Genomic DNA, 57671 nt, shown 5'->3' on the forward strand with positions numbered 1-57671 from the left:
CTTTCACCAGCAATACTAAATGCTTGACAGGGGAATCCTCCAATTAAAACATCTATTGGCTCTTTTAATATTGCTTCTCGTAAATCTGTATAGTAATTAATATCATTACTACTTTCTGGATGTAGTATTTGTTTTATATCACCTTCCAATAATTCATGATTGAAATTTTGTCTATATGTTTCACAGGCATATTCATCAATTTCATTTGCCCATAACATCTTAAATCTATTGTTTTTATACTCAGATTTTTGAAGACCTAAGCAAATTCCTCCAACCCCTGCAAATAAACTACCGACAGTAAAATATTTGTTTTTTTCTTTATTATTTTTCACTGTTTTTCTCCTTATTAGTATGATTAAATAATTCACTAACAGTACAATTAAATAAATCACATAATTTTTCTATTGTTTCAAAATCTATTCTTGTTGCTCTATTGTTATATAAGTTTGATATCGTTCTTCTAGTCTAGCCCTGTTTTACTATGAACATCCTGAATAGAATATCTTTTATCTCCCATTAATAATGATAATTTACATTCCAATTTCACATCTTCCCCTTTTGAATATTGATTTATCTCATTGTAAACAATATGGTGTCTATCATCAAGTGGTATGATGGTATTTTGACACCCCTAGCGATTTTTAACACCTCTAAAAATAAAAAATCCCCAAACCTTAAAAAGTTAGAGTTAAATTTGACGTATTTTAATTGTAATTAGGGGCTGTTATTACATAAATACCCTATTATAAGGGGCTTTCAGGGTCTGTGTTAAAGAATTTATTTGTATTATACTAGGTGTTATTCTTTCAATATAAATCATCTTAACCCGCCCGTAATAATGCTTTTGGAGTACCTTTAAGTACATTGTTGACGTCCATCATTGGTTACTCCGTAAGCCAAAAATTGGATACCGTTTTTACGTGTGACAAAGGCTGCGCCCGATTGAATTACCCCGCTCTGCCTCGGGCGCAACCTTCGGTGCAGGCTTAGACGTTAAACCTGAACTCGACAACATCGCCGTCGTGCATCACGTATTCTTTGCCTTCCATGCGTACTTGCCCACGAGATTTGGCTTCTTGCATTGAGCCGGCTGCATCGAGGTCAGCAAAAGATACAACTTCAGCTTTGATGAATCCGCGTTCAAAGTCAGTGTGGATGACACCGGCAGCCTGTGGTGCAGTGTCGCCTTGGTTGATAGTCCACGCGCGGGCTTCTTTCGGGCCAGCAGTGAGGTATGTTTGTAACCCAAGGGTGGAGAAACCTACACGAGCGAGTTTGTCGAGACCAGATTCGTCTTGTCCGCTCATCTCGAGCATTTCGCGGGCTTCTTCTTCGTCAAGCTCTACCATGTCGGCTTCAAGTTTTGCGTCCAAGAATACTGCTTCAGCTGGTGCAACAAGGTCACGCAATTCTTGCTGTTTCTCAGCTGATTGCAAGATACCATCATCAGAGTTGAAGACGTAGATGAAGGGTTTAGTGGTCAGAAGGTTGAGTTCTTTGAGGTAGGACAATTCAATACCTGCGGTTTTCGCTTGAGAGATGACGGTCTCCCCCGCTTCAAGAACTTTTTGAGCTTTACGGTATTCTTCGAGCTGGGCGGGGTCGCCTTTTTTAATTTTGACGGCTTTTTCCAGACGTGGAATAGCGTTTTCGAGGGTCTGCAAATCAGCAAGAATCAGCTCAGTGTTAATCGTTTCCATATCGGAGGCTGGGTCAACTTTGCCGTCTACGTGAATGACGTCGGGGTCGTCGAAGGCACGCACAACTTGTGCAATAGCCTGTGCGTCACGAATATTGGCAAGGAACTGGTTACCGAGGCCTTCGCCTTCAGATGCACCACGCACAATACCGGCAATGTCCACAAAGGATACAGTTGCGGGCAGGATACGTTCTGAACCAAAAATTTCAGCTAGACGGTTCAGGCGGGGGTCGGGAAGGTTAACAACACCGATATTTGGTTCGATGGTTGCAAAGGGGTAGTTCGCTGCAAGAACAGTGTTCTTGGTGAGCGCGTTGAAAAGGGTTGATTTGCCGACGTTGGGCAAACCTACGATGCCAATAGTTAAAGCCACACTAATACCTTTATCTTGTAAAAATTGTTGGAGTCTTGCTCATAAGTCTACTCGCTCTTTAGCGTTCCTTGTTAGTGGCTGGCAGCACCTGAGAGGTTAAGAATCAGTACACCAGCAATAATGAGCCCAACACCAATAACTTTGATGACGCTCAGAGGCTCACCGAGGAACACTGCACCAATACCAACGATGGCAGCTGTGCCTAGCCCGCTCCACATTGCGTAGGCAACACCTACAGGGATATCTTTGACCGCGTGTGATAGCCCAAAGAATGATAGTCCGTATAAGCTCAAGCACCCTAATGTGGGCAGTAGGCGAGTAAATCCTTCGGTAGTTTTGAGCAGTGAAGTTGCGATGAGTTCGGCGCCAATGGCAAGAAAGAGAAAGAGGTAGGGCATGGAGTTGTCCTTCAATAAGGGTTATGAGTAAGACGATGAGCGTAAAATCTTTTCCAGTCTAACAATAGCCTGCCATGAGAGCCGAAAGTTCGGGGTAGGGTCTCTCACCCTGACATTTGTCATGGAATACTTCGGTGGTATGACACTGGTTGAGCGCCGCCCTAAAACGAGATGATAATTGCATGAAAACACAAAAAATTACTCAAAAAATTTTAGCTCCTCTTCCTAGCCTCATTTTTCTAGGTTTTCCGATAGCCGTCCTTTTTCATGTAGCATCCACTCCTTTTGAACATATTATTGGGTGGGGTTTGCTCCTGATTTTTGCCGGAATCTATCTTGGCAATTTTGTGGTTATCGGTAAACATCCAAAGCGTTCATCAGCCACCATCGTTCCCCTCATCTATGGTTCGCTTTTACTTTTTCTGCCTATTAGCGCCTTGGCGTGGATATTTGGTGTTGAGATGTTCACGACCTTCCCTTATTTCGTTGCATTGTGGATGTTTTTGGCCCCGTTAACGGTTGCCATGGGCGTTTCCTTAGTCCTTAGCGTATTTTTTGTTGGACTCATCATCATGATTTCCCCTGATTCTTGGCCTGTAGCAATTAGCCCGATGATTGGTGTTTTTGCTATCTATTGTGCTGGGATTGCCAATGTCGTAGGAACAAAGCATCAAGAACGAAAAACTCAACTGACCGTTGAGAAAGAGCAATCTCGTATTGCCCGAGACTTACACGATTCGTTAGGCCAGACTCTCACCACTATTAATCTCAAAACACAACTCGTATCAGCCTTCCTCGATAGCGACGCCCAAAAGGCCCGTGAAGAACTCGAGAATATTAAAGAGCTCACCAGCACCGCTCTAGCACAATTACGGTCAACGGTCACGCGTCTTAAAACCCCTGGGCTATCTGGAGAGTTAGAAGATCTCAAAGTGCTGTTCTCTCACTGTGATATTCAACTTCAGCTACCGGAAAGATCTACGGCAGACCAGCGTTATGACATACTCTTCGGGTGGGTGCTCAGAGAAGCCTCAACCAACATTTTGCGTCATGCTAAGGCTTCTACAGTGACAGTTCGTGTCACGGAAAAGACCCTAGAAATTATTGATGACGGAGTCGGTATTGCGAAGGCTACCGATGGTCATGGAATACTGGGTATCAAAGAGCGTGTAGCAGAATCCGGTGGCGTAGTATCTATCACCAATGCCACCGATCGTCCGCGGCGCCCTGGTACACGTGTATTTGTTGATATGTCTGGTGCATCAAACTAGATGCACCTCCCAGTATCTGTTCTAAGGAGAGTGTGATGATACGAATTGTTATTGCTGACGATCAACAGCTCATCCGTGAAGCGCTGCGCACACTTCTAGAATTACATGATGATTTGACGGTCGTCGGGTTAGCATCTGATGGTTTTGAAGCGCTGACTCTAGTAGAAGAGGAGCAACCTGATGTTCTTCTACTTGACCTTGAGATGCCTCGTAGTAGCGGGTTTGATGTCCTCGAAAAACTTGCGCAGGGCCATAGTTCTACAAAATCCCTCATCATTACGACGTTCTCTCGCCCCGGATATTTGCAAAGGGCGTTAGAGAATGATGCGCGCGGGTTCATCGTCAAAGACACTCCAGCTGAAAAATTGGCACAGCACATTCGTGCCGTGCACGCTGGAGAAAAGGTTATCGACCCTCATCTTGCCGCGCAGTCTTGTATCGTCGGCAATAACCCGTTGACATCACGCGAACAAGAGGTGCTCAGCGTCGCTCATCGCGGTGATTCGATTCAGGCTATTGCCACAATAGTTCACCTCAGCGAAGGTACCACCCGCAATCATCTGTCTTCTGCTATTGCAAAACTTGGGGCAGCTAACCGGCACCAAGCCTCGCAGATGGCACAAGAACGCGGGTGGATTACCACACACTACACATAAACACAGAGCACGGGAACGTCCATCACCAATAGCTAACGTCGGTAGAAAAACACTAGACTAGTAGTTATGACTGATGCGACGTTCCCTCTTGCTCTTACCCTTGTTTTTATCCTTGGACTTTTCTTAGGCTGGTATCTTGGATACCTCAAATCAGGGTCTATCTCATCGTTGCGAGAGCATAATGCCCGTCTTAACGCCCAGCTCACCGCCTCAGAAAAAACGCAACAATACCTCACTCAACAAATTCAGGCGCTACAAGAACGTTCACGAGAAGACGCTGATGTCCTCCAAGCTCTAGCACCGGTCAAAGTGCAACTTGCCACGATGGAACGTTCTGTTCGAGCGATGGAGTCACAACGTTCAGAACAATACGGTGCAGTGTCTGAAGCGCTCAAAGCCTCAGCCCAAGTACAAGAGAATCTACGCACCGTCACACAGGGGCTATCTAGTGCGTTACGTTCATCTAGCGCACGCGGCGTTTGGGGTGAGACGCAGCTCCGTCGAGTTGTTGAAGCCGCTGGTATGACTAGACATGTTTCTTTTCAAGAGCAAGTGAGCGCAACGATTACACCTTCTCATGAACGAGAACGCATCATCCGACCTGATATGTTGATCCATCTGCCCGGGGAAAAGATCATTATCTTAGATGCGAAGACCCCGCTTAATGCTTATCTTAAAGCTCAAGAAGCCGGTGACGATGAGAACCTTGCACAGCAGGCTCTTGCTCAACACGTCAAAGAAGTTCGTGCCCATATCGACACTCTTGCTCGTAAAAAGTATTGGACAGGTTTTTCGTCTTCTCCTGAGCTTGTGCTCTGTTTCATCCCGTTAGAGTCTGCACTATCTGCCGCGTTACAAGCAGATAGTTCACTATTAGATGACGCTTACGCAAAAAACATTGCTCTGGTCTCCCCCGTATCGTTGTTATCTTGTCTAAAAGCTATTTCTTTCTCGTGGCGTCAAGAAACTCTGACCGACAATGCCAAAGAACTTCTATCGCTCTCTCAAGAACTTTATGAACGTCTTGGCACCGCGAGCGCACATCTACAGGGTATGGGCAGGTCGTTGAATAAGGCTGTTGAATCGTATAATTCTTTGGTTGGTTCTTTAGAGACCCGCGTGTTTGTGACAGCACGTAAAATTGCTGATTTAGATTCGTCGTCTATTTCATCTTCTCTGCGCAGTGACCCTTTAGATTCTTTTGCCAAGCCTCTTGGCGCACCAGAATTTGTAGGGCATGACTCCTCGTGGGAAGCTTCTTCTGCTGAGGATGAGGATGATTCGCCGGCTGTGATGATTGAACGCCCTACCCCACGCAATATGACGCCGAATACTTCTTCTCGTGTTTTCCCGCAACGCACAAACCCCTCAGATGAGCCTTTTGACTATGATTCGTGGAATAGCTAAAAGCGTCTGAGGGGTTTGAAAATCCCACCAATGGGGTTGGTAGGTTTTAACGGGTAGGTTTAGCTCCACGTCCGCCAAGTTGTCGCCCAGCATTCTCGTCATTTTTTAGTGCGGCACGAAGTTCTTTGGGCAAGGAGAAAAGAATGTCTTCTTTAGCTGTCTCGACTTCTTCGACTTTGTGATAACCATAGTCTTGTAAGAGGGCGAGGACTTCTCGCACGAGGACTTCTGGGACGGATGCGCCGGAAGTTAGTCCAACGGTTGCCACACCTTCAAACCAGCTTTCGTCTACTTGATGCGCGAAATCAACGCGTTCAGCTTTTTTTGCACCGTATTCTAGTGCTACTTCTTTGAGCCGAACGGAGTTTGACGAGTTTGCACTACCAACCACAATAACGAGGTCGGCTTGGGGTGCAATTTCTTTAATGGCGCCTTGACGGTTTGAGGTTGCGTAGCAAATGTCGTCGGATGGTGGGTCTTGTAAGGAGGGGAAGCGCTCACGTAAACGTGCTACGGTCTCTAACGTTTCGTCAACCGATAGTGTTGTTTGTGATAGCCACACAACTTTATTGGGGTCTCGGACAGTTACTTTATCGACTTCGTCGGGTGAGTTCACAATCTGGATGTGTTCAGGTGCTTCACCGGCGGTGCCTTCGACTTCTTCGTGTCCGGTATGTCCGATGAGCAGAATATCGTAGTCTTGTTTTGCAAAGCGTATTGCTTCACGGTGTACTTTGTTGACGAGGGGGCAGGTGGCGTCGATGGTGTTCAACTCACGGTCTGCGGCAGCGTTAACCACTGCTGGTGATACACCGTGGGCAGAGAATACGGTAACGGCACCTTCGGGTACTTCGTCCACGTCGTCTACGAAGATTGCGCCTTGTTCTTCGAGTGTTTCCACTACGTGACGGTTATGTACGATTTGTTTACGAACATAGACGGGGGCACCGTAATGGTCGAGAGCTTTTTCGACCGCGATGACGGCGCGATCGACGCCTGCGCAATACCCGCGGGGTGCAGCAAGAAGAACTTTCTTCTCCCCTTTGATAGGTGCTGCAGCCTCTATCTCTTCACGAGTTCGGCGGGTACGGGGCATTTGAGGCAACCCGAGAGAAACTGTTGAATCAACCTGTGTTGTGGACATAGATACTATGTTACGTGTTTCCGCTATATTCTGACACCTGCTGTGCGCTCTCTCGCACCTAGCGAAACTATGGAAAATGCCACACCCAGCAAAATTAGTACTATTCCGATAACCATCAGAGGAATAGTTAACGAGTTCACATAGTTCGTAGCAGAGTCAGTTATGATGCTGCTGAACCTTTGCACAAAAATTTTACCTACTTCGGAAGAAACTGCTTCATCTGCCTGCGCTAAAGGTTTTGTGCCTAAAAATATGCTTGAGCACCAAGATATTGCGCTCAGTGTTAAAAAGATGCACCCCGCGTAGATGCTTCGGTTCCTACCCCAGAGGATAACTCCTACAAGCAACGACAAGGCGCTAAGCCCGCAATATAGTTTCCATTGCTGGGCAAAGTGTTTTATCTGGTGGAGGTATTCTGCGGTTCGTGAGTGGGAGCTATCAAGAACAATCAGATGCTCGCCGGGGTGAAAAATACTGAGTTTATCGCCTAAGAATTGGACTAGTTGGCTGTTGACCTGCTCATAGACGGGGTCAATATCAAGAGCAATATTCTGATGTTCTTCCCCCACGTTATAACGGTGGGTACGAGTGACAATATCGTTCCAAATATGTTGGTAGGATTCTTGCGAAGTCACCGACTGAGCAGCCTTTTGGATATTCTCTTTGACGCGTTCACGCAACCAATTTTTGATAGACCCAAAAAAACCTTCTTCTTGACCTTCTCCAAGATAATTTTTAACGGTCTGATCTTTCATAATGTCCGCAACAACAGCGTCAGATAGCGCTTTTTGAAAGGACGAGTCTTGCCCTAATGGGCTCGCTAAAGAACTAAACCCTTGCTCTGAAATGATGTTTTGTTCTGCCCAATATCCAACACCGCCAGCAGCACCTAGCACGATAGAACATAGTGCACAAAGTACTGCGATAGTACGACGAACCATCAACCACCAGCTGTAGCTATTATCCTCAAGGTAAGGTATCTGATGATCAGCAGATGCAGACGGTGAACCCGAAATATGCCAATTACCGTCGACAGGTTTTCCGTAGTCTTGGGCTGTCTCATCCAACACAAGTTTTTGCGTCGGAGCGTCATCTCCTAGGAGTTGTATAGTAGGGCCGTCTTCACCGTTAGATGTGTGCTGGTATTGATGATTTCTCATAGATGCCCCTTCTGTGTTCTTTCTCATCACTATACTGCGGTGCCGTTGAGCAAGAAAATATTTGGTGGAGTAGAAGAAGGCTCTCAACTCGTGGGAGACTACCTATATGGATATTTCTTTAACTCCGCAGCTGATTCCGGCTGCTGAGGAACGTACGAAGAACCGCCCACTTCCAGAATATGGCGCTCAAACTGATGAGTATAACCCTTGGCCGGTACATCATTATTCCCAAAAACTTGCCGGCTATATTCATCGGTGCCCTGCAACCTGGGTTGAAGGGCAAATCATCGAATTGAACCCCCGCGGTCGAGTCACCTATTTGACGTTACGCGATGTGGAACAGGAAAAATCTATTCCAGTATTGTTGTATTCTTCAGTACTTACAGGGTTATCTTCACCGCTCAAGCACGGACAGCGAGTAGTCGTTCGTTTAGAGCCTAGCTTCTGGGAGAAGACAGGGCGCCTGTCCATGCGCGCTAGTGATATTCGCACAGTGGGCAGAGGAACACTTCTTGAGCAGTTAGAAAATCTGCGAAAGTCATTAGCGGAAGAAGGTCTTTTCGACCCTGCACATAAAAAGCCACTACCTTTTCTGCCTCAACGTGTTGGTCTCATTACGGGACGAGACTCTGACGCTTGCAAAGACGTGATACGTAATGCTCGTTTGCGGTGGCCGGCAGTACAATTCGAGATACGAGAAGTCGCGGTACAAGGGGCTCAAGCGCTACGCCAAGTCACACAAGCGCTTGAAGAACTTGACGCTTTAGAAGAGGTGGATGTGATCGTCATTGCTCGTGGTGGTGGCGCGATGGAAGACCTCTTACCGTTTTCTGAAGAGGCTCTGATGCGAGCCGTCTATCGGGCACAAACACCAGTTGTCTCCGCTATCGGGCATGAAGCAGATAACCCTATTCTTGATGAAGTCGCTGACCTTCGTGCATCTACACCGACGGATGCCGCAAAACGTATTGTTCCTGATATGGCTCAAGAACGTCTCTATATCACGCAGCTTCAAGCGTCGTTAATGCGGATGGCGTACCAAAAGATTGAGACAGAAAAATATCATCTGGCGCAGGTGCGTTCACGCCCCGTTTTAGTATCTCCTCAAACAACTCTTCTACGTTATGAGGAGGAACTACAGCACCTACGTAATCGGAGTTTTACAACAGCTCATTCGCTGTTATTACGTTCACGTGAGGTTCTTTCACAATTGCGTTCACGTGTTCACGCGTTATCTCCACAGCAGACGCTTGAACGTGGATACGCTTTGGTTCAAGACTCTTCGGGGAAACTTGTAACCAGTGCACAAGAGCTACACGAGGCGGATATCGTCACCCTTCGCTTTGCACAAGGTTCTGTCCAGTCACGTATTCTCAGTGACGCTAACTCAAAAAATAATTAGCCGATAAAACTCCCATATTTTGACTCTCTCGAAGGAGAACATCATGACCTCTAAGTCTTCAGAAAATATTACATTTACATCATCTATTTCCAACGTCCCGGTAGAAGACCTTTCGTATGAGCAGGCTCGTTCAGAGTTAATGAACGTCGTGACGGCAATGGAATCTGGAACTTCTAGCCTTGAAGAAATTATTGCGCTATGGGAGCGAGGAGAAGAGCTTGCAAACCGTTGTGAAGCATGGTTAGACGGAGCACATCAACGCCTTAACGCTGCACGACAAGAACGCTTAGAACAGAATTCTTCCGAATCATAAATCAGCGCACTTTGGGACATAAAAATCAGGTGGTGGGGTACAGAGCCTAACGTTCTGCACCCCACCACCTGATAGTTCTCTTACCTAGTATTTTCTACTGTCGGTAATCTGCTAAGAAGTTTCCGAGTTTCTCCAACGCTGTTGCTAGTGTTTGCGTATCAGGTAAGAACACTAAACGGAAATGATCTGGTTTAGACCAGTTAAAAGCTGTTCCCTGACTAATAAGAATCTTTGACTCTTTAAGCAGGTCAAGAGCAAATTTTTCGTCATTAGAAATATTGAATTTCTCGATATCTAGTTTGGGGAATAGATAGAGAGCGCCTTGAGCAGGTTGACAGCTCACCCCATCTATATCGTTGAGCAGACGGTATGAGAGGTCACGTTGTTCTTTGAGTCTGCCACCTGGAAGTATCAAATCATTAATAGATTGGTAGCCACCTAATGCTGTTTGCACAGCATGCTGTGCAGGAACATTAGCGCATAGACGCATTGAAGCCAAAAGTTTAATACCTTCAAGATAGCTTTCAGCCGCCCATTTAGGTCCGGTAATCGCAACCCACCCAGAACGATACCCTGCCACGCGATAGGCTTTTGATAAGCCGGAGAACGTCAAACAAAGGACATCGTCTTTAGTCAATGATGCAAGGTGTACCATGCGTGCGTCATCGTAGATAATTTTTTCGTAGATTTCATCAGCAAATATGACCAGTCCGTGTTCTCTGGCAAGACCAACAATTTGAGATAAAACATTTTCGGAGTAGACCGCGCCGGTAGGGTTATTCGGGTTAATAATGACGATACCGCGAGTTTTCTCAGTAATTTTTGAGCGGATATCTTCAATATCTGGTTCCCACCCGTTGTTTTCATCGCAGAGGTAATGTCGAGGAACTCCCCCCGCTAACGCAGTTGACGCTGTCCAAAGTGGGTAGTCCGGTGAAGGAATAAGAATTTCGTCTCCATCGTTACAAAGTGCTTGTAACGTCATCGGAATGAGTTCTGAGACCCCATTGCCGAGGTAGACATCGTCAGGGTCTAGGTTGAGGATTCCTTCATTCTGGTAGTACTGTACGATAGCGGTTCGTGCTGAGTAGAGACCTCGTGAGTCAGAGTATCCTTGGGTAACTGGTAAGTGCTGGATGATATCGCGCATAATAGCGTCAGGCGCTTCGAATCCGAACGGTGCGGGGTTGCCGATGTTGAGTTTGAGGATTCGATGCCCTTCAGCTTCCATCGCCGTTGCTTCTTCGAGGAGGGGGCCTCGAATGTCGTATAGAACGTTATTGAGTTTTTGAGATTGCTGATAAGTTTTCATGTTGCTTAGATTACTCTCTTGATGTTTTTAACCAGAATTTTGCAACATCTTCGTTGCTGATTGCGCCTTGACCAGAGGTGAGCCGGTTGAATTCTGTGAGATCTGTGGAGCTAAGTCGAGATGACACTGAATCAATTGCTTCTCGTGCGCTTTGAGGTAGTTCTTCTGCTCTAACAATAGGAACTATCTGTTGTGAGATAAAGATACCAGCAGGATCTTCTAAAATCGTGTAGGCGTTATCTTCAATCGTTGCTGAGGCGGAGAAGATGTCTGCAATCTGTATATGATCTGCAGCGAGTTCTTCTGAAAGTTTTGCTTGGCTGTTAACGGGTTGGAAGTTTTTAGGAACGCAGTGGTAGTAGCGTTCTAGCGCTTGAAGACCATAGGAGCGATGTTTAAAGCTTTCTGGCGCCCCAAGGGTGAGGTCTTTACAGTATTGACCAATATCCGAGAGGGAGCTGAGCTGGTATTTTGCGGCGGTTGCTTTGGTAACCGCTAAGGTGTCTCGGTTCTGAGCTGAGGCAGGTTTGAGGGTGCTCAGCCCATCTGGTAGAACTTGTTTGATAGCGTTGATAATTTCGTTATCGCTTAGCCCTTGAACGTTGAAACCAGTAGGGGTTGATGTTGGAGTGGGCGTTTTTTGAGCAGAGGCCTCGTTGTTATGTGGTGTGAGCTGGTCGAGGTTCGGGTCGTATCCTTGTGTTGTAGGGACAGATTCTTCGCCGGCTGCTTGATCATTTTCGCCCCACCCGTAGGTGTACATTGCGTTAGGATTTTCTTCCGCTATTTTTCGGCGTTCTTGCTGGATATATGCGGGGCTAAACTTTCCATCGTTCGTGAGGTAGAGCAACAAGTTTCCTGAGTAGTCAGGCGTGATGTCTACGGTGGTAGGGTCGTTATAGGGGCTGTCTTCGTTGGCTGGTTGTGACGGGCTTGGGGCCTGCGCCGCTTCCATCGCTTTGAGGTATCCGGCTCTATCTTTTCCGGTGTCGACGAGTTCGGTCGTGTACCCAGCTTCTTGTAACGCCTGAGAATATATGGTGGCGATGAGCGCAGTTTCTTCTGAGATTCCAGTCGAAATACGAATTGTTCCGTAGGTCGGCGCCGAGGGGTCTACGGTAATTGTTGTCGAAGGCGAACAGCCGCTGAGCGCAATAGCGCAGGTGGCGAGCATTCCTAGCCACGGGGCTTTAGCTTTCATGTGCGGTGTTCCTTTCATCCGTTAGTTGGTTGCTGAGCTGTTGCTGTACCCAATCAGTGATGTTACGGTATCCCATCATACGAGCGACGTCTTCGAGGAGGGAGAGCTTGGGAATATTTTCTAGTTCTTCGATGGGTATCCAGCGAGCTTGGTCACTACTTCCGTCGGTTTCGTGAGTGAGTTTCCCCGCGATAATATGCGCACGATAGACCATTCTTAGCGCACAAAAAGGCATTTTTTGATGTTTTTCTAGGGGAAGGTGTAAAGCATGTAAGCCTAGTAGCCCGTCAGTTTTAATAAGATACCCGGTTTCTTCAAAGACTTCTCGTTTTACGGTGTGCTCAGGTTGTTCGGGTGGTTCCATTCCCCCGCCGGGAAGTGTCCAAGCGGCACGTTCAGGTGCATGCGTGGGAAGGAATCTGGTCAGCAGAATTTTTCCTTGTTCAATGATGACAGCGTACGCTGCAGGTCGGGTTTCCATGACGATAGGCATAGTTTCTATCCTATCTGGTTCGTTGTGTGACAAGACATTTTTTCGTCGTTTCTTCCTCCGTTAGGGTAGAGAAGAGACGATTGACGTTCCTAAATCATGAGAGAAGTGATGTGATGATGTTTAGTACACGGTTATTTTCTTTAGGGTGGTGGGATTCCATACGCTCTGTAGACTTTTGGCTTGGGCATCCTTTACGAATTTTGTTCATTATTATTTTTGCTATTGTCCTTCGTAGCATTGTTGAACTGTTAATTCGTCAGCTGACGCAGTCTCTTGCTCGAGGCACTCGCATGAGGGTAATACGTACGGAGCAGGATAAGAATATGAAGGTTTCTCTTCCAACGTTACGGTGGGAGGAAGACGATTCTATTGTTCGTTCTCGTCAGCGTCAGCGCGCCCAAACAGTTGGTTCGGTATTACGTTCGGTCTCTTCTATCGTGATATCTGCTGTTGCATTAGTGATGATTATTGCTGAGTTAGGTTTTAATATTGCGCCAGTCATTGCTTCTGCCGGTGTGGTCGGTGTGGCTTTATCTTTTGGCGCGCAGTCTTTAGTCAAGGATTATTTATCCGGTATTTTTATAGTTGCTGAAGACCAGCTCGGAATTGGTGATTGGGTTGATTTAGGCGAAGCCTCTGGCACCGTAGAATCGGTGGGTTTACGTGTCACCTCTGTCCGTGATACTAGCGGTGTGCTGTGGCATGTTCGCAATGGCGAGATTCTTCGGGTTGGCAATTCCTCTCAGGGATGGGCTCAAACAAATATTGATATTCCAGTTCCGTATGCCGCCGATGTTGAGAGGTTAAGTACTTTCCTCCTTTCTCAGGTGCACACTGCCTTATCTTCATCTGATGTTGCTGAAAGTATTCTTGGCGATCTTCAATTTTTGGGTGTGGAGTCTCTCAGCGGTGAGGCTTTGACTTTACGTTTTTCCATGAAAACAGCACCTGGTGAACAATGGCGGGTGGGGCGTCTTTTGCGTCTTGAGTTGAAGAAGGCTCTTGATGAGTATGGTGCGCAAATTCCTCTACCTCAGCATTCGATAGTCCATAGTGGTTCCTCCTCGGTACAGGTTCCGCCTGTTGTTGAGAATTCCGCGCAGAAGTAGCGTGACTCTTATTTTTAGATTGTTCTAAAATGCTGGTGGGGTTGGACAGATCATCGTTTCTGCTCAACCCCACCATTTTATGGTATCCACACGGTACGGAGCCTTATACGCTCATATCCGCAGGTTTGCTGTTATCGGCGTCGTTGGCGTCGTTTTTTACGGTCTTGTTGTTCTCGTTTAGCGTTTGCTACACGTTTTTTATGTTTTTCTCGTGCTTTTTCACGTCGTTTTTGTTCTGCTTGAGCGGCTACGCTTTGGCTACTGCGAGCAGAGTTTTCTTTTCGTCCACGAGTGATTCCCACAAAGTCTTGGATAATTTGTTCGATGTGTTCTTCACGGTGGTAACGTTTCCAGATGAGTTGTACGGGTACTTCTTTGATGTCCGGAATCACACGGTATGTGAGGTCTTTACGATGATGCAGACGCGCAATACTCATGGGGACGATGAGAAGTCCAAGGCCTGCTGCGACGAGCTCAATCGCGTCTGCGGTGTTTCTCATCAATGGTAGTTTTTGTTCTGTTTGCTGACGATAAGGGGCAGAGATTTTTTCCCATTCAGGGACAGTATGTGCCGGTTGGAGAAGGCTTTCTTCCGCAAGTTCTGCAATCGGTATTTCTTCAAGCAGGGTCAGAATATGATCGGTAGGAAGAACTACCACGTTCTTTTCATGGTAGAGAGTGATGGCATGGAATTGGTCTTTTTCAAAGGATTCTTGGTGAGCCGCTAAGCGTGTCAACACCATATGAGCCAATGGAGTCTCACCTTCTAGGCTTGCCCGTGTAGCGTCTTCCTTCAACGCAAGTTCTTTGAGAGGACAGAGTTTTCCGTATCGTTCTTGCCATCGAGAGAACCACTTGCCAGGCATAATTCCTGGTACGTACCCGATACGAAGTTCTTGTCCTTCGTCTTTAAGTTCTAGAGGGTGTTCTTGGTCTTTGAAGTGAGCGAGCAGTTCGAGCTGCTGTTCATGAGCGTATGAACCAGTTTCTGTGTGGTTCTCGCTAGTGTGGGCTGTCATAGCTTACAAATTAGCATGTCTTGAGCGGTTATGAAGAGTACGTTTACCAAGATAAATGAACAGTGAGAGAGCTATCAAAAGAATGATTGCTGTTATGAGAACAGTTGGTTGTTGAATCCAAGCCCAGATAACAGCCATCCCAACGGTGGAATAGATACAAGCCCACATTAAAGTTCCTATGAGCATGGCGGGGATCCAGCGTTTCAAATGCATGCGGGTAAAGCCCGTGGTGAGAATGACGGCAGTTTGAAAGCCAAGGGTTAAGAAGCATAAGGGAACGGCAAGTACTCCCCAACGGTTGATGAAGTACTGAGCACGGAGGTACATCGGGGTTTGCATCAGGTACCGGATACGTGCCAATTTAGCGCTGCCGGCAGAGGCAATCCAGCCGAGCATAAAGACTAGGCTCGTTCGAATAATCCCCACGATCCAGAAGAAGAGCAGAGCCCAGTGCCATTGTAGGCTTTGTATCCATTCAACCACGGCTATAGTTTATCCGGTTTTGAGGGTACCGCGTTCGAACATCATGTGACTATGAGGATTTTCTCAGTAGCTCACTAGTTTGGTGTTCGGAGAGAGCTTTTTACCCGTAAAACTTAGGGTATCCTTTGTTCTTTTTTAGGTAATATAAATTTTTTCTTCAAAAGACTAGCCAAAGACTGTTCAATTAGGTTATATTTTTATTACCAAATAGTTGAGAGCTTGTGGGAAGCAATCAACAATATGGTTTCGAAGACTTTTCTTCCTGTGTGTGATGCAAGTGCCTAGTCAAGTAGAAATACTTGACTAGGCACTTCTTTTTAACTGTCTTAACATGCAAAAAATGAGCCGTTGAAAACAACACCAGAAAATATACACATCAGGTAGTTTTTCAACGGCTCACAGGGTGAAGAACCTCCCCCCCCCTCCGATAGGAGGAAGAAAAATCAGGACTTTTTCTTAAACTTCAGTTTCTTCAGCTCCAACATCAACTCGGGAATACGAGAAATTTCCTTTGCACGAAGCTGAACAATACGAGCATCACAGCTACCTAACAAATACCCGATAGCAAGACGATCATTCTGACGACGAGTAGCACGACGCAACGTAGCCTCTAACCACGTTGCAATCACTTTTTCATCAGAAAGAATCGACAAAGAATCATAGAAGCCATCACAAATACGCCATAATTTTTGCTCAGAAGTATTGAGTGGCATCCCAGCAGATTCAAAAGCGTCCAAACAATATTTTGCTCCTTGACCTGCACGCCGAATCTTGAACAATAAAGTATCACGCTGCTCATCAGAAGCTACATCCTCAGCTGAAGGCTTCCATACATGACGGTATTCTTGACCAACATATGTACGGAGTACTTTACGCAAGTGCTGAGAAACTTTACGAGTATATTCGTCAGAATCTTCAGGAAGCTGTACCAGTTGTTTGAGGTTATTCATCAAGTACACTAAATCTTTTCTTAGCTGTAGATACTCTGGCGAATCAAGAACACGAATCAATACCTTTGACGCAACCTCGCTATCGGAACTAAGGTACTCATCAAGTTCACGGCGAGCTGTTTCCGTAATAAGCCCTGGGCGAGTATCGACAGACCACATGAAGGTCGTCAGAATCTCGATATCTCGCGCAGAGGCAAGACCTCCCATCAGATGCTTCAGATAACGAATATCGTCTTGAACTTTTTGGCAAGACGTATCATCACTGATATAGGGCAATACTGCATAGCGCAAAATCGCTTCAACTTGACGAGCACTCTTACGCATACCGTGCACCGCGTCAGGGGCGTCAGAACGAAGCTTCATTTCCCAAATCATCAAGTCTGAGGTTAAAGAGTGAAGAATCTGACGCAAAAATTTCTGAGAGCTCTTCGGCCGTGATGTTTTTTTCTTAGATTTCTTTTTAGATGAGCGAGACGGCGTTGAGCTCTTCTCAGAGGTACAGCCTTCTAGTCCTTGGCGTCGTGCTTCAAAACATTCATCTTTACCCAGTGCACGAGCAATCTTTGCAGTAGATTGAGAAAGAGCAATACCAAGATTGGTGAAAATTACTTCACAGGCGGTAAAAATATCTGCGGGGCTTACTAGTCCCGCATCTAATAGTTCAACTTCCCATTCTGTCCAAGAACGCTCAATGTTCGTCGAAAAATCTAGTGCGCGGACTTTGTCTTTGCAGATTTCAGCAACTTTAGTTCCTTCAGCATCGACCAGTACAGTACGTTCACGTTCTGTCAGCAAAGAGACTGTTTCATAGAGTTCGTCGCCTAAAGTCACAGCACGAACAAACTTATGAACGGCAGCAGGCATCCGTTGGCGGTCTGCCAATAGAGGAAACCCAATTTCATGGCGAGCTCCGGCGCGGTCATCAAATTTGATATGCCAGCCTTGATCGTATCCGCCAAGACGTCGACGTAAAGCTACCATATTACGGCCCAAGTCAGCGTCTTGAGTGTCAAAATAGGTTGCTTCTAGATGCTCGGTGATATTTTCAGAGACCTCAAGATTTTCAAGAACGTTCCAGTCGATAGGTGCAATATCTGCTTGGGGATCAGTCAGCTCATATTTACGTTCTACTTCTAGATGATGAGTTGCCATCGGATTTTGTGCTCCTGGGTCAGGGGGTAATAAGGAGGAATAGCACCGTTATTTTCTTAGAGATAACGGACAACACCCACTATCAAAATGATAGCGGGTGTTGTCTCAAAATATTAGGCTCTACGTCGTTTAAGAATCTCGTCTAAAGTCTCTGTGGCGCCTCGTAGTCGTTGAGCTTGTATCAAAGTTTGAGTTTGGCTCCTAGGATACGAAGGTTTCTTGAGCGGTTCAGGTTGTTGTCGTTCAACAACTGGAACTTTCAGATACGTAGGAATAGGTGTTGGTGTTGGTTCCCACGAAGAAACTGCCGATTCGAAAGGTGGGTCGAGTTTCTCTTTATCAGTAAAAGCCCCGCGTGCAGTCCCCTCTAGCTGAGGGCGTTTCGAGGTGTCGTGAGTACGTAGGTAACGTAAAGATTTTGCGGCATATACGCTGGGTTTCTGATTTTGACGAGGTACAGGCTTTGTTCTTCGCGATGATGGTGAGGAAGTTGCTCCTTCTGATGTAGCAGAACGACGTTCTACAGGAGAAGAAACAGGAGGATTTTTCTTCTTCAAAATGATTGAAGAGGCATTCATGGAAGAAGATGAGAGCTGCTGTTTTCTGCGTTTTTTAGCATCTCGTAGCGCCAAGAATCTCAACGTTGAGATACAGCTGAAGGCTCCAAGGAATGATATTCCTGCAATAGGCCATGTTTTTGCTCCCATGAGAGCGAAAATCGCTTCCCCTACTGAGAAAAGGAAAAAAGCTAAAGCCATCATGAAAATGATGATACGCCCATAGCGCAGAGTATACGTTGGTGTGTAAGGCGATGAATGTCGCGGTGTAGGAGCTGCAGTTTTAGAGGATTCTGGTAGTTGTTCTTCAAGACATACATCGTGCGCATAACGTTCTGCAGAGATTATCGTTGTCAGAGCTTTTCTGTTTAGCATACGAGGCACCGCAAAAATAAGCAGTACTGCAAGAATGACTAAGGCGCTGGTTGCGCCTAAACCACTAAGCTCCATTACTTCACCTCAACAGGCCAGTTATCGTGTGTTTTGCACACTAGATGACGGCTCTAAAACTTTTACATGTAGATACTAAGGATACGTCATATAGCTGTTGGGGGACGTGTATTACACGTCCCCCAACAGCACTAAAATGTATTTTTATTGATTTTTAACGAACTCTTTCAGCCATTCAAGAAGATCTGCTCCGAGATCTTCACGTTCAGAGGCAAGAATAACATTCGCTTTAAGGTAGCTAAGCTTATCGCCAGTATCGAAACGACGGCCTTTGAAAACGACACCATACACGCCCTCAGACTCATCTGCAGCAAGAGTTTGCAGAGCATCAGTAAGCTGAATTTCGTTGCCACGGCCGGGAGCAGTGTTCTCAAGAACTTCAAAGACCTTAGGGCTTAGAACATACCGACCAATGACAGCATAGTTTGAGGGTGCATCTTCGGCGGAAGGTTTCTCAACAAGCTCAGAAACTTTGAAGAAATCTTCACCTTCTACGTGCTCAATAGCAGCAGCACCATAAGCAGAAATCTGTTCGCGTGGAACCTCCATCAGCGCAACAACAGATCCCCCAGTCTTCTGTTGCACTCGAACCATTTCAGAAAGCAAGTCTTCTTTTTCGTCGATGAGGTCATCACCAAGGAGTACCGCAAACGGTTCATCTCCCACATGGACTTTAGCACGCAACACTGCGTGGCCTAGACCTTTCGGATCTCCTTGGCGAACATAATGTAGCTCACCGAGATCATTAGAATCAAGAACAGTTTTTAGCAAGCTGTCTTTACCTTGTTCAGCGAGCTGAGCTTCAAGAGTAGGAACACGATCAAAATGGTCTTCTAAAGCTCGTTTGTTACGTCCTGTAATCATCAAAACATCGTTGAGTCCAGCTTTAACAGCTTCTTCAACAACATATTGAATTGCAGGACGGTCTACTACAGGAAGCATCTCCTTAGGAGTTGCTTTAGTTGCGGGAAGGAAGCGAGTGCCTAGACCGGCTGCAGGTATTACTGCCTTTGTGATAGTTTTTTTCGGGTCAGTCATAAATACAACAATACTCTAAGACCTTCCCCTCTTGCAGAAAATGACGAGAGAAAAAATGGCGACAAAACATATAAAACTATTTCATCACATGCACCTAACAAGGAGGACAAGAATATCTTGAATCATGAGATGATATGTTCTGTCACTTGTTCTTTTTACAACATCGATATGTCTTTTCAACACCAGCACTTAACTGCGTATAAAGCAGCACTCCGGTCAAATATCAGAGAGCAACGTCGTATTTTTTCCTCACGAAAAGACGCGCAAAACGCATTAGATATCCAGCTCAATAAACTCGTAGAGAGTTTGGCCTTACCACAAAAATCAATCATTGCAGCTTTTTTACCTTTACCTACAGAACCACCTATACTTCAAGGTTTAAAAACCCTAAATAACCGCGGGTACACTATTATTGTCCCGATAACAACACCGCAGAAAGCTCTCCTATGGGCGCCGTGGACAACCCAAAGCACCCTACACACTAATTCTTTGGGCATCTCAGAGCCAGCAGCCCCCTACCAAACATCACAGGCTTTCTACAATGCACAGCTACGACTCATCCCTGCACTAGCTATAGGGGCAGATGGGCGTCGTCTCGGTCAAGGCGGAGGATACTATGACAGGCTTCTAGCAGACGACCCAGCCCCTGATAAGAACTATGGAATTACTTATTCCTGGGAGTTACTCCCCTCCGTCCCCGCAGAGCCATGGGATGCGAAGCTTCTTCACGTACTTACCGAAAATGGTGTCCGCGAATTATCCGTACAGTAGAATATTCCACGACACATAGACTCATCGGAGGAGAATTACATGCCGGTTTATCAATACCAGTGCAAAAACTGCGAGTATCTTTTTGAAGAACACCAGTCGTTCACAGACAAACCGCTCACGACCTGCCCTCAATGCAATGCTGACCAGCTACGCAAAAAATATGGAACAGTCGGAGTTGTCTTCAAAGGTTCAGGCTTCTACAGCAACGATAAAAGCAGCTCCTAAAATAAGATGTGAGGAGGGACAACATTAACATCGTGTTGTCCCTCCCCACATCTTAGATAGACGACCTAAAATCGTGGTGAGGAGGACGTTGCTCTTTCAGCCACTGAGCTCGAGAATCTTCTTCAGAAGAGATTTTTCGAGCTTCCTCGTCCGAGCTAAGAACACCTATAATTTTGGGTTCTTTACCCCAAGAAGAATCACCAGAGACTACGCGGCGATGTCCTCTCCGCTTTTTAGGAGTAGAAGAATACTGCTCTGACATGAAACTTATTCGCTTTCCACACCAAGATACCGGAACATTCGTTCCGCAACCGCATAGGGCTTTGAAAAGACTTCAATAGTCCATAACGTCATATAGTTCCAGCCAGTACGAGCTAAACGGCCTGGCAAAAGACGCGTTCTTTCGCGAACACTCATGCGAGCGAACTCTTCAGAGCCATCAGAACAAGCAGCAAGAGGGAAGTTTAAAGCAACAGGATCTTGAGAATTTCCACTCTTACGACGACGAGGGCTAGGCGTAGAACCTGCCATCAACGACTCATGCTCAGAATACGCTACCAAAGAGATTCCCTGCGTTCCGTGCTCGCGTAGATGCACACCACTGTTTCCTAAACGGCGCACCATATCGTTCAATAGCCAGTCCCCCATATCAATCGCCTCAATATCGGCATTGCGGAGAAACTCATTCTGAGGGATTCTATCGGTAATCGTCGCAGTCTGCTCTTCATGACGAATCTTCTGCCAGTTTTCGTGCTCTTTGAGCATCTTGTAAAGGTCTAATGCTCCGTATTCAAGTAATGAAGGGTCGAGATCTTCGATAGATACACACGACATTAAGCGTGTCAAGTGGCGTGCACGGGTCATCCCCAGCACGAAATATTCACGTCCATGAGTTTCAGAGAGTTGGCCAAGTTTATGGTTCACAACTCCGTTATGACCTTTACCTGTACCGAGAGAGAAAATGACAACGTCGCGTTCAAGCCCTGAGGCTCTTGATAAATCTACGACACGGAAAGGTTCCCCATGTTGGGCGTTATTGAAGAAAGGTAGCATCTGAGGATACTGCGCTAACAAAGAGCGTACCGCTTCTGCAATACGACGCGCATGACGAGTGCTGGCTGTTACTACAGCCAAGGACTGGTTAGGGTTTTTATACGCGTGTTCAAGAACCCGTTTAGCGACGCTATCAACCTCAATGGCAGGCGAATCAAGGTTGGAATTGTCACTAATTTTTCCGGTAGCGTCAATATACTCGGCGATAAAAGCAGGAATATCCTCGGATATTTCTTCACCCCAAGGGTAGAAGTTCAGTACACCAGAATAAAAATTCTCGTTCAGATATCTAAATACTGCAGGGTCTACAGTACGTTCAGAAAGAAGCGCTAACGTTCGTGCCGGAAGAATCTTTGAAAGCGCGCTATAGGTGCTCTCAATTTTAGGGTTTTTCTCTAAGGGAGCGTTTTTTGCCACGGCGGACACCATGAACGGTGCTGGGAAACCACTATGGGGATCTCCAATAGCAATAACCTGTTCTGTTCGAATGATTGCAGGAAGGTTTGCTGCTAACGGAGTAGATTCCGCGTCAAGAAGAATCACCGCATCAAAACGCACCGTATTAGCTAATCTACGAGTTAGCGCAAATGGGCTCGAGGTCCATAATGGGTACAGAGCATGTACCAGCGCACCAGAATGTTTAAGAACTGCGTCAAAGTCGAAGTGATGTCCTCGAAGCTGACTCTTCAAATAGGCAGCAGCCTCAGCATCTGCAGCAATACGGTTATTCCAAGTGTCTCGGATAGAAGCACCTAATCGTGCTGGAGTTGCTGCGATATGAGCTTGGTCAGCGGCACGAAATTCTTGTTCAAGAGCTCTTAAGCTATCACCATCAAGGATTTCAATCTCGTCACTGGCTAGCATCTTTTCAAGGGCACTTTGCCACCATGCAAGCTCAAGTTCAGCGCTGACATGTTCTGCAGAAACTTGACGTTTGAGAAGGTCCGCCAAAAATTCTTCTAGGCCGAGTTCGTAAAGTTCACGACGAATTTCTTCTCGCTCAGGCAGGGTGTACAGTAGCTCTTCATCCGCGTTGAGCAGGTTAAGCCGTTCTAAGAGAACACTATATGGGGTGTTCAAAAAGTCATTTCCGTCAGGGTGATCTTCTAGAACAATCGCAAGACCTGAAAATTCATGAGCGAGATCGGCGAGTTGTTCTTGTAAACGGGTCAGGTTTGCAGGAATTTGTGGCTCGCGTGGAGAAGCGGCGCGTGCAATCCATTCTTCTCTTTCCTGCTGAACAATGAGAAGGTTCTCATGTAGGTCATTGATGTGAACACCCGGAAGAATATATTCTTTCGCTGCTTTACGAAGCCGAGAGCGCTGAATACTGCTCATTTCTATACCGTGTTCACGACGCCACGCGCTACTTGCGGTGGCAGCAATAAGATCAGTTACGGGTCGGTCGTAAACGTCTACACGGAATTTTGTGAGAGTCTGTCGAATACGTTCAAGGAGCTGAAGTTGTGCTTCCCATTCGTAGTAGCTTTGGCCCATGCGGAGACCAGTTTGCTCACTGAGCTGGCTCATCTTTGCGTGCATTGATTGCAAGGAAGTTATCAAAGATTGTACGAGGCGGTGTACCGCTTTACATTCTTCTTGGTCGTAAAGTTTCGCCCGATGCCATGAAGACAGCAATGTAGAAGGACGGAATGCACGTAACTGGGCAAAACGTTCTATTTTCTCAGTGATTTTAGCGCGGTGTGAAAGCGCGTCCATGACGTGACGGTTAAAACGAACTGTCGTCGTAGGGGCGGGGTCTTGAGCCGTTAAAGCAGCAAGAGTCTGTAAAGCATCATATACTGAACATCCCCAACGCGATTCCGTAAATTTGAGAGAGTTTGTATGAGAGATAAGCTGATCTCGAGATGAAACTAACCGCTCATACACGTCGCTCATGTTTGGGCAGGCTGCATTTTCATTACGAATAATGGCTTGCACTAGAAGTTCTCTCAACTCTTCTGAGGAATGTTCCTTCAAAAGGTCAAAAGTGAATTGGTCAAGGCCAATATTTTTCAGAAGTGAGGCAAAATTTTCAACGGTTGAGCTACGCTCCCCTACCACTAATACAGATTTTCCATCGTGAATGAGGGTCGTAGCGATATTAGTTGCCATTTGTAGCGGCTCGGTACCAGATGGTGCTGTTACGACCAAAGAGTGCCCAGAACGTGCTAGGTCAATGATTTCTTGAGCTGAAGCATCAGCGTCAAAGGCCAACATTTCGCTATGAGGGGCTCTTTGATCGACAGGGGCTGCCGCGTTATTAACAAAAACTTCTGGGTGAGTAGTGTCTTCAGGTTCTAATGCAAGTTTTGCAAGTTTGCGGACGAGAGGAGTAAAGGAATTTTCTGGAAGTTCAGCCGCATTTTCTTTAATATCAGCAAACGTAGAAATCAGGTATTTTGACTCAATTAACATTCCTGGTACGTGACCGGTGCTTGTACGCATCCGGTCAATCACAGGTTCTGGGTCAAGTTTTGACATAGAGTTTGCTAATTGCGCAACATCCATAGAGCCAAGATCAATGCTGTACTCTTTATAAATTTGACGCACCATAGCAGGGTTCAATTTTGCAGTTCCCGATAAACGAATTTCAAAGTCTTCGCTTGTTGGATGAGGAGTGATAACAATGGGTGTCAAAAGAACCGGTGCAATAAAACGTTTTTCAGGGGCCCCTTGCCCATGGTGAACATCTCGGGAAAGCCATGAAGCAGTACCTGCAGCAAAATACCCTGCAGAAAGACCATGCTGGTTTTCTAATTCAAAGATTTTACTGCGTAGAGCTTGAGCTGCACGCATAGCCGATTCACGTTTACTTTTATCGCGAATAATAGTAGAAAGCCGTGTTTTACGTCCCATCATCAGCTGAGCCAGCCCTGAAGGGTTTGCGTCAGTGATATCAATATGGACATAATCAATCTGGTTAAAGTCAAGGAGTGCATCTGGACCGGTGTAAAGGTCCATTTGGCGGTTCCACGTTTCTAACCCTTTTTCATAGTCGAGAATCTCTACGACGTTCTCAAGTTGTTCACTCACTGAGGGTGCAGAGGTTCCTACGGCGCTACTACCGGCAGATTCCCAAGATTGAGCCGGCTGAGGGGTAGCTGATTGTTCGTTCACGAATGAAAGCTCTTTCGATACTGTTTAGGGTGCGGTTTTACTCTAGTTATCCATCATACGGGTCAAGGCCCTCAGGAGTTAAGCCATCGACAAGTTCCAATAAGAAATCATCACCAAAACTGTCAAAACAGAAATCAATGCCATGCCTGCCCAAAGAATCCATCGTTGAGGTGTAGAACATGCTGCAGGAAGAGCACCCCAACGAGAGCGGGTAAAGAAAAAGGCGAGGAGAACGCCTAAGAGGTTTCCCACAAGAAGTTGCTGAACCATAGCGAAAATCCCAAAATTACGTTCAACGTAGTCGCCCTCATCTTTGATGAGGTTTAACATTCCCGCTAAAAGAATGGTCATACAAGCAATGAGAAAAGTTAGTGCAATTAGAGGTGCGTTAAGGACTTCTTCAAGAGGTAGCTGCGTTTGGGAGCTAAGTAAAAAGGTGTATAGAAAATAGCACAGTGGAGAAATAATCCAATACCAAAATAGGTATTTTTTGGTGGAGTCTGGGTCGTTAAGCCGGTACAGAATACTATTCACTATTGGTCCTCGGTGTCTAAGAAATTCATGTATTGCCGAACGATATAGTCTAGTAGAACGCTCAACGCAACAAAAGAATGATAGGGGTGTTTGCTATGGTCACCAACATGAGTGGGAGTTGCTTCATAACGTAAAGAATAGGTTGCATGAGATGAAATGTAGTTCAGACTTTGAGCTGTAATTGCAAGCATTGGAATCTTGCGTGAGGAAAGAGCCTTGATTGTTTCTTGTACAGATTCCGTATTACCAGAGAGCGATACCACGATGACGAGGTCGTCGGTGGTCATACTCGAAATACTTCCAGCAAATTCATTTTTAGCAGGAATAACATGCGCAAATTTTCCGCATACTAATAAAGATTTAGAAAACTCTTGAATAGCGTTTCGTTGAGCGTATCCGGTACCAAAACAATACACGGTACGGGCACGATGAATATGGTTCAAGATCTCTTCTAAATCAGTGTTTTGAAGTGTTTCAAGAGTCTTCATGATGTCTTCAACGCCGGAGCTCACAAAGTCTACGGGACGTTCAGAGGCCGTATTCAGCGAGTTTTTGATGAAATACTTTAGCTCTGTAAAACCTGAGAAGTTCAGCTTTTTAGTCAGCCGAATAATACTCGAAGTAGACGTATACGTACGATGCGCTAAAGAGTTAATAGTCGACTCTGCAACAAATTCTTCATGCGTTAACATGAAGGCAAGAATTTCACGTTCAGTATTGCTGAGGTGATGCTGATGCGCGTTAACTATTGTCTGAAGATCCACGAAGGCTCCTGAGCCGAAAGATGATGTACCTATCTCTAGATAATACATGCGTATTCGGTTCAGGAGCCTTCCTCATCTCAAGAGAATGTCATATGACGTGTTCTCTTTATGATGGTTCGTTCACCATGGTCTCGAAACGGTCTCGAACCTGTGGGACATCCATTCCAACAATAACCTGTAAGGCTTTACCCTTATTGACAAGGCCAAGGGCACCAGCAGATTTGAAATCTGCTTCAGAACCTACAAGTTCTGGATTCTCTACCGAAACGCGCAGACGCGTAGCACAGTTGTTGACGGAAGTGATGTTTGAAGCCCCGCCTAAGAGTGCTAAGAAGTCTGTTGCACGCTGAGTATAAGAATCAGTAGTAACAGCTACCGTTGATTCTTCAGCAGAAGCTTTAAGAGTTCCTTCTTTCTTCGCTTGGCGGTACTCAGCTTTAGAGTACAACTTAGCTTCTTTTCCGTCTTCTTCACGGCCAGGAGTCTTGAAATTGAATTTGATAATCAAGAAACGGAAGATGAAGAAGTACAACGCAGTGAAGCACAGACCAATCACGATTTGAGCAACATAGGTTGGCCAGTGATTTGCCCACAAGGGAACCCAGTTTTGGAAGACGAAGTCGATTAAGCCGCCGCCCATGTTGCCGGATAGTCCGAAGAAGTACATGGTTGCAGACATGGTCGCCGCAAGAATTGCGTGTACCAAGAACAGAGGAGGAGCAAGGAACAAGAAGGTAAATTCTAGAGGCTCTGTAATGCCGATCAGCATCGCGGTGAGGCAGACAGGAACCAATAGCGTCATGAGTTCTTTTCTCTTCTCTTTACGTGCTGTGACGTAGAATGCGGCAGCAATACCGATAGGAGCAAAGACTTTCGAGTTACCGTGAAGTGCAAATCCGCCACCGGGGAAAAGTTCATTCAACGGTGCAGAAGACTGGGAGTACTCGTTAAGGTGTGCTACCCAGTGCTTGATAATTCCGTCAGGAACCACTGCTGGGCCAAAAATAAAGGGGGTATAAATGAAATGGTGCAAGCCCGTAGGAATCAAAATACGCTCAAGGAAGGTGTACAGCCAAACACCAAAGACGCCGGTGCTCAGGAAGAACCCTTGCATAGAACCAATTGCATGCTGAACGGAAGGCCAGACAAGGCAGAACACTAAGGCTACCGGCATCATCAAGAAGAAGCCAAGAGCATATACCCATTGTGTTCCTTGGAAAATACCGAGGAAGTCGGGGAGCTTAGTGTCGAAATAACGGTTGTGAAGCCACACGACAATAGCAGAAATGATAATAGCGCCGAAGATACCAGTATCGAGAGTCTTAATACCGGCAATCATCTTCAAGCCAGTGCCAGCTGCACCTTGGGAAAGATCAACATCATAATCAACGTTGAAGGCAGGGCCCCAAATAGAAAGAATTGTTGCGATGAAGTAATTGAAGGTCAGGTATACCATCGCAGCTTCAAGTACTGCACGAGCATTAGCGGTCTTTGCTAATGCGATGGGCAGACCCAAGACGAAGAGTAGTTCCATCTGGTTGAAGACAGTCCATGCGCCAGACTCCCATACAGACCAGAAGTTGTACCAGCCAGTGCCTTCAGCAGCGATTGAGCCAAGAAGTTGCTCGTTCTTGCAGATAATTGCGATGCCAACGACAAGACCAGCAAAAGCAAAGAGGAGGACGGGGGCAAGCATTGCCGAGCCGAACCTCTGGATTTTCTCCATCATTAGAGAATCCCTTTCACCGTAATTGAATGTATATGTAATGGATGTGTTTGTTTTACACCACACTATATGTGTATTAGTACGCTAAAAACATACTTCTTTGAGAGAAGAAGCACTTCTGGTACGTTTTTCAGAAACTGGAAAGAAATTCCATGAGATGGAAAAAGTTCCTCTCGCTGAGTTATAAAAACTATCGCTTTTCGTCAAAAGTACTTTTAGGATTTTTCATAAGACCGTACCCAAACACACCAAAGGTTTTAGCTCTTGAAGATTTTGACGCTTAATACACATAGCTGGCTAGAGCTTCATCAACTCCACAAGATACGAGTCCTCGCAGACTTCATCTTGGCAGAAGATATCGACGTTATCGCATTACAAGAGGTCAACCAGCTCATCAAAGCACCTTTTGTTGAGACAGACCATTTATATCGCCCACTCACAGAACGCCCTATCACCTTTGATAACTTTGCGCTCTTACTGTCACAATTCCTCCAAGAAGACGGAAGAACCTATTACTGGAGCTGGGCAGAGTCCCACGAAGGATGGGGAATCTACGACGAAGGTGTAGCGCTCTTGAGCAAGCATCCTTTCATCGAATTACACACCATACACATGAGCGACCCCCAATACGACTATAAAAATGTGTACCGTCGTTGCGCGCTAACAGCACGTATCCACGTTAAAAACCAAGACCTCTGGGTATCAAGTGCACATATGAATTGGTGGGAGCGAGATGGCCAACAACTATTCCAGCATGATTTTTCGTCACTGAATCATCAGCTTCATATCTTCGCTCAGAATACACCTATCATTCTTGCTGGAGATTTTAATAATGATGCGAATGTTCAGGCAGAAGGATACGCTCAAATACTTCAAGCCGGTTGGCACGACACCTATTCCCAAACCGCTCATGTCGACGGAAAATACACCGTTCATAAAAATATTGCAGGATGGGAAAACTCGACGGAGGCTAAACGTATTGATTTCATCCTGACCAAGGGATTGAACGCTCCAGTACTACGCCACCGAGTAGTCTTTGCCGATAACACTCCAGAAGCTATCTCTGATCATTCTGGAGTTCTCGTAGAGATAGCTCTCTAACATTCAACCTGTTCCACAGTCCCCCAACCATCACCCACTTATCCTTAAGGAGTTCTCCATGAGTTCAGCAGCACGTACTTGGTGGAAAGAAGCTGTCGTATACCAGATTTGGCCACGTTCTTTCCAAGACTCTAATCATGACGGTATCGGCGATCTTCCCGGTATTACACAACGTCTTCCATACCTTGCACAACTAGGAATTAACGTCATCTGGCTTTGCCCGATGTTTTCTTCCCCCAACGACGACATGGGGTATGACATCTCCGATTATCAGGGCATTATGGATGAATTTGGCACCATGGAAGATTTTGATACTCTCGTTGAGACCGCCCATAGCCTCGGTATTAAGATTCTCTTAGATATTGTCGTCAACCACACATCAGATGAACACGAGTGGTTTAAGCAATCTCGCTCTAGCCGAGAGAACCCCTACCGTGATTACTACTATTGGCGTGACTCTTCAGGTATTGACGAAGACGGCAACCCACTACCTCCAAACAACTGGGGCTCAGAATTTGGGGGGCGCGCTTGGGAATACGATGAACACACCGATCAATGGTATCTACACATCTTCTCCAAGAAACAGCCCGACTTGAACTGGGAGAATGAAAAGGTTCGTGAAGAAATCTACACCATGATTAACTGGTGGCTCGATAAAGGGCTCGACGGTTTCCGCCTCGACGCTATCAACATCATCTCTAAACCAGAGGGGCTACCAGATGACCCCAATATTGACTTCGATAAGCATGGTTCATCTATCCCGTTCGTGGTCAAAAACGGTACCAAAGTGCATCAGTGGATGCACGAACTTAATCTCAAAACCGCAGCGAATTATGATGTAATGACCGTCGGAGAGATGTCCCAAACCTCAGCAGAAGACGCTGTACAATTCGCTGGTTTTGATACTGAAGAGCTCAACATGATTTTCCATTTTGAGCATATGGGTGTAGATACAGACCCCACCACCGGTATGGGTAAATGGTCTATCAAACCCTACGACCTCGTTGACCTTAAAGAAGTTCTTAATACGTGGCAGACCACATTACAAGGACGAGCTTGGGGATCACTGTACTGGAATAACCATGACCAGCCTCGACTGATTTCTCGCTTCGGTGATGATTCACCACAATGGCGTGTGCTCTCAGGCAAAATGTTAGCGACAACTCTTCACGGTATGCAGGGCACCCCCTATATCTACCAGGGGGAAGAGTTCGGTATGACAAACGTCCAATTTGAAGAGATTAACGACTATCGAGATCTCGATTCGTTGAATCTCTACGAAGATATGGTCGTAGAACGTGGCAACCTTAGCCACGACGAGTGTATGGAACTCATCTACGCTAAAGGACGAGATAACGCGAGAACCCCCGTGCAATGGGATGCAAGCGATAACGCAGGCTTTAGCGCCGTAGAACCATGGATTAAACTTAACCCTAATTACCGCGAGATTAACGCTGCTAGCGCGCTCGAAGATCAGCACTCTTTGTTCTACCATTATCAAAAGCTCATTCAGTTGCGCCGCGGTGAGCTCAAAGACCTTCTTGTGTATGCAGATTTTGTTCCTCTTGATGTTGAGGACGCTCAGGTTTATGCCTATGAGCGTCATGCACAAGATGGTTCTAAGCTGCTTGTTATCTCGAATTTTACCGATCAACAGCTCACTCGTGAATATGGGCTACTAGATCAAGGCGAATTAGTACTTTCAAACTATGAGGACGATATGCGTCAAACATTACGTCCTTATGAGTCGAAGATGTATCGCGTGAATGCCTTATAGCGGAAAATTTTAAAACGAATATTTGGGTTATATTAACGCACTCACTATGGAACGCATTTTTATATTCCTGTAGTGCAATACTAAACCCGTTAAAAATATCGTGGTGTGAAGAATTTTCTTCACACCACGATATTTTATGAAGCAGTGGTTATCTTTCTCTGAGGTCAAAGAAGCTGTTAATAGTGATGTCTTGGGCGAAGAAAGTCTCTAGTGAAAACGTGTAATTTCTTCTGCTTTTAGTCTCATACTTGGATGAGCCTCATATGCGGCTTTTCCGATTGCTACGATGAGTACGGGAACGTACTGTTCTTTATCCATACCTAAGGCTTCTGCAATTAAGTCATCTTCAAAACCACCGATAGGGTTTGTATCGTAGCCGTGAGCTCGCGCCACAAGCATCAGTTGCATTGCCGCCAAGCTAGAGTCTATTTTGACGATATCATTCATGACCTGTTGTGGTGCATTTTCGTATCTGGGCATAAACAATTCCATCAGCTGATTTTTCACTGACTCAGGCATAAGTTGTTGTTCTACGGCGCGAGAATAAATGTCTTCAGCTTTTTCATAGCATTTCATATCACCGAAAATGACGATCATCGCTGAGGATGTATCGTTTTGTCGGGTGTTAAATCTTATTAGTGGACGTAAAAGGTCTTTACCTTCTTGGCTTTCGACAACAACGAATCGCCAAGGTTGAAGGTTAACTGAGGATGGAGCTTTTACTGCTTCATCGATCATTTCGAGCATTTCTTCACGAGGTATTTTCACGTTTTCGTCAAATACTTTAATAGATTTTCTATTAAAAATAATGTCTTTAAAGTCGTTGTTCTTCATCTGTTTTTTCTCTTCTTGAGCCCGTCGTAGCGTTTATTTTAATTGCGCTACATCATCTTGTGGTTAAAACAAGATGTCCCTCAAACCTCATAGTGTCAGGGGTTTAAGGGACATCTTTTAGGTATTTATTCCCATTCAATAGTTCCTGGAGGCTTTGAGGTAACGTCCAGAACGACACGGTTCACTTCAGAGACTTCGTTGGTGATACGGTTCGAGATTTTCGCTAATACGTCATACGGTAGACGGGACCAGTCGGCGGTCATAGCATCTTCGGAGGATACGGGGCGTAGCACGATGGGGTGACCATAGGTACGGCCGTCACCTTGCACGCCGACAGAACGAACATCGGCAAGCAGAACAACCGGGCACTGCCAGATTTCATCGTCAAGGCCAGCATTTGTTAGCTCTTCACGAGCAATAGCGTCTGCCGCACGTAGAATCTCTAAATTCTCGTATGTTACTTCACCAACAACACGGATACCTAAACCGGGGCCGGGGAAGGGTTGACGAGCCACAATCTTTTCGGGAACACCCAGCTCACGACCGATAGCACGAACCTCATCTTTGAAGAGGGTACGTAAAGGTTCGACCAGTTCAAAGGTCATGTCTTCAGGTAAACCGCCTACGTTATGGTGAGACTTAATATTTGCGGTGCCTTCTCCCCCACCTGATTCAACGACATCGGGGTAAAGGGTTCCCTGTACCAAGAATTTAATATCGCTACCGTCGTCTTGTGCTTGTTCAATCAGTTGACGCTGTGCAGCTTCAAAAGAACGAATGAACTCACGACCGATGGCTTTACGCTTCGTTTCAGGGTCGCTGACACCAGCAAGAGCGTTGAGGAAGCGTTCAGATTCATCGATAGTGATGACCTTAATACCCATGGTGCTAGCATAGTCATTTTCGACTTGTTCACGTTCACCCTGTCGTAAGAGTCCATGATCAATAAAGAAACAAGTCAGTTGGTCGCCTACCGCTTTATGGACAAGCGCCGCAGCCACGGATGAATCAACGCCACCGGATAAAGCGCAAATAACGCGATCTTTACCAACCTGCTCACGAATCTTCGCTACTTGCTCTTCGATGATGTTGCCGGTAGACCAAGTCTTTTTTAGTCCTGCAATGTTGAAGAGGAAGTTCTCAAGCGCAACCTGACCATAATCAGAGTGTTTTACTTCGGGGTGCCACTGGACACCGCCGAGTTTACGGTCTTCATCCACCATCGCCGCCACAGAAGCGCCAGGTGTCTGCGCAAGTACGGTAAAGCCCTCAGGTGCTTGTGATACAGAGTCTCCGTGGGACATCCAGACATTTTGAGTTGTGGGAGTTCCGGTGAGGAAGGAGGAGTTTTCAGCACAGACAGATGCATCAGTTGCACCGTATTCGCGAAGACCGGTCTGAGCAACAGTGCCGCCAAGGGTCTGTGCCATCACCTGGAAGCCATAGCAAATACCGAAAATGGGAACACCCGATTCGAAGAGTGCGATATCGCCCTTAGGAGCGCCTTCTGCATACACCGAAGAAGGACCGCCAGAAAGAACAAGAGCAGCTGGGTTCTTAGCTAGAATCTGCTCGGTTGGCATAGTATGCGGAACAATTTCGGAATAAACACCGGCTTCACGAACACGACGAGCAATAAGCTGCGCGTACTGAGCACCGTAGTCAACCACCAAAACTGGACGCTGTTCTAGCTCCGTATGAGATGTGTTGGTCACGAGTCACCTTAACAGTTGATATGGGGAACTTTTTCACCGAGAAGGCAGAAAAAGCGAAGAATATATCTTCATTCTAAAACACAATGCTCAGATACCGGCAATAATCTATCCGGACAAGAGCAAAGGGAATATTTATCACTACCGGTATTGAAGTGTTAGTAGCGTTTTGTGGCTTGCGGATTTGCCCGCAGTAACGCTAAAGTCTCACGGTGAATACGGCTCTCCACAATAAATGATAGGAAAGGAACGACACCGCCTAATGCCATCACAATAAGCTGTGGTAGTGCCCAACGCATCAAAAGCCATAGGCGGAAACAGGAGAAAAGATATACGACATAGAACCATCCGTGGATAATCAGAATCCATGTTGAGATGTTAATTCCTCCCACCAAGTTATCTGTTTCAAGGTTCAATAAGCCCAGAGGGACACTCTGACCGGTATGTGCGTCTTGAGCGCCCATCACAAGGTCAAAGCGGAAAACATAACGAGTAATCATCTCGAGAACCAGTAAAAGCAGGAACGTACCAGAAATCCATGCGCACCATTTATAAAAGTTCAGGGAAGAGCGAATTTGTGCTTCTGTTCCTCCGAATTTTTTGCGAATAGTAAAACCGCCCTTACCGTCAGCAGTACCTTGACCGGTAAGCACCACTTTTTTACCGTCTTGACGTTCTTGAGGTTTCTGCTGTGGCGAATCATTATGATGCATGTTTATTCGTTCTTTCTTCTGTTATCTGTTGCTGCGAAATATCATCAAAAAAGTAGTATTGTTCTGCGCCTGGGTCCCAGTAATAGTATCGTCCAGAGTCTTCATCCAACCAATACTGCCCCTCATATTCAAAATATTCAGCAGGGTCTTGAGCTTTTTCATAAGAGTCTTTAAGCATCCGCCACCAGAGGAAGAACGCGAAACCAGCAAAAACAAGCCACTCCAGAGCATAAAAAATGTTTAACCAGTTCACGTCTTCATGGGTAACTTGAGAAGCTCTCACCCCATGGACGTCTTGATTCTGACCCAAAATTGTAGCTGAAGGTAGTAGCCTTCCATCAGCGTCAAGAGGAAGAGGTTTCCCCTGCGGTATCTCTGCGTCGGCTGTGATAATCGCACCGTAGAGAGGTCTATCCCATAGGTTTGTCAGTTGAGCGCTAGCTGCGCTACCAATAATACGGTGTGAAGCTATCTGCTCAGCAGAGTATTTTTGTACAACATCTCGAGAATAGTAAGGGGCGTCGTTAGATACGATACGACCAATAACGGTTAACGTACCCTGAGGTTCTACGTCAAGAACGTCATTGGCGCTCCACGCTCTCGCAATAGCAATAGCTCGAGACTCAGAATCTGTTGAATGCGTTTTCTCGGGGATAAAAGCGCTCACTATCCAGAACCCTTGACGTCCTTCATTCAGTTTATCGGCGACAAGGTAAGAAGAATCAGGAACATAGTGTCCAGTCACTTGCACCATATGGTCAGAATTCTCAATCGTTAAAGGCTCATGTGCTGAAAGAAATTTTTCCCAAGGCTGCACGATTTCTTTAGTAGGATCAGCAGTGCGTTGGCCCCAAGTTGCAGAGGAAAGTTGCCAGTGGCTGAGCATCACAAAACCCGTACTCAAGGCAATCACCAGAAGTAAACTGGCAATCCATCGAGGAGTAAAAGCTAATTTCAACACGATATCTACCCTATAACGTTTGATATCAAAAAGCTCTGACACCACCGTCACTATCGGTGATATCAGAGCTTTCTTTAAGACTGACCATGCCTTTACTGAGGTAACCCTTTGGCTCAGGGGCTCATTGGTTAATCAGCTAAGACTAATTCACTTCGTTGGAAAGATTTCACATCGGTAAAACCGCATGTTGCCATGGCCCGTCGCAAAGCACCAACAATGTTAGATGTTCCATCAACGTGGTGGGAAGGGCCATACAAGACTTCTTCGAGAGTACCAACCGTACCGAGGTTTGTGCGAATACCTCGAGGGAAGTTCACTGAATGAGCCTCATTGCCCCAGTAGAGTCCGCGGCCAGGTGCTTCACTTGCACGTGCGAGAGGTGCACCAATCATCGCAGCATCTGCGCCAAGAGCAAGAGCTTTAACGAGGTCCCCTGAACGTCCAAGTTCTCCATCAGCAATGACGTGTACATACCGTCCGCCAGATTCATCAAGGTAACGAGAACGTGCAGCTGCCACATCAGCAATAGCTGTTGCCATAGATGCTTGAATGCCTAGACCACGTCGAGTAGTCATCGATGAGCCTCCACCAAACCCAACAAGAACACCTGCCGCACCTGTTCTCATCAGGTGCAACGCTGGAGTATACCCAGCTACACCACCAACAATCACCGGAACGTCAAGTTCGTAAATAAACTTTTTAAGGTCGAGAGGTTCACGGTTTTCTGAAACATGTTCAGCAGAAACAGTAGTCCCGCGAATCACAAAAATATCGACCCCAGCGTTAACAACAGTTTCGTAGAACTCTTGAGTATGTTGAGGAGTCAAAGAGCCTGCAACAATAACACCAGAATCACGAATTTCTGAAAGGCGTTTAGTAATCAGCTCAGCTTTAATAGGCTCAGCATAGATTTCTTGCATGCGGCGAGTAGCAGCAACAGGATCGTTAAGCTCTAAAGAAGTAATCTCATCCAAATAAGGTTGAGGGTTCTCATAGCGAGTCCACAATCCCTCAAGGTTTAAAACGCCTAATCCGCCCAACCGTCCAAGTGCGATGGCGGTTTGTGGAGACATCACCGAATCCATCGGTGCACCAATGAGAGGCGTCTCAAAGGTAAAAGCGTCAATACGCCATGAAGTACTCACGTCTTCAGGGTCGCGAGTACGACGAGAAGGTACTAGAGCAACATCGTCGAGCTTATAGGTGCGACGAGCCCGTTTTGATAAACCAATTTCGATATCGGACATGGTTTGTTCCTTTCGTTAGAGGCAATACCCCAGCAAGCGCATAACGCTTATGGGATATACCACGCCGAATGATTTAGCGACGGTAGTTTGGTGCTTCGACCGTCATCATAATGTCATGAGGGTGAGACTCTTTGAGTCCTGCGGGGGTGATACGCACGAACTTACCCTCATATTTCAATTCTTCAATGGTGCGAGCGCCAACATAGAACATTGTCTGACGTAGACCGCCTTCAAGCTGATGCAAAACAGAGCCGACACGACCGCGGAAAGGAACACGTCCTTCAATACCTTCAGGAATAAGTTTCTCTTCAGAAGAAACATCCGCTTGGAAATAACGGTCTTTCGAGTAAGACTTGTGGCGTCCACGAGAAACCATTGCGCCTAAGGAACCCATACCTCGGTATGCTTTGAATTGTTTGCCATCAACAAAAATTAGGTCGCCAGGAGATTCTGCGGTGCCGGCAAGCATCGACCCCATCATCACAGAATCAGCACCAGCAACAAGGGCTTTACCGATTTCACCGGAATGTTGCATACCGCCATCAGCAATCAAAGGAACGCCTGCCGGAATAGCAGCCTTAGCAGCTTCGTTAATGGCTGTTACCTGCGGGACACCTACACCAGCGATAATGCGAGTAGTGCAAATAGAACCAGGGCCAACACCAACTTTAACGCCGTCTGCTCCAGCGTCGATAATGGCTTGTGCACCAGCGCGGGTTGCTGCCTGTCCGCCGATGATATCGACGTGGTCGGCAGCAGAATCTTTTTTAAGACGGGCAATCATATCGAGTACGCCTTGTGAGTGTCCGTTAGCGGTATCGATAAAGAGTGCATCAACGCCGGCTTCTACTAAGGTCATAGCTCGTTCGTAGCCGTCACCAAAGAATCCAACAGCCGCACCAACGCGAAGACGGCCTTCGTCGTCTTTGGTGGCGCGAGGGTACTGTTCTGTTTTGATAAAGTCTTTGACTGTAATCAAACCGGTCAATTTGCCGTTTTGATCAACAAGAGGTAGCTTTTCAATCTTGTTAGAAGCTAATAGGTTGTAGGCTTCTTCTTTGGACATCCCCTCATAGCCGGTGATTAGTGGCATAGGGGACATAATCTCGCGAACAGTGCGCTGTGAGTATTCAGCTTCGGGTAAATAACGGATATCACGGTTGGTGATGATACCGACCAAAATACCGTTTTCGTCGACGACGGGAAGTCCAGAAACTCGGAAGTGTCCGCATACGGCATCAAATTCTTCGATAGTTGCTTCCGGCCCGATGGTTGCGGGATTAGTAATCATTCCAGACTCGCTACGTTTAACGCGGTCTACGTGAGTAGCTTGGTCCTCAATGGAAAGATTACGGTGTAGTACGCCCAGTCCACCCAGACGAGCCATTGCAATAGCCATATCCGATTCAGTGACGGTGTCCATCGCAGCAGAAATAATAGGAGTGTTCAGGGTGATACGCTTCGATAATTTTGTGGAGGTATCAGCATCTGCAGGATTGACGTCGGTATTACCTGGTAGCAGAAGAACGTCGTCGTAGGTGAGGCCGGTGAAGCCAAAAGGATCTTCAGACAATGCGGTGGGCGTAGCCATGAACGAATCGGACCTTTCGGTTGTGGGAGTTATTCTCTGATAAGAAAGAGAAAAAGAGGTTATCCAATTGTTAATAGTAAACCCCAGAGGGTGTGAACCCTAATAGTTCCACGATAAAAAGGGTATACGTCTCACCGATTCAATATTTTCTGTACCTGATGAGCTTACCGAGTTTATGTGCCTGAATATTCCGGTACCGAAGATTCATCAACCGTATCGGTGTGTTCAGTACCTTCAAGCGTTTCAAGCATCCGTTGAATGAAGAAATTTTCTGCAGAGACGACGAATGTTTGTGTTAGATGTGAATCATCACGATATACGTACACGTTACCGACAGCAGAAGGGCACTCTGCGTTGGGGCAAATTAGGTCTGTCATATCGACAGTGCCGAAGTTAGGGTATTGTGCTGCGTATTCTTCTAAGGGGTTAGATTGTTGAGCAAGTTCTGAGTCGAAGGTGCAGAGCTGATGGGTTCTTGTCTCACAATCTGCATGAGTTGATTCAAAACGAGGGTTATCCCGAAGAGCAACAATCTCAATACCTTCGTGCTCAAGATGTTCAATAAACTCTTCTAGCCCGTCAGGGACGTACTCCCCCGAGCCTTCGTACACGGAGATTGTTCCAATGGTGATGACGAGGTCAGGTTTTTGCTCATCGATATAGCGTTGTGAGTTCTCAATCCAGCGTTGGCATCCTTGATTTGTTGTATTACGGGCAGGGTCAAGTAGGTAGCAGTCGTTAAATTGTAGGAATTGAAGATCCCAATTTTCTTGTGTTGCTAGTGAGATAAGCGGATCGCCCCACTGATCCATATGAGAGTTTCCAACAGCGATGACTCGGTGTGTGGGCTCTTCAGAAGTTGTCAGTTGATGACAGTTCCATTTTTCAAAATGGTATGTTTCTAGAAGGCTCGGCGCACAAGAGGTGTTATAGAGGGGACGGTCGTCGAAACGGTCAGCAGAGCTAGGGCGAATACCAGCATTTTCTTCACCTTCGTAAATAAAACCTGCTTCAAGGGCAAGGGCACCAGGGTTATCGACTATAGGTTGAGCGTTCAGGCGTTGTTCTGCACGTTCTAAAACAACGTTCCATAATGTTGTACTTACGAGGACAACGGTCATACAGCATCCAACAATCAGGACAGAAAAACGTGCATTGCCGTCAAAACGCTGAGCACATGTTAAGAATTTTTTATTCGCCTGAGTAAGAATCCAAGCGCATCCCAACGATATTGCAAAGAGTATGATTCCAGCGCTGGTACTGGCCTTTTCTTGGTCGACGGTGTAGAGGTAAAACACAAGAAGAGGCCAGTGGATGAGATAAAGCCCATAAGAATATGTCGCAAGCCATAGTAAAGGTTTGAGGGAGAGTAAACGCTCCACACCCCATCGGCTTGCACTATCTCCGCTAACCAGTACACCAGCGGCTGCTAAAGTGGGCCACAAGGCATAATACCCAGGGAAATTACCCTCAACATCTAGGATAAGGCCACATAATACTATTGCGATAAGGCCCATCCAACCCACCATTATTTTGATGGCTGAAGGGAAGCGAAGATACGGCAGCCCGATAGCAACCAAAGAACCTAAGGCAAATTCCCAAAGGCGAGTGTACGTAGAAAAATATGCAAGCTGTTGGTCAAGATGTGTGTAATAGACCGAGTACGTCAATGAAGCAAGAAAAACAGCACCAAAAAGAGTTGCTAGAATACCGCGAGCGAACCGTCGCCCTATCATACGGTAAATGACCCAGCTCAGACCAAAGAGTAAAGGCCATAGAAGAAATATTTGCCCTTGAACTGATAGCGACCAGAAGTGGCGTAACGGTGAGGCCTGTGAAGAATCAGCAGCATAATAATCCACCAAGTTGTTGATGGACCACCAGTTTTCATAATAAAAAACGACTGAAACGGCTTCATCCATAATCCCTTGCCACCGTGGCGCAGGCAGAAAAAACCATGTCCCAATCAGCACCAGTAGAACAGTTGCCGTAGCCAAAGGCATAATACGTTTAAAAGTACGTGCCCAGTAGTCTTTGAGGGCTTTAAAACCGATTGGCTGACCTGTTTCTAGTTTCCGAGTGAATGAAAGCGTCATCAAAAAAGCGGAGATGAGGAGGAAAACATCCACCCCTCCCGAAACTCGCCCGAGCCAAAAATGGTAGGCAACGACCAAGGTCACAGCAAAAGCGCGTAACCCTTGAATCTCCGGTCTAAATCGACGTTCTTTTGGTGCCACAGGTAAGTAATTTTCTCTTCGTGATAACAGACAACATGGTAGGAGTGAGATTCACCCCGTGATTAGTGTTTAACGCGATAAATATGTAGTTTAGGTACGTCCGAGGCTAAACCCTTGTTCTTGTAGCTGTTGGTTGAGTTCTTGATCCAAAGTAGAACCGTACGCACGAGAAATATGGTTATCGTCCATGTACACATAGACGTTGCCAAAAATAGGAGAACAAAAACCATAGGGGCAATATTGTTCCGAAAAATCAAGACCATAAACCAAGGGATTGCGGTCTACGAGTTCTTGGGCAGGATTAATATCTGCAAGCTTTTGTTCCCGCTTTTCTCCACAAAACGTAGGATCTTCTGGATGAGTCTGAGCGCAATCATAAATATTATCAGCCCATCGAGGATTATCACGTAACGCAAAAACCTGTATCCCTGCTCGAGTGTATGCTTCAATTTCTTCTTCGATACCGGGTACGAGAATCTCCGAGTGATGCGCGTCTGTCTGTGTTACGAGCAAAGCGACGGCCTCAGGGTGAATATCAAGTACGAGCTGACGAATATTAGCGTTGTATTCTTCGCATTCTTCGTTAGGGTTCGGTTCTGCTTCCAAAGGATAACGACACGCGCCAAGATGTAAATCCATAAGGTTTATTTGGTGCTCTTGAGCCCACGGTCTATAGAACGCAATAGATTGTCCAGCATGCGAAGACCCAATAACCATCACTAAAGGACTATCTGCCTTAGAGGAGTTCTGTTCAAGTCCGCAGAGTGAGCTGATGACTCCCCTGTCTCCTCCAATAAGACCGCCACAACCGTTCGGGTCGATACCATCGTATTGTTTTTCGGGGTCGGTAGTAGGAATAGGCGGATACTTGTAATGAGTAGAAGCCTCATTGTAGGCATACGCCCCAGGAAAGTCGGGGCTTCCAGCAGCTTCGGCAAGAGCTTCGAGCTGATTGTTACGATGGTGAACCCACGCTTTAGCGCCCACGAGAGGAACACCAACAAGCATGAAGCAGCTCAGAATAATAGCTATTGGGCGAGTAGTAGCACCGGAGAGAAGTTTTTTCATTCCACGATGAGGTTTCGGTACCGCATGTTTTTTAACGGTGGGAGTACGTCGTAGAGGTTCTTCAATTCCATAGTGAATGATGGTGGCAATGACTATCGAGCTAATGATGAGCAAAGAACCGACCAAAAAATTGGGGTGGTCCACGCGAGCGCGAGTTGAGTAGATAATGTAGACCGGCCAGTGTACGAGGTACAGAGCGTAGGAAATTTCACCGAGTTTTAGTAGTGGTGTGGAGCTGAGAATTCGGTCTACACCCCATGGGGAGTTTGTCTGTCCGGCAAGGATGACGAGGGCGCCACAAGTAACGGGCCAGAGTGCAAGGTATCCGGGGAAGGCTTCTTGTACTGGCAGGATGAGCCCGCAGAGGATGAGTCCGGCAACGCCAACCCATCCCATGGGGATGCGAAGCCATTGTGGAGGTTTCCAGTAGAAGGTCACTATGGCAAGGAGCGTTCCGGTAGCAAATTCCCAGGCTCGGGTGCGGGTATCAAAATATGCGAAGCCTTGGTTTGTTGCAGTTTCATAGATAGAAAATGCGAGAGAGATTCCCCAGACGGTACCGAATACTAGGAGGGCTGTTCCGATGAGGTTGAGGCGGAAGCGGCGGACGAGTAATGCGACGCAGAAGAAGAGGATTGGCCAGAGGATAAAAATCTGTCCTTGCATGGACAGCGACCAGAAGTGTTGTAGAGGTGTTTTGGTGGCTGCGTCTTGGGCGTAATAGTCTACTGAATTATATGCTAAACGCCAGTTGAGAAAGTAAAAAAGTGCAGCTATACCATCGTGGATGATGCCCATGATTCGTGATGGGGACAGGAAGAACCATGCGGCGATTACTGTTCCTGCGATGACGGTGGCAGCAGCCGGCAGTAAGCGTTGAAAAACGTGTAACCAGTATTTGATGAGGGCCAGCGGTCTTCCCTCATTGATTTTACGTAAGGTTGAGAGGGAGAGGAGGAAGGCGGAGATGAAGAGGAAGACGTCGACGCCTCCAGAAACTTTGCCGAACCAGATGTGGTAGGTGACAACGAGGAAGAGAGCTAATGCGCGTAGGCCTTGAATTTCGGGGCGAAAACCTTGGGTTTTAAGCCACCGCCTATTCAACGGGTATTTGGTGTGTGTTTGCGCAACCATGAAAGAGTTCTCTTTCTGTGTGTATATCTGATTGACGAGAGTGCTGACCTTTGAACGTTACCGGAACTGGAGTCGATTGTCTGCCTAAATAGTATTTTTTCGAAGCCTACTGTGAGCAAACACAAGTTCTTTTTGAGGCCAGAAGAGCCTGTTTTAGTCCCTATACGGGAGGCTAAAACAGGCTCTTCTGTACCGTTAGAGGTTCTGAGAAGAAAATATTTTATTTCTCTTCTTCGTCCTCTGTTTCTGGTTTCTCGACGACGAGGGTTTCGGTTGTCAGCACCAATGCGGCAATGGATGAAGCGTTCTCTAGTGCTGAGCGTGTTACTTTGACGGGGTCAATAACACCAGCAGCGATGAGGTCTTCATAGTCGCCGGTACGTGCGTTAAAGCCAGAGCCAACAGGTAGTTGAGCTACTTTGCTGGTGACAACGTATCCATCTTCGCCTGCGTTTTGAGCAATCCAGCGTAGAGGTTGGACGAGTGCTTTCTTGACGATTTCAACACCGGTTTGAGCGTCTTTTGACTCAAGTGTCATACCTTCAAGTGCTGCTAACGCATGCACGAGAGCTGTTCCTCCGCCTGCGACGATGCCTTCTTCAAGGGCTGCACGGGTTGAGGACACTGCGTCTTCAATACGGTGTTTACGTTCTTTTGCTTCGACCTCGGTTGCTGCACCAACTTTGATGACGCCAACGCCACCGGCAAGTTTTGCTAGGCGTTCTTTGAGCTTTTCACGGTCCCATTCGGAGTCGACTCGCTCAATTTCTGCGCGGAGTTGGCTGACTCGTTCAGCGACGTCTGCAGAGGTTCCGGCACCTTCAACGATGGTGGTGTTGTTTTTAGTGACGGTGATACGTCGTGCTGAGCCAAGCTGGTCAAGGGTAACTGAGTCAAGGGAGATACCGAGTTCTCCGGTGATCACAGTGCCGCCGGTAAGAATTGCAAGGTCTTGCATAATTGCTTTGCGGCGGTCTCCGAAGCCAGGAGCTTTGACGGCAACGACGTTGAGGTTTCCTCGAAGCTTATTGACGACGAGGGTGCTAAGAGCTTCTCCGTCTACGTCTTCTGCGATGATGGTCAGTGGCTTTTTTGCCTGAACAATTTTTTCTAGCAGTGGCATAATCTCAGCGACTGTTGAGATTTTGCCTTGGTAGAGCAGGATTAAGCTATCTTCGAGGACTGCTTCTGCACGATCAGAGTCGGTGACGAATGATGGTGAGAGGTAGCCTTTGTCGAATTGCATACCTTCGGTAATTTCCAGTTCAATTTCTGTGGTTGAACCGTCTTCGATGGTGATGACGCCGTCTTGTCCGACTTTGTCGAAAGCTTGGGCGAGAAGTTCACCAATTTCTGGGGACTGTGCTGAGATAGCCGCTACGTGTGCGACTTCTTCGCCTTGAACGTCTCTGGCGTTTTCGAGTAGCCGTTGGGAGACAGCACGGACGGCGGTTTCAATGCCTCGTTTGACTTCTCCTGGTGCGGCACCAGAGGTGACGTTACGCAGACCTTCAGAAACAAGCGCTTGAGCGAGTACGGTTGCAGTAGTTGTACCGTCACCTGCTACATCGTTTGTTTTGGTGGCGACTTCTTTGGCGAGTTGAGCGCCAAGGTTTTCGTATGGGTCTTCTAGTTCAATTTCACGAGCGATAGATACACCGTCATTAGTAATGATAGGTGCGCCCCACTGCTTGTCAAGGACGACGTTGCGCCCGCGAGGGCCCAACGTCACTTTGACAGCGTTTGCGAGTTTATCCACACCAGCTTGCAGGCTCTTACGAGCTGCATCATTGAATTCAAGCTGTTTTGCCATGAATTCTTAGCTCCTTTGTATTGTGTGCGGAAAAGATTATTTGTTGACGATAGCCAATACGTCGCGTGCGGAGAGAATGAGGTAGTCTGCTCCGCCGAAGGATACTTCGGTTCCGCCGTATTTGGAGAAGATGACGATATCGCCTTCTGCTACGTCTACGGGGATGCGGTTGCCTTTTTCGTCGGTGCGTCCGGGACCAACTGCGATAACTTTTGCTTCCTGTGGCTTCTCTTTAGCGGTATCAGGGATAACAAGTCCGGATGCGGTGGTCTGTTCTGCTTCGAGAATCTGGACGACTACGCGGTCTTCGAGTGGTTTGATGGAGGACATTTTTGCTCCTTGATGTTCTTTTAACATTTCTGATGTTTGAGCTAAATGGTGCTTTTGAGAAAGTGTCGTCGTCGCGGTGCCGATACTTCTTCAAGAATAATTAGCACTGTCAGCTCTTAAGTGCTAACACAAACTTTAGAGCCGTACCCTAGAGAAGGTCAAGAAAACCCGCCAGTTTCGCACACAGCGCATCTATAATATGAGTTCTAGCCCAATATAAGGACACTGACGACTATGAGCACCTCTGTACATCCGGCACCAGCAGTTGAAGAAACTCAAGAAGAGTTAGAAGCAATTGCCCAATTCGTCCCTTACCATACGAGTCAAGCTCTCAATTATGCAACACAATTACGGGCACAAGGTTTCAGTGCAGAAAGTGTTCGCAGGATTTTAGCTCAAGCAAAAAATAGAACGAAAGCTTCCAAAAAATTTGGGGATAGAGCTCATCACATGCTTCTCAGTGAAGCTGGATATGAGCAGGCTACGCGCCAAGCTGTCGCGATGGTACATGCACAACGTTTTGTACAAGCGAAAGTTCATTCTGTTGCAGATTTGGGGTGTGGTATTGGTGCTGATGCACTCTGTTTCGCTCAAGCAGGGTTAGCCGTTACTGCCGTAGATATCGACGAGCAAACAGCTAGTTACGCTCAATATAATCTTGCTGATTTTCCAACAGCACAGGTTTTGTGCGCAGATGTGCAACAACTCGAGCTAAAGGCACTTCCTCATATATTTGGTCGCCCTATTGATGCGTTATGGCTTGATCCGGCACGAAGAACAGTTCAACAGGGTAAAACACAATCACGGACTTTTGACGCAGAAGATTTTTCTCCACCTCTATCGTTCATCCGAGAATTAGCACAAACAGGAATCGCCATGGGCGTCAAAATGGGGCCAGCTATCCCCCACGATCAAATACCTGAAGAATGTGAAGCACAGTGGATTAGCCATCATGGGTCTGTTGTTGAAGTCGTGCTGTGGTTTAACGCGTTAGCACAACCTCACGTTAAAAGAAGCGCGCTCGTCCTTGATAGTGACCCTTTTGAGCCGTCAGTTGTCACTGAGGTTTCTAGCCCTTACCATGAATCTCACAGCCAGCAACAAGCATCTGAACCGCTGTATGAGGTCAAAGAATATATTTATGAGCCAGACGGTGCTTTAATTCGTGCGCATCTTCTCAGCGAAATTATTCGTACCACCGACGCAGAACTTATTGACGAACATATTGCGTATCTGACAAGTTCACATCCTCTGCAGATACGAGGCGTTAAAGGATACCGTGTAGAACAGGTACTCCCGATTAACGACAAACATCTCAAACGCTGGGTACGTGAAAATAGCATCACGACACTCACCATTAAAAAACGGGGAGTAGATATTTCTCCTGAACAGCTACGTATCAAACTCCTTGGAGCCCAAAAAAATACCAAAAAATCGGGGAAAGGGCACCATGGAACACTCATTTTAACGCGTATTGGAGAAGGTAAAACTTCTCGACGATTAGCGTTGGCTGTCTCACCTTTATGACGTCATAAGTACGTAATCCGTCTTTTCTGACCTACCATGGAAAAACACCATCACAGGTAGGAGAACGATGATTCCCTTCGCGCCGTCCGCACCATCCACATTAGGGGTAGAGTGGGAGCTTGCCCTTGTCGACGCTCAAACACAAGAGCTATGCTCTCGAGCGCAAGAAGTGCTAGCACTAGTACAGCAAAAAAACCCCGAATTATTGGACAGTGCTCAGGGCCCTCACCTCACGGGAGAGTTCCTCGATAATACGCTAGAACTTGTCACCGGAGTTTGCACAACCGTGGCAGAAGCCATAGAACAGTTACATCAAGGAGCATTGGCTCTTCAACAGATAACTGACGAGTTAGGGATAGAGTTCTTCTCTGCCGGAACACACCCATTCTCACGTAGTCTTGACCAGCCAGTAGCTTCCAAAGAACGCTATCTCAAGATGCTAGACCGTACCCAATATTGGGGGCGACAGATGGTTATTTATGGTGTTCATGTACATGTTGGCGTCAATTCTCGAGACAAAGCATTACCTATTATCGACGGACTCACCACCTATTACCCTCATCTACTTGCCTTATCAGCTTCTTCCCCTTTTTGGGAAGGAGTAGATACTGGTTATGCCAGCCAAAGAGCTTTAATGTTTCAGCAGCTTCCAACAGCAGGACTCCCTTTCCACTTCGAAAGTTGGGAAGATTATGAAAATTACCTACAAGATATGCTCCATACAGGGGTCATCGATGATCCGAGCGAAAACCGTTGGGATATTCGCCCAGTACCACATTATGGCACCGTGGAGATGCGTATTTGCGATGGGTTGTCTTCGCTCAAAGATATTGCTGCTATCGCAGCGTTAACCCAATGTCTTGTTGAATCTTTCTCACGAAAGCTTGATAAGGGAGAAAGAATAGAAGCCCTCAAGCCTTGGCATGTTCAAGAGAATAAATGGCGTGCGGCACGCTATGGTTTGGACGCTATTATTATTCAAAATAATCGCAATGATGAACGCCATATACAAGAAGACCTACGAGAGCTCATCGATAGGCTCTACCCTATTGCGCACGATTTAGGGTGCACTGAAGAACTAAAGCATCTTGAGACGATTATAAGTTCTGGAGGAAACAGTGCCAGACAACGTCATGTTGCTCAGTCTTCAGGGGGTAATTTACGTGCAGTAGTCAAAGATTTAGTAGCTCAACGAATACGGGATTCTGCATCGGGTGGCATTCAAGCATAGATTCTTACACTGAAATGATCTGCACAGGTAAGGAGGAGTCTGTCTCGAACTCTAGAGGAGAAGGTTTTATCCCCTCCGCAACGAGACGTGCCCCTAATGCCGCTACCATCGCCCCGTTATCAGTGCATAAAGACAGTTCAGGAACGATTAGTTCTACCGAATGTTCGGCGCAACGTTGAGCAAGAAGTTCTCGTAGCCGTGAGTTTGCAGCAACTCCACCGCCTAAGAGCAATGTTTCTAGCCCTTGTTCAGTACATGCTAATAAGGCTTTGTGGGTGATGACGTCTACTACTGATTCTTGGAAAGAAGCAGCAATGTCGGCAACAGGGACGCTTTCTTCGCGTGCTTGATATCCTTCAATAACTCGCGCAACGGCTGTTTTGAGACCGGAGAAAGAAAAATCGTAACGGTGGGGTCCAGGCGCCTCGGCTGTCCCCATAAATTTTCGAGCAGAAAGTCCACGTGGGAATCGGAAAGCCTGAGGATTGCCAGAACGACTAGCTTGGTCAATAGCGGGACCGCCAGGATAGTTAAGACCTAAAAGTCTGGCTACTTTATCGTAGGCTTCCCCCGCCGCGTCATCGAGGGTAGCGCCGAGAAGACGAACATTCGAGGTGATGTTGTGTACAGCAAGAATTTCGGTGTGCCCGCCAGAGACAAGGAGCGCTCCAAGACCGCGTTCACAGAGCTGTCCGAGCTGGAGTGTGCCGGTTGGTTGGTCAAGCAGTCCGACACCAACGTGAGCGACGAGGTGGTTAATACCGTATAGGGGTTTACCGGTAGCAGCAGCTAACGCTTTAGCGGCACAGACCCCCACGATAAGAGCCCCAGCAAGACCTGGCCCTGCAGTAACAGCAATAGCGTCTATTTCGTCTAAACCCACTTGAGCTTCGTCAAGAGCTTGCTGTATTGCTGGAATCATTGCTTCGAGGTGGGCGCGAGAGGCAATTTCTGGAATGACTCCCCCGAAGCGGACATGTTCTTCCATGGATGAAGAAACCGTATTGCTCAGGAGAGTTGTTCCTCGTACAATACCAATTCCTGTTTCGTCACAGGATGATTCAATTCCTAGTACAAGAGGTTCTATGCTATTGGTCATGGTGCTTTTCTTCTTGGAGAGGTTCGACGGCTTCGAGGTCTTTCATCATTATCAGAGCGTCTACGCCATCGTTATAGTATCGTTCGCGACGGTGTACGGGTAAATACCCTTGAGCTACATATAAGTTTTGAGCAGCAGGATTGTCGGCTCGTACTTCTAACATGACACGTTGTGCCCCCCGAGCGCAGGCTTGTTCATGCAAGGTTTCTAAAAGCCAGGTGCCGTAACCGCAACGTCTTTTGGACGGACAAATAGCTAAGGTCTGGATGTCAGCAGTATCAGCTACGGTCATAACTCCGGCATACCCAATAATTTTGTGGTCTTGTTCTAACACGATGTAGTAACGAGTCGGATGTTGTACTTCTGCTAAGAACATTTCTATCGGCCAAGCATCTACGGGGAAGAGTTCGCACTCTAACCGATGTATTTGTTCGATATCAACAAGTTCTAATTCTCTTAGTACCACAGCTGAGCCATCTGAGGCGGTTCTCGTCTGGTTCATTAGGCGGTTCCTAACGCCACCATAGACTGAGGAACTTTTGCATCAGATTCACGTAAATAGAGTGCACTCGTTTCTGTTTCTAGACGCTGTTCTCCCAGACGCCATGCAGCTTGTAGTAAGTCAATAGCGTCAGGCTGAGATTGAGTAAACTCAGGAACAGCGTTAAGAAGGTTAGAGTATAGTCCGGCACCAGCACCGTAGACTGGCAGATTTTTAAGGTTTTGAGCAGACCCCACCGTTGGTTCACCGCATAGCTGATACCCGCAAGCGGTCAGTTCAAATTCTGCTGAATAGACTTCTCTACGTCGGGCATCAGTAGCGACGAAAAAGCGATGATATTGGTGTTTTTGGGCATGTTCATATGCTGATTCTGCGATAGCGTACAGGCTCATGAGACCGTAGCACCGAATATGGTGAGCGAAGCTGAGTGCTCGAGCTGTCATGATTCCAGCACGTAACCCCGTAAAAGGTCCCGGTCCTCTGCCGACGAGCACAGCATCAAGGTTTTCAGCTTTGACGTGAGCTTGTTCTAAGGTTTGGTGCACATATGGAGCCATGACTTCAGCATGTGAACGAGTATCTGAGGTTTTACGCTGGGCTAAGAGCTTGACCCCATCGGCAGTCCATTGGCCGAGGGCGACAGATGCGGTAGCGGATGAATCTAAAGCAAGTACAAACACGTTATCTAGTCTAGCGGTTTCCTTAGCAAAGATTATTGTTGAGCGTTCAAGACAGCCGAGAGTGCTTGCATTATAGCGTTCCAGTTCGTGCTGTCCCACCGAGGCCCGTATCCACGAATCATCATAGTACGTGGCTCTGAGCTGTGTTCATCGGCGTCATCGTCGCTAGAGGTCTGTTGGAACGGGATTTCTCCGTCTCCTCCGGTTGCCCGAATGATGTCTATCTCTAGGCGAGAATCACTGAGGTGTTCGACTTTATGTTCTCCCCACTCAACAACCGTCACCGAGCGTTCTAGAGAATATTCGAGGTCAAGGTCATCAATTTCTTCGGCACTGCTCAGACGGTAAGCATCTACGTGGACGAGGTCAGGCCCACCTGGGCGAATACCGTCAGGAAGGTTAGGATGCACTCGAGAAAGGACAAAGGTCGGAGAAATGATTCCGTCACGTACGCCGAGCCCCTGCCCAAGGCAACGTGTAAAAGTCGTTTTTCCGGCTCCTAATTCGCCGTTGAGTAAGATGAGGTCTGCTGGTTGTAGTAGTGGTGCTAAGGCTTCTGCAATCTTTTGGGTGTCTTCTATAGAAGACAGTTCGAAAGTTACGGTCTGGTTCATCATATTCTTTGTTCTGTGTTTTTTTAGGGACGGTAGACTCGTGGAACTCGAGCAGAAATACGAGTGACAATCTCATAGTTGATAGTCTGAGCAGCGTCAGCCCAAGCTTCTACAGGAGGGTTTTCACCATCTCCGAAGATGACAACGCGAGCGTCTAAGTATCCGTGCTTATCCTCTGATAATCCGGCTTGGCCAAGATCTATCACCATCTGGTCCATGGCAATTCTTCCAACGACAGTATGGTTTTGTGCTGGATAGCCTTCTCGGTAGATACGCACTGGTGCGTTCTGTGCGATACGAGGAATACCATCTGCGTATCCCATGGGGATGAGTGCCAATGTTGTCGGTTGTGAGGTGCGGTAGTTGAGCCCGTAAGAGACTCCTTGTCCGGCGGGGACTTCTTTGACTGCACTAATGTATGTTTGCAGTGTCATTGCTGGTTGCAAACCCAGTTCTTGTGAGGTTTTACCGTCAATAGGACTCAGCCCGTAAAGTCCAAGACCGACTCGCACGGTGTTACCGAGTAGTTCTTGTTCGTAGAGTCCTTCTCCTGCGCATAAGGTTCCGGGTGTATTGGCCAAGTGGATGTATTTGGGGTGTAGTCCTAGTGTTTGGGCTTGTTGTATGGCGTCCGAGAAGTTTGTTAGTTGTTGTTGTGTTTCGGTGATACGTTGAGGTTCATCTGCTACGGCGAGGTGTGAGAAGATGCCGCAGACGTTGATAAGACCTTGGTCTTGATATTTTTTGGCGCGGACGAAGAATGTTTCCCATTGGTCGGGGGTGCATCCGTTACGCCCTAAGCCGGTATCTATTTTGAGGTGGACGTGAGCAGTTTTATTCAGTTGTTCTGCAGCTTGTGCGATGTACTCGAGGTCCCACCCAGAGCTGCCTAGTTGGACGTTATGTGCTATGGCAGCTTTGAAAGGTGTGCGGGGTGTGTGGAGCCATGCAATCAGGGGCGCTTCAATTCCAGCTTCTCGGAGTTTGAGAGCTTCGCTAACGTGTACCACTCCAAGGATGTCAGCGCCAGCTTCTAACACTGTTTTTGCTACGGGGACTGCGCCGTGTCCGTAGGCGTCTGCTTTGATAATGGCGATTAGTGTTCGGTTTCCAATATTTTTTCGGATGGTTTGAACGTTGTGTCCGATAGCGTGGGTATTGATGATGGCTAGACGTTCGAGGTCGTTTTCATCTGGGTGATATTTTGAGGGTGTTTGTTGCATGGTTGGACTCCTGAGGTTTGTGGTTTTTAGTATCTCATGTTCCTCTATTGGTGGTGTAGTGCATCCTATTCGTGACGTATCTTAAGGATAAATAGGTGCGTCTGTGTTTATTGTGCAATACAGTAAAAAGGTGCAGCACGATACTACAAAGTTTTTTTCTCAGCTTAGTTTTTCTAACTCTTCTAGGATGCATCTTCATATTATGTCGATGCATACTTCTCCGTTAGATCAGCCTGGTACCGCGGATGCTGGTGGAATGAATGTGTATATTCTTCGTTCTCTTCAGGCGTTGTTGAAGCTGTATCCGGACTTGTCGGTGGAGGTTTTTACGTTAGATACTTCTTCTTCTCCTTCAGAGTCAGTGCAGGTATCTGAATTTTTACCTCGGACACTTATACATAACGTTCGTGTGGATTCTGCTGTAGGCGCAGCAAAAGAACAGCTTCCATTAGTCGTCGATGATTTTGCAATGGCTGTATCTCGTTCAGCGGTAAAAAAGCCTGATGTGGTGCATTCTCATTATTGGCTCTCAGGTATGTGTGTTCTTTCTTTGCGAGAGATTGCATGGAAGGATTATTCTGTGCCGTGGGTACATACCATGCACACAACCGCCGCCGCTAAGGATGCTCGTTCTGGGCAGGGTGAAGATCGTGAGCCTCAGGCTCGGTACGAGGGTGAGCAGATGATATGTCGAGAAGTTACATCTTTGGTGGTTAATACTGTTGATGAAGCTCAGCAGATGGTGCGTTGGTATGGGGTGCAGAAAGAGAAGGTTGTCGTCATCCCTCCGGGTGTTGATACTCATGTTTTTCATGACGTAGTACCGTCTCACCGTGCTCATGAGGGTTCTTCTTCTCAATGTTTTCTGGTCTTTGCAGGACGTCCTCAACCGTTAAAGGGTGTGCATATTTTGGTGGAGGCGCTTGCTCTTTTACCTCCTGATATATCTATAAGGTGTGCTTTTATCGGGCAGGGTAGCCCTGAGTATCATCGACAGCTTGTCTCTCGTTCCCAAGAGCTAGGTGTGGATGAGTGTATTGATTTTTATCCTTCATGTCCTCCAGAAAAGTTGGCGGAGTTTTTCCGTCAGGCGGATATTGTAGCGGTTCCTTCCTCTTCTGAGACTTTCGGTTTGGTGGCGTTAGAGGCTCAAGCCTGTGGTGCTGCGGTTTTAGCAAGTGATGTTGATGGTCTCAGAAGCGCTGTTGCAGATGGCGTTAGTGGAGTGTTGGTTGCTTCGCGCACTCCTGAGGCGTGGGCGTTTGCTTTAGAGCGGATGGTTCGTTCGCCACAACGTAGGCGTTTATTGGGGCACAATGGTGTTCAACGTGCGAGGGTGAAAACATGGGAGCATAGTGCAGAAGATATGCTTAGCTTGTATAGAACTCTTATGAGTTTGGCGTAGAAAAGTTTCTGTTTTGTCGAAGGAGCGCAATATGTATCCTCAGGGTGTTGGTGTTCAACATTTTACGATGTCTGATGATGAGTTTATGGCGTATTTAGATGCCTCTAAAATTACGGGTGAGGTTGCGACTCCTCGAGAGAATAATCTCAGCCATGTTCAGGGGTTTATTGACGGTAATGAACATTTAGAGTTTGGGGTGAAATGGACTCGCTCTTGGACGTACGACGATGTTTTTGAGGTGATGACTCGTCGAGTGGGCATCGTAGATGACCCGCAGTATCGTACAGGTCAAGATACTATTAGCGCTCGTTTGTGTGTTGAGGCCTTGCGCCGTTACGCTCGTATTTTTGGTACTGCGGTCCGTGAGAAGAAGTCGCTTCTTTTTGCGACGGGGCACCCAGCTGGGCTGTTTCCGATTTATGCGCAGATGGCATATGCGGCTCGTTCTCGTGGGGCGCAGGTTCTGAGTATTCGCGAGGGTGAACGGTTTTTAGATGGGGATCTTCGCCAGATTTTTGATGTCGTTGTTTTTGAGCAGTATGGGGGGCTTCAGCATACGCATTTTCCTGGGCCTATGTCTCTTGCGTTGTCTCAATTATCTGAGCGTGGTGTTGTGCCTGATTTGGTCATTGCAGATCACGGTTTAGCAGGTTTTGCGGCTTCTGCTGGTATTGACACTATTGGTATTGCTGATTGTAATGATCCGGGGCTTTTCGTTTCTGCTGAACAAGGTCATATTTTGGAGGTTGTTCCAATGGATGACAATGTTACTCCACATTTATATGCCCCTGTTATAGAGTTTATTCTCACAGAAGCGGGGCTTAGCTAAGCGTCAGTTCATCATGTTTGTGTCTATTTACCTTAATGAGATTCATTCTTTAAGGAAATTTTGTCCACATTTATCCTTCTTCTTGATGTGATGTGCCTGTTTACTGCACCTATAGGATTATCATGGGGGGAAGCGCAATAACGTCAGATAGCGTATTATTCACATACTGATGTTTTACTAGGAGATACAAATTTTTAGGGGTGTCTCTTAGGTCTTTATGTTAGGGAAATATTCGGGGGAATCTTCAGGTGGCTAGCAATACCATCATTAAACAACGTTGGTCAGAAAACCGCGGTCTTAAAACCTGGCAACCTAAAGTTGTTGCGGCCTTATGTCTCTGCGATGCTCTGGTGATTACGTTCACCATCATTTTTTCACATATTGTGAGTTTTGGTTTCAATAACGCTGAAGTGCTCGGTCGTTTTGGTGCGTCGTGGAATTATACTGCTACGGGTTTTGTTCTTGCCATTTTATGGTTTATCACACTTGATATCTCTAATTCTCGCAATATCCGGTATCTAGGACAAGGAACCGATGAGTATCGTCTAGTTTTCAAAGCTACTACCTATTTCTTCTGCGGCTTAGCTATTTTTTCGTACATGACGAAGGTAGATTTTGCCCGCACCTATATTTTTATAGCCTATCCTCTAGGGGTCGGACTACTATTAGCTGCTCGATGGAGTCTACGTCGCTACCTCGTTCATTGGCGTCGACGCGGACGTGCTCTCACCCGTGTTTTGGTGATTTCGGATACCGAGTCTGGTAAACATCTTTACGATATTTTGACAGAAGCTCAACTTTCAGGTTTAAATCCGGTTGCTTTTTATCTACCTGGATATTCCGAAGGAAAAGTCATCTCCGATGTTGAAGCTCCAATTCTTGGTTATAGCACGGACTCCCAAGAAATTCTTAGAGTATGCGTGGAGAATAATATTCAAGCCGTTGCAGTATCTTCAGGGCATAGGCTCACCCCAAAACAGTTGAGAACTTTGGGATGGGATCTTGCGGCTTCTCATATTAAGCTTATTCTGGCCCCAGCCATGACTGATATCGCTGGACCGCGTATCCATACCCAGCCACTTAACGGCGTTCCTCTGATTCACGTATCAACCCCTCGTATGGAGGGTTTCTCTGCCCTTGTTAAACGCACTATTGACATTGTGTGTTCTGCGTTAGGCCTTATTATTTTGGCTCCTTTACTGATTGTTGTCGGTATCATTATCAAGCTAGATGGAGGACCAATATTTTTCTTCCAAGAGCGAGTAGGCTACCGTGGTGAGACGTTCAAGATGGCAAAGTTCCGTTCCATGGTGACCAACGCTGAGGAACTCAAAAAAGAGCTAGAAGGTCAGAATCAAGGAAATGGTGTCCTCTTCAAAATGGCAGACGATCCTCGTGTGACCAAAGTTGGAAAGTTCATCCGGAAATATTCCATCGATGAATTACCTCAACTATGGAATGTGCTTGTTGGTGACATGTCCTTGGTGGGCCCTCGTCCTCCATTGGAAACTGAGGTCAATCAGTATGAGGAAGAAGCATATCGCCGTCTACTAGTCAAACCAGGTATTACTGGTCTATGGCAGGTTTCTGGACGATCTGACCTCTCATGGGAAGAATCTATTCGCCTAGACCTATACTATGTTGAGAATTGGTCGATTATTGGTGACTTTATTATTCTCTTCCGCACCGTACGTGCAGTCTTTGCGAAAAAAGGCGCCTATTAGCATTCTTAATATCTTTAAAAAATTGGTGGGTTTCCAGAGCTGGAAACCCACCAATTTTTATTACCGTCACAGAGGTATCACAGGAATGTCTCTGAAATAGCCTGCGCTATATATTCTGTCACTAGGCTAGGTGGTGTTGGACCCCCGTATTTGCTACTATGAACCTTCTGCGCTGCCTGATGATGAATTGCTACAGCGCTTGCGGTAACACGCAAAAAATCTACAGCTGACAACGATAATTCTTGTTCTCTGGCATGAGCCTGGTGTGTGGCAAGAAACGAACCGATAATTCCGCTTAGGGTGTCTCCACTTCCTGCTGTGGCTAGCCAACTATGGGGCGCTTGAAGAGCATAACCATGCTCATATTCGGAGTTAGCGATATAGCTAGTATGCCCTTTGAGAAGTACCGTTGCACCCGTTAGCTGAGCAGTGTGCCTAGCCCAGTATCCGGGGTTTTTGAGAATCTCTTGTTGTGGTGGGACTTCTTGTGAGTTGTACTGATTCCACAAGGTTGGGTTAAGCGAAGCAATCCAAGTAAGCATTTGATGCAGTTCGCCAGCGTGAGGAGTCACAATACGAGGAGCCTGAGATGTACCGTTCAGGGCAATAGCTTGAGCAAAATAGGGTAACGCTTGAGCATCTAATACTGCCGGAATCGGTTCAGCAATGATTCGTTCGAGAAGTTCTTGTCGTTCTTCTCCTGTGGCGCCAGAACCTGCACACCACGCGTCAGGGGTAGGCATCTTCTCACGGTCTGTAGTACATACAGCTTCTGGAACGTGTATATGTATAAGGACGTTGAGGGCTTCAGCCCCAAGGAAGCGCACCATACCCACCCCGCTGTATACCGCAGCTTTTGTGGTCAGCAATCCAGCACCAGGATATTCTGAGCTGCCTGCGACAATACCTAAAACTCCACGAGTGTATTTATGGTCAGAGGGGGTGGGCAGAAGTATATCGCTTTGGAGGTTTTCACGAGAATATGTTTTGTAGTATTCGTCTATGCCTGTTAAATAATCCATATCGACCGTCCATCCTTGAGATCTTTTGAAGTTACTCGGCGCTAGTTACTCTTTTTAAGATGTTCTATGGTTCTGAGAAGTTTTAGTTCTTCGGCGCTAAGATGTTCTGCTATCACCATAGCAGTGGCTATTGGTTCATCGTGGCTTAGCGTTATATGCCAGCGGTTGATAGATAATTTTTCGGCATAGGATTTGACCGTCCCCGACAGAAGCAGTTGAGGCTCTCCGCTAACGTTATTTACGATAGAGCAGTCTTTCCATGACAGCCCTGATGGTGCCCCTAGAGCTTTTGCAACAGCTTCTTTAACAGCAAAACGTGCTGCCAGTGAGCGTATCGGTTTTTGCTGTTCTTCTTCGCTGAAGAGTCGCTGGCGTAATGCCGGTGTTTTATGGATTATTTTTTCGAATCGGTCGATATTGACAACGTCAATGCCTGTCCCAATAATCATCTACTACTCCCCCATGCTTCACCCTAATAAGTCAGGGGGTGGAGAACCATTATTCATGGTTCTCCACCCCCTGAAGAATTCACCTCAACGGTACTACAAGGATTTTGTCCCGTTGATGGTTTGCGATTCTATTCCACTGTCACAGATTTTGCCAAGTTACGTGGCTGGTCAACGTCTAAGCCTTTAGCTCCGGCAAGTGCACATGCAAAGATTTGCAGTGGCACAGTTGCCAGTAGAGGCTGAAGGAGAGCTGGGCACTGAGGGTAGGTGATGACATGGTCAGAGTATGGGAGAACTGCGTCATCGCCTTCCTCTGCAATCACCAAGGTTACTGCGCCACGTGCTCGTACTTCTTGGATGTTAGAGACAACTTTAGAGTGCAGAGAGTCTCGTCCACGAGGTGAAGGAACAACAACGAAAATAGGTTGTCCTTCTTCGACAAGAGCAATAGGTCCGTGTTTCAGCTCGCCGGCTGCGAAGCCTTCTGCATGGATGTAAGCAATCTCTTTGAGTTTAAGAGCGCCTTCAAGTGCCACGGGGAACCCGACGTGACGGCCGAGGAACAACACAGACTTAGCATCTTTCATGGAGATACCAAGGTCTTTGATTTGTTGTTCTTTAGTGAGAAGTTCTTGAATTTTCTCGGGCATCGCTTGCAACTCGCTCAAGACCTGCTGAATCTCATCTTTGTACATATTGCCACGAAGCTGAGCAAGGTAAAGACCTAGCAGGTAGGCTGCTGCAATTTGTGACAAGAACGCTTTCGTTGAAGCTACAGCAATTTCTGGCCCGGCGTGGGTATATAGTGCCGCGTCAGATTCACGTGGCAAGGTTGAGCCGGTGGTGTTGCAGATAGAGACAACTTTTGCGCCTTGTTCTTGTGCGTGTCGTACTGCCATCAGAGTATCCATCGTTTCCCCTGATTGTGAGAGAGAAACAACAAGGGTTTTCTCATTAACGATGGGGTCACGGTAACGGAACTCGTGTGCTAGTTCAACTTCTGTGGGGATACGGCACCAGTGTTCGATTGCGTAACGTGCCACCTGTCCAGCGTATGCAGCGGTACCG

General features: G+C 46.7%; 52 protein-coding genes (1 of these 52 running past the window's edge). 15 read left to right on the plus strand and 37 right to left on the minus strand.

The annotated features are described in order from the left end of the window. From ACN083_RS00005 to ACN083_RS00020, 4 genes are all read right to left on the minus strand, one after another. On the minus strand, positions 1–332 hold a 332-nt coding region (locus ACN083_RS00005), incomplete at its 3' end, for a DNA cytosine methyltransferase (RefSeq protein WP_419100785.1). Then, positions 322–453, minus strand: coding sequence for a helix-turn-helix domain-containing protein (locus ACN083_RS00010; protein WP_419101288.1), 132 nt, complete (start codon positions 451–453; stop codon positions 322–324). The genes ACN083_RS00010 and ACN083_RS00005, both read right to left, overlap by 11 nt. Before the next feature lie 533 nt (positions 454–986). Next, positions 987–2072, minus strand: a complete 1086-nt coding sequence (ychF, locus tag ACN083_RS00015) for a redox-regulated ATPase YchF (protein WP_419100786.1) — start codon at positions 2070–2072, stop codon at positions 987–989. A gap of 71 nt (positions 2073–2143) precedes the next feature. Then, complete coding sequence (locus ACN083_RS00020) at positions 2144–2470, minus strand: DMT family transporter (protein WP_419100787.1); 327 nt, start codon at positions 2468–2470, stop codon at positions 2144–2146. 182 nt (positions 2471–2652) lie between these two features. On the opposite strand from ACN083_RS00020, the gene ACN083_RS00025 reads away from it, so the two are divergent. The 3 genes from ACN083_RS00025 to rmuC all read left to right on the plus strand — a co-directional run bounded on the left by ACN083_RS00025 (position 2653) and on the right by rmuC (position 5804). Next, positions 2653–3741 (plus strand): sensor histidine kinase, encoded by a 1089-nt coding sequence (locus ACN083_RS00025; RefSeq protein ID WP_419100788.1) that lies wholly within the window; start codon positions 2653–2655, stop codon positions 3739–3741. A gap of 35 nt (positions 3742–3776) precedes the next feature. Next, positions 3777–4397 carry a response regulator transcription factor gene (locus ACN083_RS00030; RefSeq protein WP_419100789.1) on the plus strand — a complete coding sequence of 207 codons (621 nt, stop codon included), beginning with the start codon at positions 3777–3779 and terminating at the stop codon, positions 4395–4397. A 66-nt stretch (positions 4398–4463) separates the two neighbouring features. Further along, positions 4464–5804, plus strand: a complete 1341-nt coding sequence (gene rmuC / locus ACN083_RS00035; protein ID WP_419100790.1) for a DNA recombination protein RmuC — start codon at positions 4464–4466, stop codon at positions 5802–5804. Between the two features lie 46 nt (positions 5805–5850). Here the strand turns inward: rmuC and ACN083_RS00040 are convergent, their stop codons facing one another. Then, complete coding sequence (locus ACN083_RS00040) at positions 5851–6948, minus strand: 4-hydroxy-3-methylbut-2-enyl diphosphate reductase (RefSeq protein ID WP_419100791.1); 1098 nt, start codon at positions 6946–6948, stop codon at positions 5851–5853. 23 nt (positions 6949–6971) lie between these two features. Further along, on the minus strand, positions 6972–8108 hold the full coding sequence (locus ACN083_RS00045; protein ID WP_419100792.1) for a hypothetical protein: 1137 nt from the start codon (positions 8106–8108) through the stop codon (positions 6972–6974). Between the two features lie 106 nt (positions 8109–8214). Here ACN083_RS00045 and xseA point away from each other — a divergent pair, with 106 nt between their 5' ends. Continuing rightward, the gene (gene xseA, locus ACN083_RS00050; protein WP_419100793.1) at positions 8215–9510 is read left to right on the plus strand and encodes an exodeoxyribonuclease VII large subunit; all 1296 of its coding nucleotides are present in this window, start codon (positions 8215–8217) and stop codon (positions 9508–9510) included. A 43-nt stretch (positions 9511–9553) separates the two neighbouring features. Next, complete coding sequence (locus tag ACN083_RS00055; protein WP_419100794.1) at positions 9554–9823, plus strand: exodeoxyribonuclease VII small subunit; 270 nt, start codon at positions 9554–9556, stop codon at positions 9821–9823. Positions 9824–9917: 94 nt separating this feature from the next. On the opposite strand, the gene ACN083_RS00060 is transcribed toward ACN083_RS00055, so the two are convergent. Genes ACN083_RS00060 through ACN083_RS00070 form a run of 3 tightly spaced genes read right to left on the minus strand, consistent with a single transcriptional unit; the run spans position 9918 to position 12829 of the window. Beyond that, positions 9918–11135 carry a pyridoxal phosphate-dependent aminotransferase gene (locus ACN083_RS00060; protein ID WP_419100795.1) on the minus strand — a complete coding sequence of 406 codons (1218 nt, stop codon included), beginning with the start codon at positions 11133–11135 and terminating at the stop codon, positions 9918–9920. 10 nt (positions 11136–11145) lie between these two features. Beyond that, complete coding sequence (locus ACN083_RS00065) at positions 11146–12336, minus strand: glycine betaine ABC transporter substrate-binding protein (RefSeq protein WP_419100796.1); 1191 nt, start codon at positions 12334–12336, stop codon at positions 11146–11148. Then, complete coding sequence (locus tag ACN083_RS00070; protein WP_419100797.1) at positions 12326–12829, minus strand: NUDIX hydrolase; 504 nt, start codon at positions 12827–12829, stop codon at positions 12326–12328. The genes ACN083_RS00065 and ACN083_RS00070 overlap by 11 nt, the downstream gene beginning before the upstream one ends. A gap of 113 nt (positions 12830–12942) precedes the next feature. Between ACN083_RS00070 and ACN083_RS00075 the strand changes: the two genes are divergently transcribed. Next, positions 12943–13938 (plus strand): mechanosensitive ion channel family protein, encoded by a 996-nt coding sequence (locus ACN083_RS00075; RefSeq protein WP_419100798.1) that lies wholly within the window; start codon positions 12943–12945, stop codon positions 13936–13938. Between the two features lie 131 nt (positions 13939–14069). Here the strand turns inward: ACN083_RS00075 and ACN083_RS00080 are convergent, their stop codons facing one another. The 5 genes from ACN083_RS00080 to galU all read right to left on the minus strand — a co-directional run bounded on the left by ACN083_RS00080 (position 14070) and on the right by galU (position 19587). Beyond that, entirely contained in the window at positions 14070–14957 is an 888-nt protein-coding gene (locus ACN083_RS00080) for a LysR family transcriptional regulator substrate-binding protein (protein WP_419100799.1), read from the minus strand. Between the two features lie 3 nt (positions 14958–14960). Then, on the minus strand, positions 14961–15383 hold the full coding sequence (locus ACN083_RS00085; RefSeq protein WP_419100800.1) for a DedA family protein: 423 nt from the start codon (positions 15381–15383) through the stop codon (positions 14961–14963). A gap of 500 nt (positions 15384–15883) precedes the next feature. Further along, positions 15884–17542 carry a CYTH domain-containing protein gene (locus ACN083_RS00090; RefSeq protein ID WP_419100801.1) on the minus strand — a complete coding sequence of 553 codons (1659 nt, stop codon included), beginning with the start codon at positions 17540–17542 and terminating at the stop codon, positions 15884–15886. 113 nt (positions 17543–17655) lie between these two features. Continuing rightward, positions 17656–18549 carry a hypothetical protein gene (locus tag ACN083_RS00095; RefSeq protein ID WP_419100802.1) on the minus strand — a complete coding sequence of 298 codons (894 nt, stop codon included), beginning with the start codon at positions 18547–18549 and terminating at the stop codon, positions 17656–17658. A 144-nt stretch (positions 18550–18693) separates the two neighbouring features. Further along, positions 18694–19587: a UTP--glucose-1-phosphate uridylyltransferase GalU gene (gene galU / locus ACN083_RS00100; RefSeq protein ID WP_419100803.1), complete on the minus strand. Its 894-nt coding sequence runs from the start codon at positions 19585–19587 to the stop codon at positions 18694–18696. 168 nt (positions 19588–19755) lie between these two features. Between galU and ACN083_RS00105 the strand changes: the two genes are divergently transcribed. Further along, positions 19756–20358 carry a 5-formyltetrahydrofolate cyclo-ligase gene (locus ACN083_RS00105; protein ID WP_419100804.1) on the plus strand — a complete coding sequence of 201 codons (603 nt, stop codon included), beginning with the start codon at positions 19756–19758 and terminating at the stop codon, positions 20356–20358. Positions 20359–20397: 39 nt separating this feature from the next. Beyond that, a complete protein-coding gene (locus tag ACN083_RS00110) occupies positions 20398–20583 on the plus strand; it encodes an FmdB family zinc ribbon protein (RefSeq protein ID WP_419100805.1) in 186 nt (61 codons plus the stop codon). A gap of 52 nt (positions 20584–20635) precedes the next feature. On the opposite strand, the gene ACN083_RS00115 is transcribed toward ACN083_RS00110, so the two are convergent. From ACN083_RS00115 to ACN083_RS00135, 5 genes are all read right to left on the minus strand, one after another. Continuing rightward, positions 20636–20845: a hypothetical protein gene (locus ACN083_RS00115; protein WP_419100806.1), complete on the minus strand. Its 210-nt coding sequence runs from the start codon at positions 20843–20845 to the stop codon at positions 20636–20638. A 5-nt stretch (positions 20846–20850) separates the two neighbouring features. Continuing rightward, complete coding sequence (locus ACN083_RS00120) at positions 20851–24756, minus strand: DNA helicase (RefSeq protein WP_419100807.1); 3906 nt, start codon at positions 24754–24756, stop codon at positions 20851–20853. 78 nt (positions 24757–24834) lie between these two features. Next, complete coding sequence (locus ACN083_RS00125; RefSeq protein WP_419100808.1) at positions 24835–25290, minus strand: hypothetical protein; 456 nt, start codon at positions 25288–25290, stop codon at positions 24835–24837. Then, positions 25290–26054 carry a MurR/RpiR family transcriptional regulator gene (locus tag ACN083_RS00130; protein ID WP_419100809.1) on the minus strand — a complete coding sequence of 255 codons (765 nt, stop codon included), beginning with the start codon at positions 26052–26054 and terminating at the stop codon, positions 25290–25292. Before ACN083_RS00130 ends, ACN083_RS00125 begins: the two co-directional genes overlap by 1 nt. A gap of 106 nt (positions 26055–26160) precedes the next feature. Then, entirely contained in the window at positions 26161–27783 is a 1623-nt protein-coding gene (locus ACN083_RS00135) for an alpha-glucoside-specific PTS transporter subunit IIBC (protein WP_419100810.1), read from the minus strand. 270 nt (positions 27784–28053) lie between these two features. Here ACN083_RS00135 and ACN083_RS00140 point away from each other — a divergent pair, with 270 nt between their 5' ends. After that, complete coding sequence (locus tag ACN083_RS00140; protein WP_419100811.1) at positions 28054–28881, plus strand: endonuclease/exonuclease/phosphatase family protein; 828 nt, start codon at positions 28054–28056, stop codon at positions 28879–28881. A 58-nt stretch (positions 28882–28939) separates the two neighbouring features. Next, a complete protein-coding gene (locus tag ACN083_RS00145; RefSeq protein WP_419100812.1) occupies positions 28940–30658 on the plus strand; it encodes an alpha-glucosidase in 1719 nt (572 codons plus the stop codon). Between the two features lie 207 nt (positions 30659–30865). On the opposite strand, the gene ACN083_RS00150 is transcribed toward ACN083_RS00145, so the two are convergent. From ACN083_RS00150 to groES, 10 genes are all read right to left on the minus strand, one after another. Next, entirely contained in the window at positions 30866–31492 is a 627-nt protein-coding gene (locus ACN083_RS00150) for a nitroreductase family protein (RefSeq protein WP_419100813.1), read from the minus strand. Positions 31493–31617: 125 nt separating this feature from the next. Further along, positions 31618–33207, minus strand: coding sequence for a glutamine-hydrolyzing GMP synthase (gene guaA / locus ACN083_RS00155; protein ID WP_419100814.1), 1590 nt, complete (start codon positions 33205–33207; stop codon positions 31618–31620). 155 nt (positions 33208–33362) lie between these two features. Further along, positions 33363–33917 (minus strand): DUF3817 domain-containing protein, encoded by a 555-nt coding sequence (locus ACN083_RS00160; RefSeq protein WP_419100815.1) that lies wholly within the window; start codon positions 33915–33917, stop codon positions 33363–33365. Further along, positions 33907–34878, minus strand: a complete 972-nt coding sequence (locus ACN083_RS00165) for an SURF1 family protein (protein WP_419100816.1) — start codon at positions 34876–34878, stop codon at positions 33907–33909. Before ACN083_RS00165 ends, ACN083_RS00160 begins: the two co-directional genes overlap by 11 nt. Before the next feature lie 128 nt (positions 34879–35006). Beyond that, positions 35007–36125 carry a GuaB3 family IMP dehydrogenase-related protein gene (locus ACN083_RS00170; RefSeq protein ID WP_419100817.1) on the minus strand — a complete coding sequence of 373 codons (1119 nt, stop codon included), beginning with the start codon at positions 36123–36125 and terminating at the stop codon, positions 35007–35009. 73 nt (positions 36126–36198) lie between these two features. Next, a complete protein-coding gene (guaB, locus tag ACN083_RS00175) occupies positions 36199–37716 on the minus strand; it encodes an IMP dehydrogenase (protein WP_419100818.1) in 1518 nt (505 codons plus the stop codon). A gap of 173 nt (positions 37717–37889) precedes the next feature. Next, positions 37890–39953: an acyltransferase family protein gene (locus ACN083_RS00180; RefSeq protein WP_419100819.1), complete on the minus strand. Its 2064-nt coding sequence runs from the start codon at positions 39951–39953 to the stop codon at positions 37890–37892. Positions 39954–40043: 90 nt separating this feature from the next. Beyond that, positions 40044–42155 (minus strand): acyltransferase family protein, encoded by a 2112-nt coding sequence (locus tag ACN083_RS00185; protein WP_419100820.1) that lies wholly within the window; start codon positions 42153–42155, stop codon positions 40044–40046. A 220-nt stretch (positions 42156–42375) separates the two neighbouring features. Beyond that, a complete protein-coding gene (gene groL, locus ACN083_RS00190; RefSeq protein WP_419100821.1) occupies positions 42376–43968 on the minus strand; it encodes a chaperonin GroEL in 1593 nt (530 codons plus the stop codon). Between the two features lie 36 nt (positions 43969–44004). Continuing rightward, a complete protein-coding gene (gene groES, locus ACN083_RS00195) occupies positions 44005–44298 on the minus strand; it encodes a co-chaperone GroES (RefSeq protein ID WP_419100822.1) in 294 nt (97 codons plus the stop codon). Positions 44299–44532: 234 nt separating this feature from the next. Between groES and ACN083_RS00200 the strand changes: the two genes are divergently transcribed. After that, positions 44533–45825, plus strand: coding sequence for a THUMP-like domain-containing protein (locus tag ACN083_RS00200; protein ID WP_419100823.1), 1293 nt, complete (start codon positions 44533–44535; stop codon positions 45823–45825). A 67-nt stretch (positions 45826–45892) separates the two neighbouring features. Then, positions 45893–47056: a glutamate--cysteine ligase gene (locus ACN083_RS00205; protein WP_419100824.1), complete on the plus strand. Its 1164-nt coding sequence runs from the start codon at positions 45893–45895 to the stop codon at positions 47054–47056. 4 nt (positions 47057–47060) lie between these two features. Here the strand turns inward: ACN083_RS00205 and tsaD are convergent, their stop codons facing one another. The 5 genes from tsaD to alr are packed head-to-tail and all read right to left on the minus strand — an operon-like array spanning position 47061 to position 51174. Next, positions 47061–48155 (minus strand): tRNA (adenosine(37)-N6)-threonylcarbamoyltransferase complex transferase subunit TsaD, encoded by a 1095-nt coding sequence (gene tsaD, locus ACN083_RS00210; protein ID WP_419100825.1) that lies wholly within the window; start codon positions 48153–48155, stop codon positions 47061–47063. After that, positions 48145–48657: a ribosomal protein S18-alanine N-acetyltransferase gene (gene rimI / locus ACN083_RS00215; protein WP_419100826.1), complete on the minus strand. Its 513-nt coding sequence runs from the start codon at positions 48655–48657 to the stop codon at positions 48145–48147. The genes tsaD and rimI overlap by 11 nt, the downstream gene beginning before the upstream one ends. Continuing rightward, positions 48657–49337 (minus strand): tRNA (adenosine(37)-N6)-threonylcarbamoyltransferase complex dimerization subunit type 1 TsaB, encoded by a 681-nt coding sequence (tsaB, locus tag ACN083_RS00220; protein ID WP_419100827.1) that lies wholly within the window; start codon positions 49335–49337, stop codon positions 48657–48659. Before tsaB ends, rimI begins: the two co-directional genes overlap by 1 nt. Before the next feature lie 32 nt (positions 49338–49369). Then, on the minus strand, positions 49370–49954 hold the full coding sequence (tsaE, locus tag ACN083_RS00225; protein WP_419100828.1) for a tRNA (adenosine(37)-N6)-threonylcarbamoyltransferase complex ATPase subunit type 1 TsaE: 585 nt from the start codon (positions 49952–49954) through the stop codon (positions 49370–49372). A gap of 20 nt (positions 49955–49974) precedes the next feature. After that, positions 49975–51174, minus strand: coding sequence for an alanine racemase (gene alr / locus ACN083_RS00230; protein WP_419100829.1), 1200 nt, complete (start codon positions 51172–51174; stop codon positions 49975–49977). Between the two features lie 202 nt (positions 51175–51376). Between alr and ACN083_RS00235 the strand changes: the two genes are divergently transcribed. From ACN083_RS00235 to ACN083_RS00245, 3 genes are all read left to right on the plus strand, one after another. Then, positions 51377–52579: a glycosyltransferase gene (locus ACN083_RS00235; protein ID WP_419100830.1), complete on the plus strand. Its 1203-nt coding sequence runs from the start codon at positions 51377–51379 to the stop codon at positions 52577–52579. A gap of 31 nt (positions 52580–52610) precedes the next feature. After that, positions 52611–53408: a phosphatase gene (locus ACN083_RS00240; RefSeq protein ID WP_419100831.1), complete on the plus strand. Its 798-nt coding sequence runs from the start codon at positions 52611–52613 to the stop codon at positions 53406–53408. A 248-nt stretch (positions 53409–53656) separates the two neighbouring features. After that, entirely contained in the window at positions 53657–55132 is a 1476-nt protein-coding gene (locus tag ACN083_RS00245) for a sugar transferase (RefSeq protein WP_419100832.1), read from the plus strand. Between the two features lie 77 nt (positions 55133–55209). On the opposite strand, the gene ACN083_RS00250 is transcribed toward ACN083_RS00245, so the two are convergent. The 3 genes from ACN083_RS00250 to glmS form a co-directional block, all read right to left on the minus strand. After that, positions 55210–56154, minus strand: coding sequence for an ADP-dependent NAD(P)H-hydrate dehydratase (locus ACN083_RS00250; protein ID WP_419100833.1), 945 nt, complete (start codon positions 56152–56154; stop codon positions 55210–55212). 41 nt (positions 56155–56195) lie between these two features. After that, positions 56196–56603 carry a holo-ACP synthase gene (locus tag ACN083_RS00255; RefSeq protein ID WP_419100834.1) on the minus strand — a complete coding sequence of 136 codons (408 nt, stop codon included), beginning with the start codon at positions 56601–56603 and terminating at the stop codon, positions 56196–56198. A gap of 128 nt (positions 56604–56731) precedes the next feature. Next, positions 56732–57671 carry the final stretch of a glutamine--fructose-6-phosphate transaminase (isomerizing) gene (glmS, locus tag ACN083_RS00260; protein WP_419100835.1) on the minus strand. It continues 944 nt past the right edge of the window, so the window shows 940 of its 1884 coding nt (coding positions 945–1884); the start codon falls outside the window, past its right edge — the gene reads right to left on this strand; it ends in the stop codon at positions 56732–56734.

This window comes from Rothia sp. CCM 9418, assembly GCF_048512825.1.
In the GTDB taxonomy this organism is placed as follows: domain Bacteria; phylum Actinomycetota; class Actinomycetes; order Actinomycetales; family Micrococcaceae; genus Rothia.

Coding starts and splice junctions, on each gene's coding strand:
- ACN083_RS00020 (WP_419100787.1), bottom strand. CDS start 2,470: ATGCCCTACCTCTTTCTCTTTCTTGCCATTGGCGCCGAACTCATCGCA.
- ACN083_RS00025 (WP_419100788.1), top strand. CDS start 2,653: ATGAAAACACAAAAAATTACTCAAAAAATTTTAGCTCCTCTTCCTAGC.
- ACN083_RS00030 (WP_419100789.1), top strand. CDS start 3,777: ATGATACGAATTGTTATTGCTGACGATCAACAGCTCATCCGTGAAGCG.
- rmuC (WP_419100790.1), top strand. CDS start 4,464: ATGACTGATGCGACGTTCCCTCTTGCTCTTACCCTTGTTTTTATCCTT.
- ACN083_RS00040 (WP_419100791.1), bottom strand. CDS start 6,948: ATGTCCACAACACAGGTTGATTCAACAGTTTCTCTCGGGTTGCCTCAA.
- ACN083_RS00045 (WP_419100792.1), bottom strand. CDS start 8,108: ATGAGAAATCATCAATACCAGCACACATCTAACGGTGAAGACGGCCCT.
- xseA (WP_419100793.1), top strand. CDS start 8,215: ATGGATATTTCTTTAACTCCGCAGCTGATTCCGGCTGCTGAGGAACGT.
- ACN083_RS00055 (WP_419100794.1), top strand. CDS start 9,554: ATGACCTCTAAGTCTTCAGAAAATATTACATTTACATCATCTATTTCC.
- ACN083_RS00060 (WP_419100795.1), bottom strand. CDS start 11,135: ATGAAAACTTATCAGCAATCTCAAAAACTCAATAACGTTCTATACGAC.
- ACN083_RS00065 (WP_419100796.1), bottom strand. CDS start 12,336: ATGAAAGCTAAAGCCCCGTGGCTAGGAATGCTCGCCACCTGCGCTATT.
- ACN083_RS00070 (WP_419100797.1), bottom strand. CDS start 12,829: ATGCCTATCGTCATGGAAACCCGACCTGCAGCGTACGCTGTCATCATT.
- ACN083_RS00075 (WP_419100798.1), top strand. CDS start 12,943: ATGATGTTTAGTACACGGTTATTTTCTTTAGGGTGGTGGGATTCCATA.
- ACN083_RS00080 (WP_419100799.1), bottom strand. CDS start 14,957: ATGACAGCCCACACTAGCGAGAACCACACAGAAACTGGTTCATACGCT.
- ACN083_RS00090 (WP_419100801.1), bottom strand. CDS start 17,542: ATGGCAACTCATCATCTAGAAGTAGAACGTAAATATGAGCTGACTGAT.
- ACN083_RS00095 (WP_419100802.1), bottom strand. CDS start 18,549: ATGGAGCTTAGTGGTTTAGGCGCAACCAGCGCCTTAGTCATTCTTGCA.
- galU (WP_419100803.1), bottom strand. CDS start 19,587: ATGACTGACCCGAAAAAAACTATCACAAAGGCAGTAATACCTGCAGCC.
- ACN083_RS00105 (WP_419100804.1), top strand. CDS start 19,756: ATGTCTTTTCAACACCAGCACTTAACTGCGTATAAAGCAGCACTCCGG.
- ACN083_RS00110 (WP_419100805.1), top strand. CDS start 20,398: ATGCCGGTTTATCAATACCAGTGCAAAAACTGCGAGTATCTTTTTGAA.
- ACN083_RS00115 (WP_419100806.1), bottom strand. CDS start 20,845: ATGTCAGAGCAGTATTCTTCTACTCCTAAAAAGCGGAGAGGACATCGC.
- ACN083_RS00135 (WP_419100810.1), bottom strand. CDS start 27,783: ATGATGGAGAAAATCCAGAGGTTCGGCTCGGCAATGCTTGCCCCCGTC.
- ACN083_RS00145 (WP_419100812.1), top strand. CDS start 28,940: ATGAGTTCAGCAGCACGTACTTGGTGGAAAGAAGCTGTCGTATACCAG.
- ACN083_RS00150 (WP_419100813.1), bottom strand. CDS start 31,492: ATGAAGAACAACGACTTTAAAGACATTATTTTTAATAGAAAATCTATT.
- ACN083_RS00160 (WP_419100815.1), bottom strand. CDS start 33,917: ATGCATCATAATGATTCGCCACAGCAGAAACCTCAAGAACGTCAAGAC.
- ACN083_RS00170 (WP_419100817.1), bottom strand. CDS start 36,125: ATGTCCGATATCGAAATTGGTTTATCAAAACGGGCTCGTCGCACCTAT.
- guaB (WP_419100818.1), bottom strand. CDS start 37,716: ATGGCTACGCCCACCGCATTGTCTGAAGATCCTTTTGGCTTCACCGGC.
- ACN083_RS00185 (WP_419100820.1), bottom strand. CDS start 42,155: ATGGTTGCGCAAACACACACCAAATACCCGTTGAATAGGCGGTGGCTT.
- groL (WP_419100821.1), bottom strand. CDS start 43,968: ATGGCAAAACAGCTTGAATTCAATGATGCAGCTCGTAAGAGCCTGCAA.
- groES (WP_419100822.1), bottom strand. CDS start 44,298: ATGTCCTCCATCAAACCACTCGAAGACCGCGTAGTCGTCCAGATTCTC.
- ACN083_RS00200 (WP_419100823.1), top strand. CDS start 44,533: ATGAGCACCTCTGTACATCCGGCACCAGCAGTTGAAGAAACTCAAGAA.
- ACN083_RS00205 (WP_419100824.1), top strand. CDS start 45,893: ATGATTCCCTTCGCGCCGTCCGCACCATCCACATTAGGGGTAGAGTGG.
- tsaD (WP_419100825.1), bottom strand. CDS start 48,155: ATGACCAATAGCATAGAACCTCTTGTACTAGGAATTGAATCATCCTGT.
- rimI (WP_419100826.1), bottom strand. CDS start 48,657: ATGAACCAGACGAGAACCGCCTCAGATGGCTCAGCTGTGGTACTAAGA.
- tsaE (WP_419100828.1), bottom strand. CDS start 49,954: ATGATGAACCAGACCGTAACTTTCGAACTGTCTTCTATAGAAGACACC.
- alr (WP_419100829.1), bottom strand. CDS start 51,174: ATGCAACAAACACCCTCAAAATATCACCCAGATGAAAACGACCTCGAA.
- ACN083_RS00235 (WP_419100830.1), top strand. CDS start 51,377: ATGTCGATGCATACTTCTCCGTTAGATCAGCCTGGTACCGCGGATGCT.
- ACN083_RS00240 (WP_419100831.1), top strand. CDS start 52,611: ATGTATCCTCAGGGTGTTGGTGTTCAACATTTTACGATGTCTGATGAT.
- ACN083_RS00250 (WP_419100833.1), bottom strand. CDS start 56,154: ATGGATTATTTAACAGGCATAGACGAATACTACAAAACATATTCTCGT.
- ACN083_RS00255 (WP_419100834.1), bottom strand. CDS start 56,603: ATGATTATTGGGACAGGCATTGACGTTGTCAATATCGACCGATTCGAA.